Raw genomic sequence first — 56,120 nt, forward strand, 5'->3', positions numbered from 1 at the left:
GGCTCCTCAGATGTCCCGGACGGCGCCACGCAAGGCGTCCGTGGTTACGGACCCCCGGCGACTGTGGGAAATGCCGGGGATCGTGCGCCGCAAGGCGGACTGCGTTGACGACGAGATACGGATGTACCTGTTGCGCACCGCCGAGTTGCTCTCCCTGAAGTAGACGCGGCTACACGCGGGCTCTGTGAGGGCACCAAGGAACCCATCGATCACTTACACACGACAGTTTCGGCGCCTTGCCGAGCGCGAAATGGGCGTTGCAGGCCGACTCTGATTGGGTGGTCGGCATCGCCGACGAGGGTTACGGCGCGGTCGCGGGTTGGGGCAGGGTCGGGTGGGCGGGACTCGTTATGGGTCTGCGGGCTCGGGCGATCTTGTGATGTTCTGCCTCCGTGAACGGTCTTCTCTCGGCGCTGATCGCCATCGCGGGTACGTTGTTGGGCTCTGCTGTCACGCACGCGTTCCAGTGGAAGGCGTCCGCGCGGGAGCAGGTGTTCGCGGCGCAGCAGCAGCTTCGGGCGGATCGGATGGCTGTTTACAGTGACTTCGCGGGGGCGCTGACGGAGTTTCGGCGGGGGCAGCAGGATCGTTGGCATCGGCAGGATGAGGATGCGGACGGGGCCGCGTTCGTCGAGGCGCGGAACGAGGCCTATCGGCTGCGGGGGATCGCGTTGCACGCGTTGTTCCGGGTGCAGCTCATCGCGAGTGCGCAGACGCTGATCGATGCCGCGCAGGAGGCGTACGCGCTGACCACCGGTCTGCACAAGGCGGGCGACAGGGCGGAGTTGAAGGATCGGGCTGACCGGGCGCGGGCGGTTCTGGAGGAGTTCATCAGGCATGCCTCCACCGAGGTGCAGTGATGCAGTGCCTGCAGGCCTGCAGTGCCTGTCGTGACTGCAGTGCCTGTCGTGACTGTCGTGACTGACGTGACTGCCGTGCCTTCAGCCGCCTGCCAGTGCCACCAGCTTTATGAAGATCAGGGTTGGGTCTTTCGTCAGGTCCACCATCTCGTCCAAGTCCTCGATCTGGTGGTCTCCCGCCAGGATGAAGAAGCCGTTGGAGAGGAAGGCTCGTTCGGCGGCTTCGGGGGTGGGGAGGTGGCAGCCGTTCGGGGCCGTCTCGGCTTCTTCGGGGCGGACCAAGCCGTTGAGGTGGGTGGTGGGGTGGGCGTTGTGGCGGGCCACCTCCTCGCGGACTCGGAGTCTCAGGAGGTCTCTCGCCGACATGCGGGTGGGGAGGTCCGGGACCTGCCACTCCGTGAGGGGCTTGCCTGTTGCTGTTTCGTCGCGGAACGTCACGGTGGGCATCAGATTCCTCGTTTGATCTGCCTGAGGATTGATTCGTCGGTGATCTTTGTGTCCGCCGCCAGCAGGAACGCCTTGCTCAGGATCAGGGACAGTCTGTCGTCCTCGAAGGGGAGGAAGGGGCCGGTGCCTCCTCCCGTCGGGGGTTTCTGATTCCTTGCCGGGACTATGCAGAGGTAGTCGTCGTTCGGGGTCATCAGGATGTTCGCCGAGCCCAAGTGGATTCTGTACGTGCGCAGGTCGCCCTGCACGAGGAGGAAGCGGTCCTCCAAGCGGCATCTGTTCGCTATCTTCAGGCGCGGGATGATGCGCGACAGGGCCTCTCTGCGGATCTCCGCGCTGGCCGTCAGGTCGGCGAATCCCGTTCGTTCCCAGTAGGTGCGTTCCGGGCCTGCGTCCGTCCAGTCAGGGTCGGCGGCGATCGAGGTCACGCCCACGAAGAGGTCCACGTCGCGCATCGCCTCGCTGAAGACCAGCTCGGGGACGTCACGTAGGGGTGCCTCCTGCCAGGTGCCCGCGTGTCTGCGGTCGAAGCGGACGTGGTCGGTGGAGGCCAGTTCGTCGTCGCCCGACCAGTCGGCCCAGGTGTGGAAGAAGCGGGCCCGCCACTGGCCCGCCGCGAAGGTGCGGACGGCCTCGTCGCCGTCGCCGCAGTCCCAGGGGCCGAGCAGGCTGCTTCGCCAGCCGCGGGCGCGGAACAGGGCGAACATCCGGCGGTAGTGGACCAGGTGCGCGGCGAAGCGGTGGGAGTAGACGGCGGTCTGCTCCTCGGCCGGGGTGAGGACGTAGATCTCCCGGAACGCCTGTTTGAAGGGCTGGCGGATGTGTTGTTCCGTCAGGAGGTTCCGCCACCCACGTACCTCCTGTGGGGTGGAGCGCAGGGGGTGCCAGAGGCGTACCGACGCGTCGGACGGTGGCGACGGGAGGGTGCCCTCCGTCTCCGGGAGTGTCGCGTGCCACTTGCCCGGGGTCGTCTCCACCTCCCAGATGAGGCGGCGGATCAGGGTTCGGGCCAGCGGGTGGCTCGCCAGTTCCGTGTGCCACCAGGTGTAGGGGTGGGCCGCGTCCGTCGTGAAGCCGCCCTCCAGAGCGCGGAGGAGAGTCGCCAGCTGGGCGTTCACCCGCTTGACCACCTCGCGCAGTTCCTTCAGCAGGGTCGGGTGGTCGCGGCGGACCGGGGCGGGGGTGCCGCTGAGTGGGCGGCCCGCCTTCTCCCAGGTGAGGGTGGCCGTGTCGGTGACTCTCACCACCGCCTCGTAGTCGCCAGCCGTGCGGCGCAGGACGCCCTCGTCGTCGAAGTCCAGCCTGGGGAGTCGTAGGGCGACCTCGGTGCGTTCGGCGAGTGCCGCGTCGATCTTCTTCAGGGACTTGTCGAGTTGTCTGGGGACTCCGGCGTGGCGGACGGTGCGGCGTGCGGTGCGCAGCGCCGTCGCCAGTTCGGGGGTGGGGAAGTCCTGTGCCGCGCGGACGACTTCGTAGAGCAGGGCCTGGGAGGGGAGGGTCCTTGCCTTCGGGGTGGGGGCCAGGGACACGCCCGGGAGGAGTCGGTCGAACAGGGTCGGCAGCCAGGGCTCGTCCCGTATCAGGGCGACCCGTAGGGCCTTGCCCAGTGTGATCACCTCGCGGTCCGTGAACGCCTTGTCCGGGTGGTACGGGATCCTGCCCGTCTGGATCGCGTCCGTGCGGTCGGCCGCGGCCTCCAGGGCTCGGCGGGCGAACGCGGCGTAGGCCGGGTTCTCCGCCGATCGCCGCCATGCGTCCGCTTGCGGTGCGGAGAATCTGTCCTGCCGGTCGATGGAGGCGAGTTGGGCCTGTTCGTGTGGGGGGAGAGCGGCGATCGTCGCCGTCTCGTCCGCCACGATCGGGCCCACCTCGTGGGCAGAACGGGCCAGGGCCGCGTCCGGAGGGCCGTCGCCCGTCAGGGCCGCTGTCGCCGGTAGCGCGGGCGTGCAGCGCGGGCGGCTGTCCTCGTCGTTCACCATGGCCGGATCATGGCAGGGGGCACTGACAATCCCGGTGTCGGTGCCCACCGAGCACCGGTCAGTGCGGCGTCAGTCGCCCCGCCAGGCGTTCGTGCATGTCCGCGCTCGGCTTGTTGAGGCCGGTGATCGTGACCTTCTTGCCGAGTTGGGCGTACTTGGTCTCGATGGCGTCCAGGGCGGCGACCGAGGAGGCGTCCCAGATGTGGGTGGCGGAGAGGTCGATGACCACGTCGTCGGGGTCGTCCTTGTAGTGGAACTGGTGGACGAGGTCGTTGGAGGAGGCGAAGAAGAGTTCGCCGGTGACGGAGTAGACGACCTGTCGGCCGTCCGGGTCGACCACGCCCGAGACGTTGGCCAGGTGGGCGACGCGCTTGGCGAAGATGACCATCGCGGTGACGGAGCCGACGACGACGCCGATGGCCAGGTTGTGGGTGGCGACCACGACGATCACCGTCGACGCCATGACCAGGGTCTCCCCCGGCGGCATCCGCCTGAGCGTCTTCGGGGCGACGGAGTGCCAGTCGAACGTGGCCACCGACACCATCACCATCACGGCCACCAGCGCCGCCATCGGGATGTCGGACACCACCGGGCCGAAGACGACGCACAGCACCATCAGGAAGGCCCCGGCGAGGAAGGTGGACAGGCGGGTGCGGGCACCGGAGACCCGTACGTTGATCATGGTCTGGCCGATCATGGCGCAGCCGCCCATGCCGCCGAAGAAGCCGGTGACGATGTTGGCCACGCCCTGGCCGATCGACTCCCGTGTCTTGCCCGAGCGCGTGTCGGTGATGTCGTCGACCAGCTTGGCCGTCATCAGCGACTCCATGAGGCCCACCAGCGCCATCGCGAGCGCGTACGGCGCGATGGTGGTGAGGGTCTCCATGGTGAACGGCACGTCCGGCAGGCCCGGGACCGGCAGGGACGACGGCAGTTCGCCCTTGTCGCCCACCGTCGGTACGGCGATCCCCGCGGCGATCGTGATGACCGTGAGGACGGTGATCGAGACCAGCGGGGCCGGGACCACCCTGGTGACCCTCGGGAACAACACCATCAGCGCCAGGCCGCCCACGACCAGCGGATACACCGCCCACGGGACGTCCCGCAGCTCCGGCACCTGGGCCATGAAGATCAGGATCGCCAGCGCGTTGACGAAGCCGACCATCACCGAGCGCGGCACGAACCGCATGAGCCGGGCCACGCCCAGCGCGCCGAGGATCACCTGGAAGACGCCCGCGAGGATGACGGCGGCGACCAGGTAGCCGAGGCCGTGTTCGCGGTTGAGCGGGGCGATGACCAGGGCCACCGCGCCGGTCGCCGCCGAGATCATCGCCTTCCGGCCGCCCACGACCGAGATGACGACGGCCATGGTGAACGACGTGAACAGGCCCACGGCGGGGTCGACGCCCGCGATGATCGAGAAGGAGATCGCCTCGGGGATCAGCGCCAGGGCGACGACCAGGCCCGCCAGTACCTCGGTACGGAGGACCCTCGGGGAGGCGAGCCAGTCGGGCCGGGACAGGCCCGGGCCGGGGGCTGCGGACAGCGGTGTGGACATGCGACCGTTTCTGTGTCCGGCGCATGCGTCCAGGGCTGGGCGCATGCGCGCGCTGGTGCTGATGACGGGGAGAGGGACGTCCGGCGCCCCGACGGGGGCGTGTACCGGACAAGGGCGGCGAACCCTGCGGTTGCCGTCGGGCATCATTGCCCGGGGGCTCGCGGAAGCGTCAACCCCCACAGACGCAGACTCTACCCTTACGTAAGGGGAGAGTGGGAATCGTGGTCCGAAGGAGACAGCGCGGCGATGAGCGACCGGCAGATGCGGATCGGTGAGGTGGCCGAACGGACCGGTCTGTCGCTGCGCACCATCCGTCACTACGAGGAAGTCGGTCTGGTCGTTCCCTCCGCCCGCAGCAAGGGGGGCTTCCGGCTCTACACGGAGTCCGACGTCGACCGGCTGATGGTGATCCGCCGCATGAAGCCCCTGGACTTCTCCCTGGAGGAGATGCGGGACCTCCTCGACATCACCGACCGGCTCGCCGACGCCACGGCGGCCGGGGAACGCGCGCGGCTGCGGGAGCGGCTGGACTCCTATCGGGAGATGGCCGACGCGCGCTGCGAGACGCTGCGGGCGCGGCTGGCCATGGCCGAGGAGTTCGCCGGGACGCTGCGCGACCGGTTGCGGGAGGACGCCCGTTCGGGCGGCTGACAGGACGTCGTACGGCTGTCCGGTGCCGTCCGGTTCGCCCGGTTCCCACGGGATCGCCGCGCACGACGTACGGCCCCCGCCCGGCGGGAGGCGAGGGCCGTAGGGGCGCGAGTCGGGTCAGTCCTGGAGCACCGCCTGCATCACGCTGCGCGCGATGGGGCCCGCCAGGCTGCCGCCGGAGATGTCCTCGCGGGAGATGTCCATGTCCGTCGGGTCGATGAAGACGGCGACGGCGACCGCCTGGCCGTCGTCCTTCATGCCGTAGGAGACGAACCAGCCGTAGGGGACCTCGTCCTGGACGTTCACGCCGCGCTGGGCCGTGCCGGTCTTGCCGCCCACGGTGACGCCGTCGATGAGGGCGCGCTGGGCGCTGCCCTCGCGGGCGGTGTGCTCCATCATCTCCCGGACCTTGGCGGCCGTCTCGGAGGAGACCGCCTGGCTCATCTCCTTCGGCTCGTTCTTCTCCAGGGGGTCGGAGTTGGGTGAGCGCACCTCGTCGACGACGTACGGCTGCATGACCTTGCCGTCGTTGACCATGGCCGCGGTGATCATGGCCATCTGCATCGGGGTGCTGGTGAGGCTGCCCTGGCCCATACCGGTCAGCGCGGTGCCGGGCTTGTCGAGGTTCTCGGGGTACAGGCTCTTGACGGCGCGCAGGTCGCCGAAGTCGTCGGAGTAGACGTCCTCGTTGAAGCCGAACTTCTCGGCCGTCTCGCGCATCTTGTCCTGGCCGACCTTCAGGGCGGCGTCGAGGAAGACGTTGTTGCAGGAGTACTGCATGGCGGTCTTCATCGAGGCCTTGTTGCACACCCCGTCCCCGGCCTGGCTGCCGATCTTGTTGGTCGACTGCGGCAGCTGGTACGGCGACTGGGCGTCCGTGCGGGCGTCGACGTCCGTCACCACACCGTGCTCCAGGGCCGCCGCGGCGGTGAGGATCTTGAAGGTGGAGCCGGGCGGGAAGGTCTCGCGCATCGCGCGGTTGGCGAGCGGCTTGCTCTTGTCGTCGTTGAGCTTCTGGAACAGCTCGCCTTCCTTGAGGGAGTTGCCCGCGAAGTCCGCCGGGTCGGCCGACGGGGTGGAGACCAGGGCGAGGACCTTGCCGGTGCGCGGGTCGAGGGCGACCACCGAGCCCCGGGCCTTGAGGTCGGTGAGCCCCTTGTACCCGGCCTTCTGGGCGCTGGGGTCGATCGTGGTGATGACGTCACCGCCACGCCGTTCCTTGCCGGTGACGACGTCCGTGACCCGTTCGAAGGCGAGCCGGTCGTCCTGTCCGCTGAGCACGCTGTCGTAGGTGCTCTCCAGCAGGGTCATCCCGACGGCCTGCGAGGCGTAGCCGGTCACCGGGGCGTACATCGGGCCGTCCTCGTAGGTGCGCTTGTACTCGAGGTCGGAGCCCTTCGCCTTCACCGAGCCCGTGATGGGCTTGCCGGCGACGATGATGTCACCGCGGGGTGCCGAGTACTGGTTGATCAGTACCCGCCGGTTGCGGTCGTCTGTCGCGAGGTCGTCGGCCTCCACGTACTGGAGCCAGTTGGCCCGGACCAGCAGCGCAAGGATCAGCAGACCGCAGAAGATGGCTATGCGCCGCAGCGGCTTGTTCACGCGTCACCACCTGAACGGGCGTGAGTCGGAGTGGATACAACCATGCCGATACCTTATGGCCCGGCCGAACTGTCCCTACGAGGATGCCTCATGGCACGGACCGGCTGTGCCAGGACTGTCACAAGAGTCGGCCGCCGCGCTCAGTGGAAGGCGTGCACGACGGCGTGCCCCTTGCCGCGCCCGATCATCCACTTGTTGACCGGGGTGGTGAGCGCGAAGGCGACCACGAAGCCGCCGAGCAGGGCGTACCAGAAGAGTCCCTCGGACAGGTGGGCGTCCATCGCGCCGGGTGTGAGGGCGATGATCGTGTTGTCGACCAGCTCCATCACGGCGATGGAGACGGTGTCGGCGGCCAGCGCCACCTTGATCGCGGACTTGAGGTCGAGACCGGCCCGCAGGACCGCGAAGAGGGTGAAGGAGTAGCCGAAGAGGAACGCCAGGGTGATCGCCAGCACCATCGTCTGTGCGTTCCCCCACATCAGGGCCGTGCCGATCACCATGCCGAGGATCTCGCCGATGGCGCAGCCGGTGAGGCAGTGCAGCGTGGCCTTGACCGCCGTGCCCCAGGACGCTCCCGTCGCCCCGTGGACGTGCGTCGCGTGTGCGCCGTGGTCGTGAGCTGTGTGGTCCATGACCGTTCTCCCCTGTCGTACCGGTTGTCCCAGTGCCGTGCCGCGCGCCCGTGCGGGCCTCGCGTCACGGGAGAACATATACCCCCCTGGGGTATGTGGCAAGCAGAAGAGAAAGCCCGAACGTTCCTGGGGCCGTCGACGTCATAGCAGGGAGCGAAGGGGACCCCGTCATGAACACGGTCATGAGCACGGCCATGAGCACGGTCATGAACACGGCCATGAGCACCATGAACTCCGTACGCACCGCCATCGTCTCCGTCCTGCTGGCCACGGCGCTGCTCGCCTGCGGCGGGGACGGTGACCGGGAGGTGGGCGGTACGACGACCTGGGCCGAGCCCGCGTCGTACCGCTACACCCTGACCTCCAGCACGGGCGAACGGCCGCTCATCGGGACGTTCCGGATCAGCGTGCGCGGCGGGGAGGTGGCCGAGGCGGAAGGGCTCGACGACAGCGGGCGGCGGGTGGTCGGTCAGACGCCCCACCACGTGCCGACCATCGGCCGCCTGCTGGCGGAGGTGGAGCAGGCGCGGCGGGAGGGTGCCGACGAGGCCGAGGTGGCGTACGCGGCGAAGGGGCACCCCGCGCGGATCACGCTGGACTGGGACCGGGACGCCATCGACGACGAGGCGCTGTACGTCATCAGCGACTACGCGCCCGGTCCCGCCACCCGCGACTGAGGTGCCCCTGCGGGCCGGGGTCAGAGCGCGCCGCGCTGCCAGGGGCCGGTGATCGCGAACGTGATGCCGGGGCTCTGGACGTTGACGAACAGCCAGTTGCCGTTCTTCGGCTCGAAGACCGAACCGGCCCACTCCGAGCCCCGGTAGTCGGCCGCGGCGACGCTCTTGCCCGCCGTGCCGCCGCGCAGGTCGACGGTGTTCGCGGCGAAGCGGAAGATGTCGCCCTGGGTGGTCAGGCCGTGGACGTACTCGGTGCCCGAACCGTCCTCGCACAGCACCAGGCCGCCGCGCGGGCTGACGCACATGTTGTCCGGCGCGTTGAGGACGTCGGCGCCGGGCGAGGCGAACAGCACCCGGAACTCGTCGGTGGCCGGGTCGAGTTCGAAGACCTGGCCCTGGCGGGCCGGGCCGCCGTCGGTGGTGATGACGTAGATCCGGTCGTTGCCGTACCAGGCGCCCTCCAGGCGGCTGAACACGGCCGCCCCGTTGGCCTGCGCCTGCAGCCGCACCGTGTCCTGCGCCGGGTCGACGTCGTCCACCGGCACCCAGGAGACCGTGCCGTACGCCGTCTCGCCGTCGCGCCGGGTGTCGTACGTGGCGTCGCCGACGCGCAGCGCCTCCAGCCTGCCGCCCTTGGCGAGGTCGCCGGGGACGGCGGGGACGAAGCGGTACAGGCAGGCGTCGCCGCGGTCCTCGGTCTCGTAGACGAAGCCGGTCGCCGGGTCGACGGCGATGGCCTCGTGGTTGAAGCGGCCCATCGCCCGGTACGGCTCCGGGTTGCCCTTGCCCTCCGAGGCGACCTCGAAGACATAGCCGTGCCGCATCCCGGTGGAGGTGCTGCTGAAGGTCTCCTCGCAGCTCAGCCAGGTCCGCCACGGGGTGGGCCCGCCCGCGCAGTTGCGCAGGGTGCCGCCCAGGCTGCCGTACGACTCCAGCCACTGCCCGGCGTCCGGGTCGAAGACCAGGGTGGTGGTACCGCCGCCCGCGGCGGGGTCGTAGGCGGGGGCGGTGAACGCGGGGGCCGCGCCGCGCTCGTGGTTGCGGACGAGGTGCACCTTGTCGCCGTACCGGAAGGCGGCCATGCCGTCGTGCGCGTCGGGGGTGCGCACGCCGTCGTCCATGAGGTCGCCCGTCCAGCCGTACGAGAGGTACTCGAAGCCGCGGGGCAACTGGAGCAGTTCCAGGCCGGTCGCCTGGTCCCTGACCGGCATCAGCGGGCCGTAGCCGGGGTCGAAGTCGAGCTTCACGGGCTCGGCCGCCGCCGTCCGTGCCGCGAGGGCCTGGAAGGGGACGGAGGCCGCCGCGGCGATCGCGGCACCGCGCAGCAGGGTGCGCCGCTCGAAACCGGCACCGGTCGTCGGTCTTCCGGCGGGCATGTCAGTCATGGAGGTCCTCTCACTACGACGGACTGGCTAACCGGGGGGCGGCGCCAGTCACCCTAGGAGCGCGGGCCCGCCGCGACGGCCAACGGGAAGTGAGCGTTGGGAGAACCTCTGGGCCGGGCGGTCAGGCGGACCGCTTGCGGGGGGACCCGGTCTTCTTGGCGGGGGCCTTCGCGGCGGGGGTCTTCGCGGCGGGGGTCTTCGCGGCGGGGGTCTTCGCGGCGGGGGTCTTCTTGGCAGGGGCCTTCTTCTCGGCCGTCTTCTTCTGGGACTGCCCCGACTTGGCCGCCGTCGAGCCCGTCTTCTTCGCGGTGGTCTTCCCGGCCGCCGTGGACTTCTTCGGCGCCGCCGTCTTCTTCGCGGCCGTCCTGGCCGTCGACTTCTTCCCCCCGGCCTCCTTGGGCGTGGCCTGGCCGCGCTCCGGCAGCCGTCTGACCTCGGCGGACTCCCCCCGCGACGCCTGCGCCGCCCGCACGCTGCTCTCCAGTGCCGCCATCAGGTCCAGCACCTTGCCGCCCCGCGCGGGCTCGGGCGCCTCGGGCGGGGCCTCCCCGGCCACCTTCGCGGCGACGACCTCCTCGACGGCCTCGCGGTACTCGTCGTGCAGTTCGTCGAGGTCGACCTCGCCGAGGGTGTCCATCAGGGCGTCCGCGAGGTCGAGTTCCTGGTCGCGGACCGTGACGCCGGTGTCCGGGGCGACGCCCTCCGGGGCGCGCACCTCGTCGGGCCAGAGCAGTCCGTGCATGGCGATGGCGTCGCCGACCACCCGCAGCATGCCCAGGCGCTCCCGGCCGCGCAGCGCGAACTTGGCGATGGCGACGCGGTTGCTGCGCTTGAGGGCCTCACGCAGCAGGGTGTACGGCTTGGCGGCGGGCGCGCCGCTCGCGGCGAGGTAGTACGCGGCGTCCATCTGGAGCGGGTCGATCCGGTCGGCCGGGACGAAGGCGACGATCTCGATCGTCTTCGCGGTCGGCAGCGGCAGCTGGGCGAGGTCCTCGTCCGTGATCGGGATGATCGTGCCGTCCGCGTCCTCGTAGCCCTTGCCGATCTCCGACTGGGTGACCTCGCGCTCCTCCAGCTCGCAGACCTTGCGGTAGCGGATGCGGCCGCCGTCCTCGGTGTGGATCTGGCGGAACGAGATCGAGTGGCTCTCCGTGGCGTTCACCAGCTTGATCGGGATGCTGACCAGGCCGAACGAGATGGCGCCGTTCCAGATGGACCGCACGAGCAGCACCCCTTTCAGAGGGTTCGCGCGGCTGATCCGCGCAGATGGTGAGCGCCCTTTATGTGGCTTATGTGGAATTCTCATCCTATGGCTCCCATCACCGACGTGGCGGGGCGGCGGATCGCGCTCAGCAATCTGGAGAAGGTCATCTATCCGGCGACCGGCTTCACCAAGGCCGAGGTGCTGCACTACTACGCCACCACCGCCGAGGTCCTGCTGCCCCATCTGCGCGACCGGCCCGTGTCGTTCCTGCGGTATCCCGACGGACCGGACGGCCAGGTCTTCTTCGCCAAGAACGTGCCGCCGGGCACGCCCGACTGGGTCACCACCGCCGAGGTGCCCCGCACGGAGGGGCCCGCGCGGATGGTGCTGGTGCAGGATCTGGCGAGTCTGATGTGGGCGGCCAACCTGGTGACCGAGTTCCACACCCCGCAGTGGCCGATCGGCACGCCCGGCGTGGCCGACCGGCTGGTGTTCGACCTCGACCCCGGTTCGCCCGCGACGGTCGTCGAGTGCTGCGAGGTCGCGCTGTGGCTGCGGGAGCGGCTGGCGGCGGACGGCATCGAGGCGTACCCGAAGACCTCCGGCTCCAAGGGGCTGCACCTGCTGGCGGCGGTGCGTCCGACGCCCTCCGAGCAGGTGACGGAGTACGCCAAGGAACTCGCCGTCGCGGCGGAACGGGCGATGCCCCGGTTGGTCGTACACCGGATGACGCGGAGCCTGCGGCCGGGAAAGGTGTTCGTCGACTGGAGCCAGAACGCCGCGCGGAAGACCACCGCCACCCCGTACACCCTGCGCGCCCGCCCCCAACCCCTGGTGTCGGCGCCGGTGACCTGGGAAGAGGTCGAGAACTGCGGGGCGCCCGGGCAACTGGCGTTCACCGCCTCGGACCTCGGGCCCCGGACGCAGGACTACGGCGACCTGCTGGCCCCACTGCTCGACCCGGACCACGCCGGTCCGCTGCCCTGAGCCCGCGAGGAGGGCGGCGCCCGGCCAGACGCTCGTCGGCAAGGAGCCGCCCGCATGGACACCAGACCGCCCTCCCGCCCCCTCCGCCGCACCCTCGTCGTCGGACTGACCGGCCTCGCCCTGGCCGCCGTGCCCTGCGCGCCCACCGCCGCCGCGCCCGGGGAGCGGACCACCGGCACGGACGTGATCACCGACTGGAACCGGACCACCGAGGCCGTGCTCAACGACGACGCCAAGCTGTACTCGGCCGAGCAGTTCGTCTGGCACGGCTTCGTCTCCACCGCCGTCTACAACGCGGTCGTGGGCATCGAGGGCTGGTACAAGCCCTACAAGTGGCGGGTACGGGCCCCCCGCCACGCCTCCCCGGAGGCCGCCGCCGCTGCCGCCGCCCACCGGGTGCTGCTGACCTACTTCCCGACGTCACGGCAGCGGATCGACACCGCCTACCGGGACTCGCTGGCGGGGATCGCGGACGGGACGGCGGAGAAGCGGGGCGTGGCCTTCGGCGAGCGGGCCGCGCGGCACCTGATCGGGCTGCGCGCGGACGACGGCCGCGACTCCCAGGTGACGTACGACCGGCCGCCCGCGACCGGCGTCTGGCGGCCCACCCCGCCCACGCACACGCCGTTCGCGCTGGCGTGGCTGACCCGCACCCGGCCGCTGCTGCTGGACTCGGCGCAGCGGATGCTGCCGGAGGCGCCGCCCGCGGTCACCTCCCGGCGGTATGCCGCCGATCTCGCCGAGGTGCGGGCGCTGGGCGCGAAGAACAGCACGCGGCGGACCGCCCGGCAGACCGAGACCGCGCGGTTCTTCGCCGATGTGCTGCCCAAGCAGTTCCAGGCCGCCTACCGGGGCTGGGCCGCCCGGCACGGCCTCGACCTGGTGGAGACGGCCCGCCTGCTGGCCGCCGCGAACACCGCGACCGCGGACGCCACGATCGCCGCCTGGTACGCCAAGTTCACCCACGCCCAGTGGCGCCCGATCACCGCGATCCGGCTGGCCGACGGCGACGGCAACCCCGCCACCGAGGGCGACCCGGCCTGGGAGCCGCTGCTGCGCACCCCCGCCTACCCGGACTACGTCAGCGGGCACTGCGCGGTCGACGGCGCGGCGGTGACGGTGCTGGACCGGTTCCGGGAGCGGTTCACCGACGGCGACGACCTGGACCTGCGCATCTCCTCGGCGGTCACCGGCACCACCCGGACCTACCACCGGGCCGCCGACTTCAACCGGGACGTGATCGACGCCCGGACGCTGGGCGGGGTGCACTTCCGCACCAGCGACATCGTGGGCAACCGGATGGGCAGGCAGATCGGCGGGCTCGCCATGGACGAGTACTTCGTCCCGCTGGGGTGAGCGGGGCGGCCCGGGTCACACCCAGGTGCCCCGGTCCCGGGCCGTCGCGTGCAGGGCCTCGACGTCCGCCGGTTTCAGTACGCCGCCCAGCCGGGCCAGTCCGTGCAGGTCGCCGTCGGTGAGGACGCGGACGTCCCGGGGCGGCAGGGTGAGGGTCAGCGCGGTCGGGCCGACCACGGCGAGGACCGGGTGCACCTCGGCGGTCAGGGCGTAGGAGGCGCGGGCGGCGTCGGCGCGCACCCGGCGCAGCAGCGGCCGGGGCTCTCGGCGGCCCGGCACCACCATGGGGTCGGCGATGCGCACCTTCTGCTTGCGGGCGTACAGGCTGTGCACGGCGAACAGCCCGCCGGGGCCGAGCAGCAGGTGGTGGACGCGGTCGCCGCCGGGCAGCGGGACCGAGTGCAGGGCGTGCCAGCCCGCCGCGTCCATCCGGTCCAGCGTCTCCCCCACGGTCTGCTCGGCCTCCAGCGCGTGCCGCCGCGGGTCGGCGCGGAGCCTGCGGGTGGGGCCGGGGTCCCGGTCGAGGGCGACCAGGAGGGCCTCGCCGGGGCGGTTCGGGGCGAGGTCGTCGTCGGGGTGGAGGGAGAGCCGGGCCAGTTCGGCGGGGGTCGGCACGGGTGGCGGGCCGACGGTGACCTGGCCGGTGAGGAAGGGTCCGAGGGCTTCGAGTACGTCGTCTCTGCGGTCGTCGCTGAGCAGGTTCACCCGGGACGCCTCAGGGTCGTACCAGGCGATGTTCCGGCCGTCGGTGAGACAGACGTAGAGCCGTTCCCGGCCGTGGCGCCAGGTCGGTATGACGCGCAGTCCGCTCATGCACCATCACCCCACGACCATGGGAACAGGCGGGGTGCTGTGCGGGCAAGAACCCGGCTACCTTTGAGAGGAGTTGGGTGGTGCTGTTGGGGAGGCGCCGTTGCGTACCCGCGGTGAGGAAGGCGAGGTTCCGGCTCCGGACAGCCCGTGGAACGAGATCGTGCCCGGTTTGTGGATGGGTGGGCACCAGTTCGCGAGGGCGCCGGGCCGGTTGGAGTCCGTGGTCGTGCAGGGCGACTTCGACCTGGTGCAGAGTCTGCTGCGGCTGCCCGGACACGGGCCGGACCCCGGTGTCGAGCACCAGGTGTGGCCGATCCCGGACGGGCCGCTGGACGGCACCCAGCTGGCGGGGGTGATCCGGCTCGCGGAGGCCGCCTGCACGGCGCTGGACCAGGGGCGCCGGGTGCTCGTGCGCTGCTTCCACGGCTACAACCGCTCCGGGCTCGTCGTCGCCCACGCCCTGATGCGGCGCGGTCGCTCGGCCGAGGAGGCGGTCCGGCTGATCCGTGCCCGCCGCTCGCCGTGGGCCCTGCACAACGACCTGTTCGTGGAGTACCTGCGCGCCGGGCTGCCGACGGCCCGGCTGCTGGAGGAGCTGGCCGAATAGCCCAGGTGAGAAGGCCGCGCGGCGGGCGCCCGCATAGGGTGTACGGGGCCAGCCGTGATCACCGCACCCGCAGGAGCACCGTGCCGTTCCCCCGCCCCGCGCCGTCTCGTGACGCCGTCGCCGCCCCGGCCGGTGCGGCGGCGGGCGAGGGGCGCCGCGGGCGTCTGGCGGCCCGGCGGCGCTCGGTGGCCTCCGGGGGTGCGCGCGCGTTCCCCGGTACCGCCCGTCGCGCCCTCACCCTCGCCGGTCTGCTCCTCCTGGCCGCCACCACCGGCTGCGGCGACGCCGGTGGCCTGGTCGGGGCCGGGCGGACCGCGACCGCGATCAGCCCCGACAAGCTGTGGCCCGCCCTGACCCCGGCGTCGAGTCCCGCCTTCGACATCGGGGAGGTCGACCGGGAGGTGGTCAAGGGCGTGCCCGTGCCCGGGGACGACATCCGGCGGGCGGACCCGGTGGCGGTGGTGCGGGCGGAGATCGCCGCGCACCCCAGGGAGTACGCGGGCGACAGGGCGCCGTACCGGGTGACGGCGCGGCGGATCGAGGACTGCGCGCACGCCGGTGAGGGCGGCACGTGCCCCGTGCTGCGGCCGTACTACCGGGATCTGACCGGGGACGGCCGCCCGGAGCTGACGCTCGGCTTCCGGCTGCTGCCGGAGAAGCTGACCGCCGTCCGCGTCTACACCGTCGACCGGCACCGCCTGACACAGGTCATGGCCTACGAGGACGCCGTGAGCGGCGTGGAGCTGGCCGACCGGTCGGTGATCATCCGGGCGCCCTCGGAGGTCGCCGGGTACGAGTACCGGCTCCAGTGGACCTGGGCCGAGGACCAGGGCGCCATGCTGCTCACGCACGACGAGATGCTGCGCGCGGACGGCGGCGGGCATCCGCCGCGGCCCGGACGCTCCCCCTCCGCGAGCCCTCGATGAGGGTCGCGCTGCCCCGCTGGACCGGCACCCTGGCCATGAAGGCGGCCGTCTTCATCACCGTGATGTGCTGCGCCCTCGCCGCGCTGCTCGGCGCCCTGGTCCATGTCTCGGTGACCCACCAGACCGTCGGCCAGTCCCGCGACCAGGCGCTGTCCCGGCTGACCGACGCGGCACGGGCGTACCAGGCCGGGGACACGCTGATGCCGGACGCCGGGATCGACCCGGACGGGCTGCCGGTCTCGCTGCGGGAGCTGGCGGTGGGCGGGCAGCGCGGCACGATGGTCGCCGACCACCACGGGCGGCCCACGATGTGGGCGGCGGGGCCCGCGGGCGACGGCCGGGCGATCGCCGTCGCCCTCGACTACTCCCAGCAGGCCCGCACCATCGACGGCCTGGACCGGGCGATCCTGTGGTCCGCGGTGCCCGCGATCGGGGCGACGCTGCTGGTGGGCGCGTTCGCGGTGACCCGGGTGACCCGGCGGCTGCACGCCACGGCCCGGGTCGCGCGGCGGATCAGCGCGGGCGACCTGGACGCCCGCGTCGACGACCGGCGGGCCCGTGCCACCGGTGGCCGTGACGAGGTGGCCGCCGTCGCCGCCGCGCTGGACACCATGGCGGCGTCGTTGCAGGGCAAGCTGCTGAGCGAGCAGCGGTTCACGGCGGACGTCGCGCACGAGCTGCGCACCCCGCTGACCGGACTGCACGCGGCGGCGGAGCTGCTGCCGCCGGGCCGCCCGACCGAGCTGGTGCGGGACCGGGTGGCGGCACTGCGCACGCTCACCGAGGACCTGCTGGAGATCTCCCGTCTGGACACCGGCCGGGAGCGTCTCGAGGTGGACAGCGAGGAACTGGGCGCGCTGGCCCGCCGGGTGGTGCGGGCGGCGGGCGGTGGCACGGAGGTCAGGGTCGTGCGGGACGCGCGGGTGGAGACCGACCGGCGCCGCCTGGAGCGCGTCCTGGGCAACCTGGTCGCCAACGCCCATCGCCACGGCCGTCCGCCGGTGACGCTGTCGGTGAACGGCGCGGTCATCACCGTACGGGACCACGGTCCGGGCTATCCGGAGTACCTGGTGGCCCACGGCCCGCAGCGCTTCCGCACCGAGGGCGGGGCCAAGGGGCACGGTCTGGGGCTGACGATCGCCCTCGGCCAGTCGGAGGTGCTGGGCGCACGCCTGGACTTCACCAACCCCCCGGGCGGCGGGGCCGAGGCCCGTCTGACGCTCCCTCACGAGCCGCCCGTCGGCGGGCCGCGCTCCGATGGCCCATCGTGACGGGCGCCGCCCGCACCCCCCTCCTACTGTGGCGATTAGTCAGCTTCGCCCCCTTCACGGAGGTATCTCCCATGTCCGTGCGTTCCGCGCTCACCCGCCTCGCCATAGCCACCGCCGCCGGTGCCCTCGCCACCGCCGCCGCCGTCACCCCCGCGGTCGCCGGGGAAGACTGGGGCGGCGGTGACGGCTTCGGGGGCGACGGCACCGGCGGCAACGGCACCGCTGGCCACCACCACTCCGGGGACCACCACGGCGACCACAAGGGCCTCTACAAGGGCGTCGTCACCGCCCGCACCCTGCTGCTGCGCAGCGCCCCGAACCGCGGCAGCCAGGTCATCCGGACCGCGCACCGCGGCGAGATCGTCAAGATCTACTGCAAGACGGCGGGCCAGAACGTGGGCGGCAACCCCCTCTGGTACCTCCTCACGGACGGCACCTGGGCCTGGGGCGCGGCCCGCTACATCGACAACATCGGTCCCGCGCCACGCTGGTGCTGACGCGTCCGGCGCACACACAAGGGGCGCAAGGAGTGGCATTTAGGTAGGTTCCGGACATGACCAAGGCCGGAGCGTCCCAGGCGGGAACCCTGATCGCGGCGGAGCCCGCCCCACCCGCCGCACGTCTCCCCCGGCGCCGTGGCGTCGAACTCGCCCTCATCGTCGTCGCCGTACTGCTGTCGGTGTACGGCTACTGCGAGGTCGGCCTGGCCCGCCACGGCACCGTCCCGCCCGGCGCCGCCGGTTACGGCGCCGGGCTCGGCGTGCTCGCGCTGCTCGCGCACGGCGCGGTCCGGCTGCGCGCCCCCTACGCCGACCCGCTGCTGCTGCCCATCGGCGTCCTGCTCAACGGCCTCGGCCTGGTCCTGATCTACCGCCTCGACCTGGAGACGCCGGGCGACCGTGCCGCGCCCGCGCAGCTCATCTGGTCGACCCTCGGCGTGGCCCTGTTCATCGGGGTCGTCCTGATCCTGCGCGACCACCGCGTCCTGCAGCGCTACGCCTACGTCTGTGTGGCCGCCGCGCTGGTCCTGCTCACGCTCCCGATCCTGTTCCCCGCCGTGAACGGCGCCCGCATCTGGATCCGCGTCGCCGGTTTCTCCATCCAGCCCGGCGAGTTCGCCAAGGTGCTGCTCGCGGTGTTCTTCGCCGCGTACCTGGCCGCCAACCGCACCGCGCTGGCGTACACCGGCCGCCGGATCTGGCGGCTCCAGCTCCCCACCGGGCGGGTGCTCGGCCCGGTCCTCGCCATCTGGCTGGTCAGCGTCGGCGTCCTGGTCCTGGAACGCGACCTCGGCACCTCGCTGCTGTTCTTCGCCCTGTTCGTCGTCCTCCTGTACGTAGCCACCGGCCGCACCGGCTGGATCGCGGTCGGGCTGCTGCTCGCGGTGGTCGGCGCGGTGGCGGTGGGCCGTCTGGAGCCGCACGTCGCGGCGCGCATCCAGGACTGGCTGCACCCGTTCGCCTCGATCGAGGCGGGCCAGGGTCCCGGCCAGCTCGCCCAGTCCCTGTTCTCCTTCACCGCGGGCGGGCTGCTCGGCACCGGACTCGGGCTCGGCCACTCCGTCCTCATCGGCTTCGCCGTGAAGTCCGACTTCATCCTGGCGACGGCGGGCGAGGAACTGGGGTGGGCGGGCCTGTCCGCCGTCTTCCTCCTCTACGGGCTGCTGGTGGAGCGCGGCTACCGGGCCGGGCTCGCGCTGCGCGACCCCTTCGGGCGGCTGCTCGCGGTGGGCCTCGCCTCGATCGTGGCCCTCCAGGTGTTCGTGATCGCGGGCGGGGTGACCGGCCTGATCCCGCTGACCGGGATGGCGATGCCGTTCCTGGCGCAGGGCGGCTCGTCGGTGGTCACCAACTGGGCGATCCTGGCGCTCCTGATCCGCCTCAGCCACTCGGCCCGCCGCCACTACGACCCGCGCCGCGACCACGGGGTGGCGGCGTGACGGGCCCCCGTGAGCGGGCGGTGAGCGGGGCCGAGCGCCGGGCCATGACCCGCTGCATCCGGCACGCCACCGTCTTCTGCGCGCTGCTGCTGACGGCACTCCTGGTGAACGCCGCCCGCATCCAGGTCGTCCCGCCCGCCGGGCACGACGGCAACCCGGCCGACCGCCGTCCCACGATCGCCCGTTACGGCCAGCCGCGCGGGGACATCCTGGTCGGCGGCAGCCCGGTCACCGGCTCCCTCGACACGGGTGAGCAACTGCGCTACGAACGCACGTACGCGGACGGGCCGTTGTACGCCCCCGTCACCGGGTTCGCCTCGCAGCGGTACGGCCAGACGCTCCTGGAACGCGCCGAGGACCCGGTGCTGTCCGGCGCGGACCCGATGCTCTCGGCGTTCCCCCTGTGGAACGACCTGGCCCGTGCCCGCAGCGACGGCGGCCATGTGGTGACGACGCTCGACGCGGCGGCACAGCGGGCGGCGTACCGGGGCCTGGGCGCCCGCACCGGCGCGGTGGCGGCGGTGGAACCGGCGACGGGGCGCATCCTGGCGATGGTGTCCACCCCGTCGTACGACCCCGGCGTGCTGTCCGGCAACGACGCGTCCGTGACGCGGTCCTGGGCGCAGCTGAACGAGGACCCCGACAAGCCGATGCTCAACCGGGCGGCGCACCAGACCTACCCGCCGGGCTCGACCTTCAAGGTCGTCACCGCGGCGGCGGCCCTCGACGCGGGCGTCATCAAGGACCTCGACGCGCCCACCCGCTCCCCGGCCCCGTACACCCTGCCCGGCACGACGACCTCCCTCACCAACGAGTCGGACGGCTGTGTGAACGCCTCCCTGCGCAGGGCGTTCACCTGGTCCTGCAACACGGTGTTCGCCAAGCTGGGCGTGGACGTGGGGGCGGGCGACCTGGCGGCCACGGCACGGGCGTTCGGCTTCAACGACACCCGGCTGCGCGTCCCCTTCCCGGTCGCCCCCTCCACCTTCGACACCACGGTGGACCAGGCACAGCTGGCCCTGTCCGCCATCGGCCAGTACAACACCCGCGCGACCCCGCTCCAGATGGCGACGGTCGCGGCGGCGGTGGCGGGCGGCGGGCAGGTCCGCGCGCCCTACCTGGTCGAACGGACCGTCACGGCCAACGGCACCACGATCCGTACGGCGGCCCCCCGCCCGACCCGCCAGGTCATGAAGCCCGCCACCGCCACCCGCCTGCGCACCCTCATGCGCGACGTCGTCGCCAAGGGCACCGGCCGCAACGCCGCCCTCCCCCACGCCACCGTCGGCGGCAAGACCGGCACGGCCCAGCACGGCATCGGCAACACCGGCACCCCCTACGCCTGGTTCATCTCCTGGGCGCAGCCCGAGGGCGCCCTGGAACCGAAGGTCGCGGTCGCGGTGGTGGTGGAGGACGCGTCGGCGCGGCGGGGGGAGATCAGCGGGGGCGGGGTGGCGGCGCCGATCGCGCGGTCGGTGATGGAGGTGGTGCTCAGGGGCGGCGGCGGGTGACGGCGGTGAGGTCGATGTCGATGTCGATGGGGAAGGGTGCGGCCACCTTGAGGCGGTCGTGGAAGATGCCTGTCAGGCCGTAGCTCTGGGTCGCGGAGTCCAGCTCGAAGACGTGGACCACGGGCAGGCCGTCGTTCTCCTCGACGCGCCAGCAGGAGGGGATTCCGGCACGCGCGTACTTCCCCGGCTTGATCTCCCGGTCTCGATCCTCCGAGTCCTCCGAGGGCTCCCCTGTGCCGGAGTCCGCCTGGCACAGCCAGCCTGCCCAGGCGGATCTGGTGACTCGCCCGTGGCACGAGTGATCAGCCGTCGGACCGTTGACCGGCCTCGATCGCCTCCGTCACCTCCGCCACCCGCGCCCGCTCCTCCGCCGCGAACCGCTCCGCGTCCAGGCGTTCGGCGATCTCCTCGTCCTCGTGCATGAGCTGGTCGAGGTTGGAGTCGCCCAGCTCCAGGACGCCCATGTCGACGTAGGCCTGCTGGAGGCGCTTGCCCCACAGGCCGATGTCCTTCACGCAGGGGACGATGCGGGAGAAGAGGAGCTTGCGGAAGAGGGCGAGGAACTCGGACTGCTCGCTGTACTGCTCCGCCTCGGCGGTCGGGATGCCGAAGTTCTCCAGGACCTCGACGCCGCGCAGGCGGTCCCGCATGAGGTAGCAGCCCTCGATGACGAACTCCTCGCGCTCGCGCCGCTCGGCGTCGGTGAGCTGCTGGTAGTAGTCGCGCAGGGCCATCCGGCCGAAGGCCACGTGGCGGGCCTCGTCCTGCATGACGTAGGCGAGGATCTGCTTGGGCAGCGGCTTGTCGGTGGTGTCGCGGATGAGGCCGAAGGCGGCCAGGGCCAGGCCCTCTATCAGCACCTGCATGCCGAGGTAGGGCATGTCCCAGCGGCGGTCGCGGAGGGTGTCGCCGAGGAGCGACTGGAGGTCGTCGTTGATCGGGTAGAGCATCCCGACCTTCTCGTGCAGGAAGCGTCCGTAGATCTCGGCGTGCCGGGCCTCGTCCATCGTCTGGGTGGCCGAGTAGAACTTGGCGTCCAGGTCGGGGACGGACTCCACGATCCGGGCGGCGCAGACCATCGCGCCCTGCTCGCCGTGCAGAAACTGGCTGAACTGCCAGGAGGCGAAGTGGCGGCGCAGCTCGGACTTGTCGCGTTCGCTGAGTTTCGCCCAGTACGGGGTGCCGTACAGGGACAGTGCCTCGTCGGGGGTGCCCAGGGGGTCGTAGGGATCCACTTCCAGATCCCAGTCGATGCGCCGGGCGCCGTCCCACTGCTTGTCCTTGCCCTTCTGGTAGAGGGCGAGAAGGCGTTCGCGGCCGTCGTCGTACTCCCAGCTGAAGCGGGCCGCGCCGGTCGCGGGCACCTGCCAGGTCGGCTCTCCGTGGTCCATGGCGTACACGTCAGAGGTCGGCATGGTTCGCAGGGTCACACGTAGACGCCGAGTCAACAAGATGCCGCGCAAGGGATTGACGGGCTTGCTGACAAGCAGTCTCATAAGTGCAGTGACCCGTGAGTAACCCATGCGCGGTGCCCCTGTGTTCCGCGTACCCCCTTGCCCTCCCTCCCGTACGACGAGGTGGACAGCCATGACGACCCTGACGGAAGCCGACGCGCTGGAAGGGCTGCGCGACGCGCTCGGCCTGCTGAAGGACCGGGAGCAGGTGGCCGAGCGGCTGCTCGTGTCTTCCGCCAAGCACAGCTTCGACCCGGACAAGGAACTCGACTGGGACGCGCCCTTCGAGGAGGGCAAGTGGTTCTGGCCCCCGGAGCTGGTCTCCCTGTACGACACGCCGATGTGGCAGCGGATGAGCGAGGAGCAGCGCATCCTGCTCTCCCGGCACGAGGCCGCCGCGCTCGCCTCGCTCGGCATCTGGTTCGAGCTGATCCTGATGCAACTGCTCGTCCGGCACGTCTACGACAAGGCGGCCACGAGCGCCCACGTCCGCTACGCGCTCACCGAGATCGAGGACGAGTGCCGCCACTCCAAGATGTTCGCCCGGCTGATAACCCGCGGTGAGACCCCCTGGTACCCGGTCACCAGAACCCACCAGCACCTCGGCCGCCTCTTCAAGACCATCTCCACCACCCCGGGCTCCTTCACCGCCACCCTGCTCGGCGAGGAGGTGCTCGACTGGATGCAGCGGCTGACCTTCCCCGACGAGCGCGTGCAGCCCCTGGTCCGGGGCGTCACCCGCATCCACGTCGTCGAGGAGGCCCGCCACGTCCGGTACGCCCGGGAGGAGCTGCGGCGCCAGATGGTCACCGCCCCGAAGTGGTCGCAGGAGTTCACCCGGGTCACCTCCGGCGAGTTCGCCCGCGTCTTCTCCATCGCCTTCGTCAACCCCGAGGTGTACACCAACGTGGGACTCGACAAGCGCGAGGCCATGGCCCAGGTCAAGGCCAGCGGACACCGCCGGGAGATCATGCAGACCGGCGCCAAGCGGCTGACGGACTTCCTCGACGACATCGGGGTGCTGCGCGGCGTGGGACGACGGCTGTGGCGGTCCTCCGGTCTGCTGGCCTGACCGGCGCTCCGGACGACTGGCCGGAAACGTGAGACGCCGGGCCGACGCCGACCGCCCGCCCCCGCGGGCGGTTACGCTGCTGGTCATGAGCCCGCAGGCCGCCACCCCCGCCTACCGCCGCCTCAGCGTCGAGGAGCGCCGCAGCCAACTCCTCGACGCCGCGCTCTCCCTCTTCGCCCACCGCGCGCCCGAGGAGGTCTCGCTGGACGACGTGGCGGAGGCGGCCGGGGTGTCGCGCCCGCTGGTGTACCGGTACTTCCCCGGCGGCAAGCAACAGCTCTACGAGGCCGCCCTGCGCTCCGCCGCCGAGGAACTCCGGCACTGCTTCGACGAGCCCCGCGAGGGCCCGCTGCTGCCCCGGCTGCACCGCGCCCTCGACCGCTACCTCACCTTCGTCGACGGCCACGACGCCGGGTTCACCGCCCTGCTGCAGGGCGGCAGCGTCGTCGAGACCTCCCGGACCACGGCCATCGTCGACGGCGTGCGCCGCGCCGCCGCCGACCACATCATGCGCCACCTCGGCGTCACCGACCCCGGGCCCCGGCTCCGGATGACGGTCCGCATGTGGATCACCGCCGTGGAGGCGGCCTCCCTCATCTGGCTGGACGAGGACAAGCAGCCACCGGCGGACGACCTGCGGGACTGGCTGGTCGACCAGTTCGTGGCGGTGCTCACGGTGACGGCGTCCCGCGACGCCCAGACGGCGGCGGTGGTGGCGGCCCTGGGCACGACGTCCGGAGATTAGGACGGACACTGGTCCCGTGAAAAGCGAAGACACCCCGTTCGAGGGCGGCCCCATGGACGGCCGCGTCCTGCCCGTCCTGCTCGGCATCACCGGCCACCCGCCCAAGACGTACCGCATCCCGGTGCCCGCCCCCGACGGCGGCCAGCCCACGGTCCTGGTCTACCGCCGGGTCCCCCGCGGCACCGGCCGCCGCTGGAAGTACGCCTACGACCCCACCGGCGCCCAGGGCGGCGGCAAGCTGAGATGGCCGTGGACGACGTCCCGGCACGCCGACGGGTGACCCCGTTACGCCATCCCGCGCACGCTCGGCGCGCGCGCCGCGCGCGGCGGCCTGATCCTCGCGATGCGGAGCGGAAACGCCGCCCCGCACCCCGGAGGTGATGGCATGTCAGGCAGGCTCGTACGGCTGGTGTGTACGGCGGCCATGGCGGCGCAGGCCGCCCTCACGGCCGTCCCCGCGGCGGCCGTGCCCGAACCGCGCGAACCCGTCCACCGCACCCTCTCCGACCTGCTGACGGACCTTCAGCGGCTGTACCGGGAGGCCGAGCGGGCCACCGAGACCTACAACGCCACCGACGAGAAGCTGCGCGCCCAGCGCGCCGAGGCCACCCGTCTGGAGGCCGCCCTGGCCCGCGCCCGCCTCGCCCTCCAGGACAGCCGGGGCGCGGCGGGCCGCCTGGCCCGGCAGCAGTACCAGGCCACCAGCACCATCTCCCCGTACGTACGGCTCCTGCTCGCCCGCGATCCGCAGCACGCCCTCGACCAGGGCCATGTCATCGGCCAGTTGGCGCGGGAGCGCGCCGAGACGGTGGACCGGCTCACCGGCAGCGAGCACAAGGCCGACGAACTCGCCCGCAAGGCCCGCACGGCCCTGGACCGCCAGCTCTCCCTGGCCCGGCAGCAGAAGCGCCAGCGCGACGACGTCCGCGACCGCCTCGCCGACGTGGAGGAGCTGCTCGCCTCCCTCACCCCGGAACAGCTGGCCGCGCTCGCCGAGTTCGAGAAGAACGGCGTCGACCAGGCGCAGCGCCGTCTGGTGGCCTCCGGCGCCCTCGGCACCGACGACAAGCCGTCCGACCGGGGCGACCGGGCGCTGCGCTACGCCGCGCGGCAGCTCGGGAAGCCGTACGAGTGGGGCGCGGAGGGCCCCCGGACGTACGACTGCTCGGGCCTGACGTCCCGGGCCTGGTCGCACGCCGGGACCCCGATCCCCCGCACCAGCCAGGAGCAGTGGGCACGGCTCCCCAGGGTCCCGCTGTCCGGGCTGCGCCCCGGCGACCTGGTGATCTACTACCCCGAGGCCACCCACGTGGCGATCTACGAGGGCGACGGCCGGGTCATCCAGGCCCCGAGAACGGGCGAGAGGGTCAAGGTCTCCCCCATCGCCTCGCACCCCATCCTCGGAGCCGTGCGCCCGGACGGGGACTAGACCCCGGTCACCGAGGCCAGGTACGCCTGCGTCTTCTCGGGCTCGTAGAAGAAGTCCTCGAAGTCGGCCGGGTCGTTGAACCCGTTGGCGAACCGGTCGGCGACGGGGGGCAGTTGGCCCGCCGCGCCGATGAGGTTCAGGATGTGCTCCGGCGGCGGGGCCAGCATCGCGTTGGTCCACTTGGTGACGTGCTGGGCGGTGTCCCAGTACCGGTCGAACGTGGCCCGCATCCACGCCTCGTCGAACGGCTTGTCGCCGTGCTCGAGGATGGACGCGAGGTAGCTGGCCGCGCACTTGGACGCGGAGTTCGAGCCCTGGCCGGTGATCGGGTCGTTGGCGACGACGACGTCCGCGACGCCCAGCACCAGGCCGCCCCCGGGCAGCCGCCCGACGGGGTTGCGGACGGTGGGCGCGTAGCGCCCGGCCAGCGTGCCGCCCGCGTCGGTCAGCTCGACCTTGGTGGCCCGCGCGTACTCCCAGGGCAGGTACTTCTCCATCAGCTCAAGGGTGAGCGCGAGGTGCTCGGAGGGGTCCTTGACGTCCCGGAAGGCGTCGAGCGGGCCGCCGGGGACGCCCTCCCAGAAGAGGATGTCGGCGCGGCCGGAGGTGGTGAAGGTCGGCATGATGAACATCTCGCCGACGCCGGGCACCAGGTTGCAGCGGACCGCCTCCATGTCGGGGTGCTCCGGGCGCGGGCCCAGGCCGTGGACGTAGGCGACGGCGAGGGCGCGCTGCGGCTCGCTGTAGGGGGACCGCTCGGGGTCCCGGGCGAACATCTGCACGAGTTCGCCCTTGCCCGCCGAGACCAGCACCAGGTCGTACGTACGGGAGAAGTAGTCGAGGTCGCCGACCGCCGCGCCGTGGATGACCAGTTGGCCGCCGCGCTGGGCGAACGTCTCCATCCAGCCCGCCATCTTCACCCGCTGGTCCACGGACTGCGCGAACCCGTCGAGCCTGCCCACCCAGTCGATCGCGCGCTGCGAGGGGCCCGGGTCGAACGAGCCGGGCGCGGCGACCGAGACGCCGAGTCCCTCGATCTTCGGGGCCTGGGACTCCCAGAAGTTCAGGTCCAGGTCGCGCTCGTGCTGGAGTGCCGTGTGGAACATGCACTGCGTCGACATGACCCGCCCGGAGTGGATCTCGTCCGCGGTCCGGTTGGACATCAGGGTGACCTCGTAGCCGTGCGACTGGAGGCCGAGGGCGAGCTGGAGCCCGGACTGCCCGGCTCCGACGACGAGTATCTTCCGCATACGAAGTCCGTCTCCTACTCGGGGGTTTCGTCCAGCGCGTGGCCCACCAGGGCCAGGAGGGTCTCGATCACGGAGATCCTGCGTCGCGCGTCCATGATCATGACAGGTATGTGGGACGGCACCGACAGCGCCTCCCGCACGTCCTCCGGCTCGAACAGTTCACTGCCGTCGAAGTGGTTGACCGCGACCACGTACGGCAGCCCGCAGCTCTCGAAGTAGTCCAGCGCGGGCCAGCTGTCCTTCAGGCGCCGGGTGTCGGCCAGTACGACCGCGCCGATCGCGCCGCGCACCAGGTCGTCCCACATGAACCAGAACCGCTGCTGGCCCGGCGTGCCGAACAGGTAGAGCACCAGGTCGTCGTCGAGCGTGATGCGGCCGAAGTCCATGGCCACGGTGGTGGACAGCTTGCCGGGGGTCGCGGTGAGGTCGTCGGTCTCCTCGCTGGCCTCCGTCATCAGCGCCTCCGTCTGCAGGGGCGTGATCTCGGAGACGGCGGTGACCAGGGTGGTCTTGCCCACGCCGAAGCCACCCGCGATCACGATCTTCGTGGCGACGGGGGCGCGGGTGCGGTCCGTCTGCCACGGCCGCAGTTCCTCGTCCGGCTCGACGGCCGGGGCGACGCCGACGGCGTCAGAGACGGCGGAGTCCACTCAGCACCCTTTCCAGCAGAGCGCGGTCCGGCCGGCCCGTGCCATGGCCGGTTCCGGTGCCGTACACACGGATCTTTCCCTGGTCCGCGAGGTCGCTCAGCAGCACGCGGACCACACCGAGCGGCATCTTCAGCAGCGCGGCGATCTCGGCCACCGTGCGCATACGGCGGCACAGTTCGACGATGGCCCGCATCTCCGGCATCACCCGGGTGCTGAGGGAACCATTCGCCAGTTCCTTGCGCTCCGGCCCGGCGTCCAGCGCGGCGACGGCCTCGGTGGCGCCCACGATGGTCTCCACGAGCAGCACATGGCCGAAGCGGGTCCGGCCGCCGGTGAGCGAGTAGGGACGCACCCGCGCGGGCTTGCGGTCACCGCCGCGGACGGGCAGCTGGGCCCTGCGGTTCCTGGGCGCCGTACTCATCGGCCGCTCCCGGTCGATTCCGCGGACTCCAGCGATTTGCGCAGCTCGCTGCGGAGTTCGGGGGTGAGCACATGTCCGGCGCGGCCGACGAAAAGCGCCATGTGGTACGCCACCACGCTCATGTCGCAGTCCGCGGCGCCGTGCACACCGAGCAGCGAGCCGTCGCTGATCGACATCACGAACAGGCTGCCCTCGTCCATCGCGACCATGGAGTGCTTGACTCCGCCGAACTCCATCAGCTTCGCGGCACCGATGGTGAGGCTGCCGATGCCGGAGACGATGGTGGCCAGGTCGGCGGCGGAGCCGCGCGGGCCGGTGGGGCGGTCCTCCGTGGACTGGCGGGCCGCTTCGTTCCGTCCCGGGTCGGAGGAGAGCAGCAGCAGACCGTCGGAGGAGACGACCGCGACCGAGAGGATGCCGGGCACCTCCTCGACCAGGTTGGTCAGCAGCCAGTGCAGATTGCGGGCTTCACTGCTCAGTCCGAAGGTACTGGGCGCGGTCAACTGCTTGCCTCCTCGACTGTGCCCCCCGTGGCGTTTTCAGCATGTTCGTTGATCTCCGCCTCCACATCACGCCGTCCGGCTTCCGCCCCCCGACGGAAGCCGCCCAGACGGCGCCGGAGCGCGTCGGCGTCGACGGAACCCGACCTCGGCCGTGGTGCCGAGACGGGCGGTGCGATCTTCGGGGTTCGCTTGGGCAGCCCCTTGTCGGTGACCGGGTCGTCCCCCTCGTCGGGGGTGCGGTCGTGGGTGTCGGGGCCGATGGCGTACGGGCTGGGCTGGGCTTCGGGTGCCGGGGCCGCGGGATGTGCGGGGCCTTCCGGCTGCTGGGCTTCGGTGGGGTCTTCGGGTTCTTGCGGCTGCTGGGCTTCGGTGGGTTCTTCGGGGTCCTGCGGCTGCTGGGCTTCGGCGGGTTCGGCGGGTTCCTGCGGCTGCTGGGCTTCGGCGGGTTCGGCGGGTTCGGCGGGCGGCTCCGGAAGGAGGAGTTCCATGGTGGTCTCGGCGAACGTCTCGGGCGCGCCGGGCACCGTGGGCGGTTCGGCTGCCGCCGAGGGCTCCTCGGGGGTCGCCGCCGCCTCCTCCGTACCGTCGGCCTCCTGCGTACCGTCCGTCTCGTCCTGCTCCCGTACGGCCTTCTCCGCCAGCGCCACCAGCGGATCGCCGCCTCCGCTCGCGCGCCCGTGCAGGACGTTGGAGTTGGCCTCGGCGTCGGCGCCCGGGAGGGTGAAGGTGCCGGTGGCGGCCGGGGAGGTGGCGGCCGGGGTCGCGGCGGGCGACGCCGTGGTCAGCAGGGCGTCCGGCAGGACCACGACGGCCGCGACGCCGCCCTGCTTCTGCTCCCGCAACTGCACCCGCACCCCGTGCCGGTGGGCGAGCCGGGCGACGACGTACAGGCCGAGCCCGAGGCCGTCCTCGCCCTCCTGGTCGTAGGGCGTGTCCGGGTCGAAGTCGGTGAGGCGGGCGTTGAGGCGGCTCATCCGCTCGTCGGTCATGCCGATGCCCTCGTCCTGCACCGAGATCATGACCTCGCCGCTCTCCAGCAGCCAGCCGGAGACCTCGACGGGCAGGTCCGGCGGGGAGAACGAGGTGGCGTTCTCCATGAGTTCGGCGAGCAGGTGGGACAGGTCGTCCGCGGCGTACCCGGCGATGTGCGCGTGCGGCGGCAGCGCGGCGATCCGAACCCGCTCGTAGCGCTCGATCTCGCTGACGGCGGCGCGCACGACGTCGACCAGCGGGACCGGCCCGGCGCTCTGCTGGACGTGCTCGGTGCCGGAGAGGACGAGCAGGTTCTCGCTGTGCCGCCGCATGACGGTGGCGAAGTGGTCCAGCTTGAAGAGGGTGGCGAGGCGGTCCGGGTCCTGCTCGCGCTCCTCCAGGCCCTCGATGACGGCGAGCTGGCGCTCCACCAGGCCGAGGGTGCGCAGCGCCAGGTTGACGAAGGTGGAGCCGATGCTGCCGCGCAGCCGCTCCAGCTGGGCGGCGGAGTCGGCGAGTTCGGTGCGCAGGTCCTCGCGGGCGTCGGCCATCTTCTGCCGCTGGCCGACGAGGTGCTTGCGGTCGGACTCCAGGGTGGTGATGCGCTCGTGGAGGGCGGCGGCGTGCGCGTGCAGGGCGTTGACCGAGCGGACGACCTGGGCGAACTCGTCGTTGCGGCCGTTGAACTTCACCGGCTCCTCGGCCGCCGGGTGCTCGGCGCCCGCGAGCCGCGCCGAGCCGATCCGCAGCACGGCGAGCGGGCGGGTGAGGGTGCGGGCCATGGCGGTGGCGATGCCGACGGCGAGCAGCATCAGCGCGCCGAGCACGGCGACGCGGATTTCCAGCGCGGTGACGTCGTCGTCGCGGAGCTGGGCGAGGTCCTTGGCGCGCCGGTCGTAGAGGGCGGACTCGGCGCCGCGCATGGAGTCGATGCGGGCGGTCAGCGCGGCGTCGAGCTTCTCGGCACTGGTGCCGAGTTCGTCGTCGGTGAGGGTGGGCTGGTCGGTGAGGGCGGCGAGGTACTTCTCGGCGGAGTTGACCTCGGGGCCGGTGACCGTGGAGTCGTACGACGTCTTGGCGGCCTTGGGCGCGTTCTCGCGGAAGTCGGCGAGGGCGGCGTCCGAGCGGAGCCGGGCCTGCTGGGCGGCGGCGGTGAGCGCGGCGCGCTGCTTGGCGTCGGCCTCGGAGGTGACGGTGGTCTCGGAGGCGATGCCGGTGATCGGGTCGACGACCGTCTGGGTGGTGCTCGGCACGCTGAGCGCGGCCAGCAGCAGCCCGCGCACGGCGGCGGCCTGCTGGACGGCGGAGTCGAGTTCGGCCAGGGCGTGGTCGCCGGAGCCCGCGCGGGGCGGGGTCTGCTCGGCCAGGTCCTCGGCGAGCTGGTGGAGTTCGGTGATCGTCGCCGAGTAGGCGTCGTGCGCCTGGAGAGCGGTGCTCTTTCCGGTGAGCGCCGCTCTGCGGACGGCGGCGATGCTCTCCAGGTCGGCGCGGAGCGCGGCGGGGGTGTCGGTGTCGGTGCGCAGCTCCTCCACCTGCCGGTCCACGCGGGCGCTGCGCTCCTCGGCGGGCGCCTTGGACTTGGGGCGCCCGGCGGCGATGTACGAGGTGACCTCGTCGCGTTCGTCGGCGAGGGAGTGGGCCAGCACCAGCGCGTCGCGCGTCTGCTCGGCCAGCGTCACCAGCTCCTGGGCGTCGCCCAGTTCGCCGGAGGCGGCGATCACGGAGGGCGCGCCCGCCCCCGCGATGGCCGCGGCCACCACGGTCACGGCCACGATCAGCCGGTTGCGTACATGCGTGGGACGGCCCTTGCCGACAGGGGGCTGCTCCGCGGGGGTGTGCTCCGCGCCCCCTTCGGAGGCCGTCTGCTTGCCTGTGCGCCGAGGCCGCGTCTTCTGCACCGGTGCTCGCATTCCTGACTCGTTACCCATGGGTCCGGGTGAGGCGCCGTCAACTGGTGCGCGTGCCATACCCGGCTGCTGACCGCGGTCGGGCGGAGGGACCCCCACCGGTGACGAACCCTCCCAGTGCCGATGGGCGGTGGTCGCGCATCACCTGACCCGCCACCCGAAGGAGTGAATACCGTGGGGGAGTTGAGGGGCAAGTTTCCACGGCGCGCCCGAGGGGCCTGTGCGGCGGGCCGGTTGGACGTCGGCGGCGGGCTTTGGCAGTATTCGCCGCCACGCCTTGCCGGAGTGCGCCATTCCCTCCCAAAACCGGCAGCTGACCTGCGGTGGTGCGTCGGAACCCGGGCCCTTGCCAGCCTTTCGCGGACGTTGTGAAGGGCTGGTGCAGACTGACCGGATGCGTACGGAACTTGTCTCGGAGCCCGGTGACCCGGCCCGTCCCAACGAGGACTTCGCCGCCGTCGGACTACCCGCGTGCGGACAGGGCGGTTCGCTCGTGGTGCTGGACGGGGTGACACCGCCGACGGGCGCGACGGGCTGTGTGCACTCCGTGCCCTGGTACACCGCCCGCCTCGGTGGCGCGCTGACCGAACTGACCGTTTCACTCCCGGATGTCCCCCTGCCGGACGCCCTTTCCCGGGCGATCACGCGTACCGCCGGGGCCCATGCGCAAACCTGTGACCTTTCTCACCCCCGCACCCCGCAGGCAACCGTCGCCCTGGCCCGCTGGTCACCGGACACCGTCGAGTACCTCCTCCTCGCCGACTCCGCCCTCCTCGTCGAGTCCCCCGACGGCACGGTCACCCCGTACCTGGACGACCGGCTGTCCCGCATCCCCCGTTCCGCCCGCGCCTCGGCGGCGCTGATCGACGCGACCCTGCGCAACAGGGAGGGCGGCTTCTACACCGCCGCCGCGGACGCCTCGGTCGCGGACCACGCGGTGACCGGGATCCTCCCCCGGGCGTACGTCCGCTCCCTCACCGCGCTGACGGACGGGGCGAGCCGCTGGGTGGAGAAGTTCGCCGAGGGCGACTGGGCGCAGTGCCTGGCCCTCGTACGGAAGGAGGGGGCGCGGGCGCTGGTGGAGCGGGTGCGGGTGCTGGAGAGCGCCGACCGGGAGCGGCGGGTGTATCTGGGGGGCAGCAAGACGCACGACGACGCGACGGTGGCACACGTGGAGCTGTGAGGCGCCGGAGCCCTTTCCCGGCCGGGAAAGGGCTCCGGCCGGGAAAGGGCTCCGGGCAGGGAAGGGCCGCGACCAGGGAAGGGCGGGCTCCGGTCACTTCTCCATGCCGCGGTTGAGCTGGTTCAGCAGGCGCGCCAACTCCGCGATCTCGGCCCGGTCCCAGTCGGAGAGCTTCTCGACGTAGCGGGCGCGGCGGGCCACGCGGACGCGCTGGACGCGGGTGCGGCCCTCCTCGGTGAGGTGGACGAGCCAGGCGCGGCCGTCCACCGGGTCGGGCTCCCTGGCCACCAGGCCCAGTTCCTCCAGGGCGCGCAGTTGGCGGGACATGGTGGCCTTGCCGACGCCGATGTAGGCGGCGAGTTCGGTGGCCCGCTGACGGCCGCATTCGTCCAGCCGTACGAGCAGTCCGTACGCGGCGGACTCCAGGTCCGGGTGGACGGCGCGGGCCATCTCGCCCTGGTTGGCGCGGGCCCGGCGCAGGAACACCGTCAGCTCGCGCTCCAGCGCCAGGAACTCCTGGTCTGCACCAGTCGTCGACGCACCGGATACGCCCCGGTGTCCCTCGCCGTTTCCGTCCTCGTGCACGTCAGCACCCCTGCCCGGTTTCCCGTTACTGAAAGTTTCCTTCATGAGCGGCCATCGCCGCAGTTCGGTCAGTATTTCGCAGGCTTAGACCAACGGCAGCTTTCGGAACCCTTCCTTCCGGGTCTTCTACGTGCGTAGCGTCAGGGATGACATGAATGGCATGCACACGCCACTCACCCCACGTCTCTCCCTCCCCCCCCACCGAGCACCACCGCGTCTCAGAGAGGCACGCCATGTCCGTGCGCAGACCCGGAACCACTCGATCCCGCCGCCTCACCCTCGCCGGAATCCTGCTCGCCGCCCTCACCCTCACCCTCACCGCCCCGGCGTCCGCCGCCGACGTCCCGCCCCGGGGCTCCGCCCACATGGGCATGGGCGTGATCCCCCACGACGGCCAGCACGGCACCCCCACCCCCGGCGACGCCACCCAGACCGAGGGCGTCGACGTCAGCAGCCGCCAGGGCAACGTCGCCTGGACCACCCTGTGGAACAGCGGCGTCAAGTGGGCCTACGTCAAGGCGACCGAGGGGACCTACTACACCAACCCCTACTTCGCCCAGCAGTACAACGGCTCCTACAACGTCGGCATGATCCGCGGCGCCTACCACTTCGCCACCCCCGACACCACCAGCGGCGCCGCCCAGGCCAACTACTTCGTCGACCACGGCGGCGGCTGGTCCCGCGACGGCAGGACCCTGCCCGGCGCCCTCGACATCGAGTGGAACCCGTACGGCGCCACCTGCTACGGCAAGTCCCAGAGCGCGATGGTCTCCTGGATCCGCGACTTCCTGAACACCTACAAGGCCCGCACCGGCCGTGACGCCGTGATCTACACGGCCACCAGCTGGTGGACCCAGTGCACCGGCGACTACGGCGGCTTCGCGTCCTACAACCCGCTCTGGATCGCCCGGTACGCCACCACCGTCGGCACGCTTCCGGCGGGCTGGACGTACTACACGATGTGGCAGTACACGTCGACGGGCCCGACCGTCGGTGACCACAACCGGTTCAACGGTGCCCTGGACCGTGTGCAGGCCCTCGCCCTCGGCTGAGACCGGGAACAGGGCGAAGGCCCTCGCCCTCGGCTGAGACCGGGAACAGGGCGAAGGCCCTCGCCCTCGGCTGAGACCGGGGACAGGGCGAAGGCCCGGGCCTCCCTCACGAGAACCCGGGCCTTCACCTCTTCCGGCCGCGTCCGTCACGCCGCGGCCGGAACCCTGCGCTCCGCGCCGTTGACGGCGGGTGTGAGCGCCAGTTCCAGGACCTGGCGGACGTCGGTGACGGCGTGGACGTCGAGCTTGTCCAGCACCTCGGCCGGGACGTCGTCCAGGTCGGGCTCGTTGCGCTTGGGGATGACGACGGTCGTCACGCCCGCGCGGTGGGCGGCGAGCAGCTTCTGCTTCACCCCGCCGATCGGCAGCACCCGGCCGGTCAGCGAGACCTCGCCGGTCATCGCCACGTCCGTGCGGACCAGCCGCCCGGACAGCAGCGACGCCAGGGCCGTCGTCATCGTGACGCCCGCGCTCGGGCCGTCCTTCGGCACCGCCCCCGCCGGGAAGTGGATGTGCACGCCCCGGTCCTTCAGGTCCGCCACCGGCAGCTCCAGCTCGGCGCCGTGCGAGCGCAGGAAGCTCAGCGCGATCTGCGCCGACTCCTTCATCACATCGCCCAGCTGACCGGTCAGGGTCAGCCCCGCCGCGCCCGTCTCCGGGTCGGCAAGGGACGCCTCCACGAAGAGGACGTCACCCCCCGCGCCGGTCACCGCCAGCCCGGTCGCCACACCCGGCACCGCGGTGCGCCGCTCGGCCGGGTCCTGGGCGGACTCGGGTACGTGGTGCGGGCGCCCGATCAGACCCCTCAGATCGTCGGCGGTGACGGTGAACGGCAGCTTCCGGTCGCCCAGTTCGTGCTGGGCCGCGACCTTGCGCAGCAGCCGCGCGATGGACCGCTCCAGGGTGCGGACGCCCGCCTCGCGCGTGTACTCGCCCGCGAGCCTGCGCAGCGCGCTCTCGTCGATGGTCACCTCGTCCTCGTCGAGCCCGGCGCGCTCCAGTTGCCGGGGCAGCAGGTGGTCGCGGGCGATGACGACCTTCTCGTCCTCGGTGTAGCCGTCGAGGCGGACCAGCTCCATACGGTCGAGCAGGGCCTCCGGGATGGCCTCCAGGACGTTGGCGGTGGCGAGGAAGACCACGTCGGACAGGTCGAGTTCGACCTCCAGGTAGTGGTCGCGGAAAGTGTGGTTCTGCGCCGGGTCCAGGACTTCGAGGAGCGCCGCCGCCGGGTCGCCGCGGAAGTCGGAGCCGACCTTGTCGATCTCGTCGAGCAGCACCACCGGGTTCATCGACCCGGCCTCCTTGATGGCCCGCACGATCCGGCCGGGCAGCGCGCCGACGTACGTACGGCGGTGGCCGCGGATCTCGGCCTCGTCGCGGACGCCGCCGAGGGCGACGCGGACGAACTTGCGGCCCATGGCGTGCGCCACGGACTCGCCGAGGCTGGTCTTGCCGACGCCGGGCGGTCCGACGAGCGCCAGCACGGCACCGCCGCGCCGCCCGCCGACGATCCCCAGGCCCCGCTCGGCACGCCGCTTGCGTACCGCAAGGTACTCGGTGATCCGCTCCTTCACGTCCTCCAGACCGGCGTGCTCGGCGTCGAGCACGCGCTGGGCGCCCTGGATGTCGTACTCGTCCTGGGTGCGCTCGTTCCACGGGATCTCCAGGACCGTGTCCAGCCAGGTACGGATCCAGCCGCCCTCGGGGGACTGGTCGGAGGAGCGCTCCAGCTTGTCGACCTCCTTGAGCGCGGCCTCGCGGACCTTCTCGGGCAGGTCGGCGGCCTCGACGCGGGCGCGGTAGTCGTCGGACTCCTCGCCCTCGCTCTCGCCGTTCAGCTCGCGCAGTTCCTTGCGGACCGCTTCCAGCTGACGGCGCAGCAGGAACTCGCGCTGCTGCTTGTCGACGCCCTCCTGGACGTCCTTGGCGATGGTCTCGGCGACGTCCTGCTCGGCGAGGTGGTCGCGCAGTTGCTGGGTGGCGAGGCGGAGGCGGGCGACCGGGTCGGAGGTCTCCAGCAGCTCCACCTTCTGCTCGGTGGTCAGGAAGGGCGAGTAACCGGAGTTGTCGGCGAGGGCGGACACGTCGTCGATGGCCTGCACCCGGTCGACGACCTGCCAGGCGCCGCGCTTCTTCAGCCAGGCGACGGCGAGGGCCTTGTACTCCTTCACCAGTTCGGTGACCTGGCCGGGCAGCGGGTCGGGTACGGCCTCGGCGATCCTGGTGCCCTCGACCCACAGCGCCGCGCCGGGCCCGGTGGTCCCGGCACCGATCCGTACCCGGCCGCGCCCGCGGATCAGGGCGCCCGGGTCACCGTCGGCCAGTCGGCCGACCTGCTCGACCGTGCCGAGGACGCCGGTACGCGCGTAGGTCCCGTCGACGCGTGGCACCAGCAGCACCTTGGGCTTTCCGGGTTCGGTCCGGGCGGCGGCCTGTGCGGCCTCCACCGCGGCTCGCACCTCGGAGTCGCTCAGGTCCAGCGGGACCACCATTCCGGGCAGCACGACCTCGTCGTCGAGCGGCAGCACGGGCAGGGCGAGCGGTGTGGACTCAGCAGCCATGATCTCCCCTTAGGCAGTCAAGTTGAGCTATGCCGACTCAATGCCCCGCGGTCCTTGAATGTTCCCGGACTTCGGCGGCGTTCGCTGTGGGCGATCACACGGGCGGCTGGGCGTGGCTCCGCATACGGTCAGGGCAGTAATAGCCAATCTTGAGGATCACCCCTTACGGAGGGATCATGGAGAACGTCGTACGCGCCTGGGTGGACGGCTGGGTCGTGTCACGCGGGGCGGCCCCGCCGCAGGTCGAGCCCTGGGGCTGGACCATCGACGTCGGCCAGACCGAGCACGTCACCCGCCATGTCCTCGCCGCGACCGACGACGTCCAGGAGGAGACCGTCCGCAAGGTGGCCGCCTCGGTGACCGGGACCGGGGTGTGGCTGAAGGTCTTCGAGGACCCCACCAGGACCGCGGGCTGGCTCGGCGACGGCTGGTGGACCGACCCGGAACCCGGCTACCTGATGACCCTCCGCCTCCCGACCCCCACCCCCGCCGCGCCCAGCGTCCCCGAGGGCTTCCGACTGCGCGTCTGGACCCGCGGTGGCGTCACACGCGTGCTCCTCGCCGCCCCCGACGGCTCCCTGGCCGCCCGCGGCCAACTCGCCACCACCGGCGCGACGGCGGTCGTCGACCAGATGGAGACGGCCCCATCCCACCGCCGCAAGGGCCTCGGCGCCCAGGTGATGCGCACCCTGCACCACAGCGCGGCCGAACAGGGCGCGGAGACGGCGGTACTGGCCGGAACCCCGGCCGGACGGGCGCTGTACGAACACCTGGGGTGGCGGGTGACGGCCCCGCTGACCTCGGCGAAGTTCACGGGGCGGACCTAGGAACGCGACGGCTCGCACCGCCCGGCCGCCGGACGGCTGAGCACCGTACGGCCCAGGGACGCCGCCGTCGGCGCCGCACCCCCGCCCGCCCCCTCCCCGCCGCCTGTTCGTCATTTCGTCAACAAGCGGTGAACGCCAGTGTCAGGATGGCCCCATGGCCACCGCATACGACATCCCCGAAGTCCTGGACCGGCGCGAGGGCCGCTACGGCGAGGTCGTGCTGCGCCGTCATGGTGCGCTGCTTCAGATCATCGCCAACGGCTGCTTCCTGATGGACACGTCGGACGGCCGCTCGGAGCGGCTGCTGGTCGACGCCGCGCTCGGCGCGCTGGACGGACGCCCCGGCCCCGAGGTGCTCATCGGTGGACTCGGCGTCGGATTCTCACTCGCACATGCCACGGGCAACCCGCGTTGGGGCCGGATCACGGTGGTGGAGCGGGAGCGTGCCGTCATCGACTGGCACGTCGACGGGCCACTGTCGGCACTCTCGCGCGAGGCGCTCGCCGACCCGCGCGTCCACATCGTCGAGGCGGATCTGATCGATTACGTCAATGAGACATCCGCCACTTTCGACGCGCTGTGCCTCGACATCGACAACGGCCCCGACTGGACCGTCACGGAGGCCAACGACAACCTCTACTCACCCGCCGGACTGGCAGGCTGCACAAGGGCTTTGAGGCCTGGCGGGGTGCTTGCCGTATGGTCCGCCAAGCCCTCCCCGGAATTTGAAGGAACCTTGTGGAATGCCGGATTCCAACAAGTGCGTACCGAAGAGATCCCCGTTGCCCGGGGCGTTCCGGACGTCATTCATCTCGGCGTCCGACCTGGATAGCCGAGCCATGGTGACTCCCCGTACCCTGCTTGCCTGACGCCGATCATTCAAGCGTCAAGCGCAGTCATGGGATCACCCCACGGATTCCGGAAAGCACACTTCAGGGGCGGGCGATGGAGCAGACACACACCTCCCACAACGGCACGGCGGCGACCACTCCCGGGGCACAGCGCCGGGTGCTGGTGGTCGAGGACGACGCGACGATCGTCGACGCCATCGCGGCCCGTCTGCGCGCCGAGGGATTTCTCGTACAGACCGCGGGGGACGGCCCCGCGGCCGTCGACACCGCCGAGGCATGGCAGCCCGACCTGCTGATCCTCGACATCATGCTGCCCGGCTTCGACGGCCTGGAGGTCTGCCGCCGCGTGCAGGCCGCGCGCCCGGTGCCGGTGCTGATGCTCACCGCGCGCGACGACGAGACGGACATGCTCGTCGGCCTCGGCGTCGGCGCCGACGACTACATGACCAAGCCGTTCTCCATGCGGGAGCTGGCCGCCCGGGTGCACGTCCTGCTGCGCCGGGTGGAGCGCGCCGCGCTGGCCGCGACGACCCCGCGCAGCGGCATCCTGCGCCTGGGCGAGCTGGAGATCGACCACGCGCAGCGCAGGGTGCGGGTGCGCAGCGAGGACGTCCACCTCACGCCCACCGAGTTCGACCTGCTGGTCTGCCTGGCGAACACCCCGCGCGCGGTGCTCTCGCGCGAGCAGCTCCTCGCCGAGGTGTGGGACTGGGCGGACGCCTCCGGCACCCGGACCGTCGACAGCCACATCAAGGCACTGCGCCGGAAGATCGGCGCCGAGCGGATCCGCACGGTGCACGGCGTCGGGTACGCCCTGGAGACGCCGACGCCATGAGCGACGGACGGTGGAGCCCGGGAGGCCCCTGGGGCGGGGTGCGCCCGTTCTCCATCAAGACCAAGCTGGGCGCGCTGGTCGTCGTCTCGGTGCTGATCGCCACGGGCCTGGCCATGATCGCGGTGCGCACCAAGACGGAGCTGCGGTTCATCACCATCTTCTCGATGATCGCCACCCTGCTGATCACGCAGTTCGTGGCGCACTCGCTCACCGCGCCGCTGGACGAGATGAACGCCGTGGCCCGGTCCATCTCACACGGGGACTACACCCGCCGGGTGCGCGAGAACCGCCGGGACGAGCTGCGGGACCTGGCGATCACCATCAACCGCATGGCCGACGAGTTGGAGGCGCAGGACCGCCAGCGAAAGGAGCTGGTCGCGAACGTCTCCCATGAGCTGCGCACCCCCATCGCGGGGCTACGCGCGGTGCTGGAGAACGTCGTCGACGGCATCGCCGAGGCCGACCCCGAGACCATGCGCACCGCGCTCAAGCAGACGGAGCGGCTCGGTCGGCTGGTGGAGACGCTGCTCGACCTGTCGCGCCTGGACAACGGCGTCGTACCGCTGAAGCAGCGGCGGTTCGAGGTGTGGCCGTACCTCTCGGGCGTGCTGAAGGAGGCCAACATGGTCGCGTCGGCACGCGCGGGCATCGCCTCCGGATCCGGCAGCCACACCCGCACCGACGTCCATCTGAGCCTGGACGTGCACCCGCCGGAGCTGGTCGCGCACGCCGATCCGGAGCGGATCCACCAGGTCATGGCCAACCTGATCGACAACGCGGTCAAGCACAGCCCGCCGCACGGCAAGGTGACGGTGAAGGCCCGGTCCGGGGCCTGGCCGGGCTCGCTGGAGCTGGAGGTCCTCGACGAGGGCCCCGGCATTCCGCGCTCGGAGTGGCACCGGGTGTTCGAGCGGTTCAACCGGGGCGCGGCGAAGCGTCCGCACGACCCCGGCAGCGACGGCGGCACGGGGCTCGGTCTGGCGATCGCCCGGTGGGCGGTGGACCTGCACGGCGGCAAGATCGGCGTGGCCGAATCCGAGCGGGGCTGCCGGATCCTGGTCACCCTTCCGGGCCTGTCATCTGTGCCAAGTTGACGTAAAGTGCGAAGCGGAGCCACAAGATCCATGGGTGTCCGCGCTGACGGACACGTGTGATCAGGCAGAGGCCCGCGTCCCGTGCGCGCCGGGCCGGGATCGACGTACCCGTTTCACACCGAAACCCCGCTTGTTTCCCGCCATTGTCGGCCCCGAAACACCGTGTTCGATGTGACTTACACGACGATGAACCGGCCCGGCCTGACCTTCTCGGCCATGGAGGCGTAGCCTTTATTCCCGCTGTCCATCACCTTGTGAAGCGGAAGAGGGCGGTTGCCGCCGTGTCGCCACAGTCCCCCAGTAACGCATCGAGCATCTCGACCGACGCAGACCAAGCGGGCAAGAATCCCGCTGCCGCGTTCGGTCCGAACGAGTGGCTCGTCGACGAGATCTATCAGCAGTACCTCCAGGACCCGAATTCGGTAGACCGCGCCTGGTGGGACTTCTTCGCCGACTACAAGCCGGGAGCGCCCGCGTCCCCGGCTCCGGCGGGTACCGCGGCCACGGGGGCCACGGACACCACCACCGCTCCGGCCGCCCAGGCCCCGGCTGCTCCGGCTCCGGCTGCTCCGGCCCCGGCCGCCCAGGCCCCTGCCCCGGCGCCCGCCGCCCCGGCTCCGGCTCCGGCCCAGCCCGCCGCCCCGGCCGCCAAGCCCGCCGCTGCCGCCCCGGCGCAGCCCACCGCCGCCGCGAAGCCGAAGGCCGCGCCCGCCGCCGAGGCCACCGAGGGCCCCGAGCTGGTGACCCTGCGCGGCCCGTCCGCCGCCGTGGCGAAGAACATGGACGCCTCCCTGGAGATGCCCACGGCCACGTCCGTGCGCGCCGTCCCGGTGAAGCTGCTGTTCGACAACCGCATCGTCATCAACAACCACCTCAAGCGCGCCCGCGGCGGGAAGATCTCCTTCACGCACCTCATCGGGTACGCGATGGTGCAGGCCATCAAGGCCATGCCGGCGATGAACTGGTCCTTCCAGACCAAGGACGGCAAGCCCACCCTCGTCAAGCCGGAGCACGTCAACCTCGGCCTCGCCATCGACCTGGTGAAGCCGAACGGCGACCGCCAGCTGGTCGTCGCGGCCATCAAGAAGGCCGAGACGCTGAACTTCTTCGAGTTCTGGCAGGCCTACGAGGACATCGTCCGCCGCGCCCGCGACAACAAGCTGACGATGGCCGACTTCACCGGTGTCACGGTCTCCCTGACCAACCCCGGCGGCCTCGGCACCGTCCACTCGGTGCCGCGCCTGATGCCCGGCCAGTCCGTCATCATGGGCGTCGGCGCCATGGACTACCCGGCGGAGTTCCAGGGCACCTCCCAGGACACCCTGAACAAGCTCGGCATCTCCAAGGTCATGACGCTCACGTCGACGTACGACCACCGGGTGATCCAGGGCGCGGCCTCCGGCGAGTTCCTCCGCCAGGTCGCCAACCTGCTCCTCGGCGAGAACGGCTTCTACGACGACATCTTCGAGGCGCTGCGCATCCCCTACGAGCCGGTCCGCTGGCTCAAGGACATCGACGCCTCCCACGACGACGACGTCACCAAGGCCGCCCGCGTCTTCGAGCTGATCCACTCCTACCGGGTCCGCGGCCACGTCATGGCCGACACCGACCCGCTGGAGTACCGCCAGCGCAAGCACCCGGACCTCGACATCGTCGAGCACGGGCTGACGCTGTGGGACCTGGAGCGCGAGTTCGCCGTCGGCGGCTTCGCGGGCAAGTCGATGATGAAGCTGCGCGACATCCTCGGCGTGCTGCGCGACTCGTACTGCCGCACCACCGGCATCGAGTTCATGCACATCCAGGACCCCAAGCAGCGCAAGTGGATCCAGGACCGCGTCGAGCGCCCGCACGCCAAGCCGGAGCGCGAGGAGCAACTGCGCATCCTCCGCCGCCTGAACGCGGCGGAAGCGTTCGAGACCTTCCTGCAGACGAAGTACGTCGGCCAGAAGCGCTTCTCCCTGGAGGGCGGCGAGTCCGTCATCCCGCTGCTGGACGCGGTGCTGGACTCGGCCGCCGAGTCCCGCCTGGACGAGGTCGTCATCGGCATGGCCCACCGGGGCCGCCTGAACGTGCTCGCCAACATCGTCGGCAAGTCGTACGCGCAGATCTTCCGTGAGTTCGAGGGCAACCTCGACCCGAAGTCGATGCACGGCTCCGGCGACGTGAAGTACCACCTGGGCGCCGAGGGCACCTTCACCGGCCTCGACGGCGAGCAGATCAAGGTCAACCTGGTCGCGAACCCCTCCCACCTGGAGGCCGTCGACCCGATCCTGGAGGGCGTCGCCCGCGCCAAGCAGGACATCATCAACAAGGGCGGTACGGACTTCACGGTCCTGCCGATCGCGATCCACGGCGACGCGGCCTTCGCGGGCCAGGGCGTGGTGGCCGAGACCCTGAACATGTCGCAGCTGCGCGGCTACCGCACCGGCGGCACGGTCCACGTCGTCATCAACAACCAGGTCGGCTTCACGGCCGCCCCGGAGTCCTCGCGCTCGTCGATGTACGCGACGGACGTGGCGCGGATGATCGAGGCCCCGATCTTCCACGTGAACGGCGACGACCCGGAGGCCGTGGTCCGCGTGGCCCGCCTGGCCTTCGAGTTCCGCCAGGCGTTCAACAAGGACGTGGTGATCGACCTCATCTGCTACCGCCGCCGCGGTCACAACGAGTCGGACAACCCGGCCTTCACCCAGCCGCTGATGTACGACCTGATCGACAAGAAGCGCTCGGTGCGCAAGCTCTACACCGAGTCCCTCATCGGTCGCGGCGACATCACCCTGGAAGAGGCCGAGCAGGCGCTCCAGGACTACCAGGGCCAGCTGGAGAAGGTCTTCACCGAGGTCCGCGAGGCCACCTCGCAGCCCGCCGCGGTGCAGACCCCGGACACCCAGGCCGAGTTCCCGGTCGCGGTGAACACCGCGGTGTCCGCGGAGATCGTCAAGCGGATCGCCGAGTCCCAGGTCAACATCCCCGACCACATCACCGTCCACCCGCGGCTGCTGCCGCAGCTCCAGCGCCGGGCGGCGATGGTCGAGGACGGCACGATCGACTGGGGCATGGGCGAGACCCTCGCGGTCGGCTCCCTCCTCCTGGAGGGCGTCCCGGTCCGGCTGTCCGGCCAGGACTCCCAGCGCGGCACGTTCGGCCAGCGGCACGCGGTCATCATCGACCGCGAGACCGGCGAGGAGCACACCCCGCTCCTCTACCTGTCGGAGGACCAGGCCCGCTACAACGTCTACAACTCCCTGCTCTCCGAGTACGCGGTGATGGGCTTCGAGTACGGCTACTCGCTGGCCCGCCCGGACGCGCTGGTGATGTGGGAGGCGCAGTTCGGCGACTTCGTCAACGGCGCGCAGACGGTCGTGGACGAGTTCATCTCCTCCGCCGAGCAGAAGTGGGGCCAGACGAGCGGCGTCGTGCTCCTGCTCCCGCACGGCTACGAGGGCCAGGGCCCGGACCACTCCTCGGCCCGTATCGAGCGCTTCCTCCAGCTGTGCGCGCAGAACAACATGACGGTCGCGATGCCGACCTCGCCGTCGAACTACTTCCACCTCCTGCGGTGGCAGGTGCACAACCCGCACCACAAGCCGCTGGTCGTCTTCACCCCGAAGTCGATGCTGCGCCTCAAGGCCGCGGCGGCGAAGGCGGAGGAGTTCACCACGGGCCAGTTCCGCCCGGTCATCGGCGACACGTCGGTGGACCCGGCCGCGGTGCGCAAGGTCGTCTTCTGCTCCGGCAAGGTCTACTACGACCTGGAGGCCGAGCGGCAGAAGCGCGGCGTCACGGACACCGCGATCCTCCGCATCGAGCGCCTGTACCCGCTGGCGGGAGCCGAGATCCAGGCGGAGATCGCCAAGTACCCGAACGCCGAGAAGTACCTGTGGGCCCAGGAGGAACCGGCGAACCAGGGTGCCTGGCCGTTCATCGCCCTCAACCTGATCGACCACCTGGACCTGGCGGTCGGCGCCGACGTCCCGCACGGCGAGCGCCTGCGCCGCATCTCCCGCCCGCACTCGTCGTCCCCGGCCGTGGGCTCGGCGAAGCGCCACCAGGCGGAGCAGGAGCAGCTGGTGCGCGAGGTGTTCGAGGCGTGAGCCGCGACTGACCACGCGCGCGAGAAGGTCCGGCCCGGGTGCTCCCCGGGCCGGACCTTCTTGCTTCCCCTACGGACTGCGCGGTCTGCGCCGCCCGGTCGATACCGTCCGCCCGGCCGCCTCCAACTGGGCGCAGGCCCGTACGACGGCGGCCCGGTGCTCGCTCACCGAGCCGATGACGGCCAGCCGGGTCCGCTCGGTGTGCTCCTCCTCCTTGCGGACGGCGGTGCGGTGGGCGATCCAGGCACGGGCCAGCGCGGTGCCCGCGCCGACCAGGACGAGGACGACGGCGAGCAGGGGGTCGGCTACGGCGATCGGCGGCATGGGACTCAACTCCTCCTCAGAGCCCCGGGTTTCGGGGACACAACCACTCTGGAAGCCGCCGGAAGTTTCCCTCTACTCTGGGAAACTGCGGGAAACTCCGACCGTACGTGAGGGTGGGCCATGAGCGGGGGACGGCCGCCGAAGGGCGACCAGCAGCGCCATCCCGAGCTGGAGGAACTGGCGGACTGGTTCCAAGCGGCGATAGCGGCAAAAGGCTTCACCACCCTCAACTCCGTCGTGCGTGCCGAACTGGCCCACAGGAACGTGGTGTACGGCATCAACAACGCCACCCGCCTGTTCCGACTGGAGCAGGTCAAGTCGTACGCCCTGGCCTTGGGCCGTGACCCGGCCTCGGTGGAACCAGTGTGGGTCCGCGCCAAGGAGGCCATGGACCGGGCGGCCGATGCCGCGCGGTGGGCCGAGCAGCCGCGGCTGACCACGTGGGCGGAGCTTCCCGAGCCGAGCCTGTCGCTGAAGACCCTCCTGGACGCCCAGGCCCGGGCGGTGGAGCGGCTGCCGTACGACATGATGAAGGTGGAGGAGCCACCGCTGTCGGCGGTGTACGTACGGCAGCGGGTACGCGCGCTCCGCGAGAGCACACCGGAGACGGCGGCCTACCCCGGCGGGGACGGCCCAGGTGAGGCGGACCATGGAGCCGAGCCGGTGGGGATCGAGGCACGGATGCCCGTCGCGGAGGCGTTCGCCCGGCACGAGCATCTGCTGATCACCGGAGAACCCGGCGCGGGCAAGTCGACGCTCACCAGCCATCTGGCGTCGACTTTGGCACGCATCTGGCTGCGCCAGGAGACCAGTCTGTCGGCGCCCCTGTCCGAACCCGTGTTACCGGTGCGGGTCGCCGCCCATGCCCTGGTCGGCGAGTCGGAATCGCTGAGCGCCGCCCTACACCGCGCGGTGCGCCGCGGCATGGGGCTCAGTCTGGTGGCGGACCCCGCCCCCTGGCTCTTTCAGGACCGGGTGCATGGCGCCCGCTGGCTGGTGCTGCTGGACGGGCTGGACGAGATCACCGACCGGGACGCGCGCAGGGCCGTCATCAAGGCGATCGCCCAGCACACGCTTGGGGACGGCAACTACCGCTTCGTCATCACCAGTCGGCCGCTTCCGGACTCCGAGCTGCTGCCGCTGCGGACCACGTCGCTCGGTGAGTACATTGTGGAGCCGTTCGGTGACAAGGAACTGCGCGAGTTCGCCACCCGATGGTTCACCGCCCAGTTCGGCGCGGGAGAACGGGAACGGGCCGCCACCCAGCGTTTCCTCAAGGAAACCGAGGACAGCCGTCTGCGTGAGCTGGTGCGCAATCCGCTCCTGGCCACCATCGCGGCCGTGAACGCCACGGTGAATCCCGACCGCCCACTGCCCACCAACCGCGTCAGTCTCTACCAGAGTTTCCTCATCCGGCTGCTCGACCAGGGGACATCCGACGCCCGGACGGGGCGCAGCGCACTGCTACGGCGGTTCCGGGATGATCCCGACCGGCTGGAACTGCATCTGTGGCTGGAGCGGAACAAACGCGAAGCACTGCGGGTGCTGGGCCGTCACCGGTTGGAGCAGGACGGGTCCCTCGTCGAGGCCGCGATGGACTGGGTCCGGCAGCAAGCACCCACCCTGGTCGACCGGCTGCCCGAATGGCAGGAGGACCTACCCGACTTCCTGCGCGGTACCGGGCTGCTCGTCGGTGTGGAGGACGGATACCGCTTCCTGCACCACTCGTTCGCCGAGTACTTCGCCGCGGAGGCCTACGTGGCCGAGGTGCCACCCGACTTCCCGGACCCCGAGGAATGGTTCTGGCGAGCCGCCCGCGCCAAGGACCAGACACTTCCGGTGTTCGTCCTCTGCTTGTGGGCTAACCGGCCGGACTGTGATCCGGACCTCCTGGCGGAACGCCTGCTGACGGGGACAACCGGAGGCCACCGGCGCTCACTGCTGGGCGGTCTGCTGCTGGCGGAAGGTGTCCGCTTCACCGACTCCCACGCGCGTCAGGTAGTGGAGCGGTTGCTGCTCATCGGCACCTGCTGCTGGGACAAGGAGCACCAGACCGAGGCGTTTCGAATGCTGGGCGGTCTCGGTCATGTGCCCGGGCTCGCCGAGGGCCTCCAGGATCTCGCTCGGTCGGTGCGTCAGACGACTAGAGCCCGCTTGCAGGCCGTTCAGGCGTTCAGCGGGTTCGGATCAGCCGAGGTGGCGACCGGCCTTCTGATCGAGGTGCTGGGCGGTGTGCGCTACGAGATAGAGAGAGCCGCCGACATCGCGTGTGGTCTGGGGCAGGAAGCAAGGGACGCGGTGCGGTGCCGCGCCCTGCGCATCACGGCGGATCCGGAATACTCCTGGCTCTTGGGCTACGTGGTCAACGCCCTGGCCAAGCTGGACGCGTCCGGCGACGTGGCACGACTCGCGCCCGTTGCGCTCTCCGACCACTCGGTGGGGCCTGGCACGGTCCGCAAGGTTTCCGAGGCATGGCTCACCTCCGCGCCCGAATCGGCGCCACAGGTGGCCGGGTCGATCGTCGAACTGATCCTCGCTCGACCAGCCTGGGACGTCTTCAGCTACCAGGCCGCGGGGGAAGTGCTGGAGAAGTTCGGTGAATCATCGGCCGCCGCCCGCATCGCCCGGCGTCTGCTCGCGGACGACCAACTGTGGCACCACCCGCTGAAGTGGGCAACCGAGGCCCTGACGAAAGTGGAGGGCGACGAGGCCCGTCCAGTCCTCGCCGAAGCCCTGGCACGCAGTACTCCCGACAGCGGTCAGTCCCCTTGGATACCAGCCCACCTGCACTCGGCTCTGGCCGACCAGGGCTTCCCCAAGGAGGCTGCCGCATGGGCCCGGGACATGCTCTGTGACTCCCACTGGTCGCTTGGTCACTCGGAGCACCCGGTGGCCACCTGGCTGAAGGCCGAAGGTCTCTCGGCCGTGGACTCCGTGATGAATCTGACGCGTCGGGGCCACCGAGTCCTCCCGTACCACCGGGCCGCGATGGCGCAGGCCCTCCTCGACGCAGGTGCGCGAGACGAGGCGGAGGAGATCGCCGACCTCGCGATGCGCACCCCGCACTGCCTGGTGAGAGGTTACGAGGTGGCCGCCCGGCTCCTCATCAAGGTGCGAGGTGTCGGGGCCATCGAGAGGATGCTGGAGCACTGGCGGTCGACCACCGCGCTGGGCATGAACAGCGACTGGCTGGAAGGGGTACGCAAAGCACTTCCCGAGTGCGAGGAGCAATGGCACACGGTGCTGCCGCAGATCGGTGAACTGGGTCGCAGCCTCGTCACACTGCCTTCCGCGAGAGGCGACGACATCATGAGCGGCTTCCGGCTACTGCTCTCCGTCGAGGGCGCCGAGGCCGTGCCTCTCGTGGTGCGCACGGCGACCGGCGCCAGTTGGCTGACGTGGGAGAACACCCGGGAACTGGCGTCTTTGTGCCTGACTCTCCACCGACGCCAGGCCGCGCTCTCGCTCTGGCACCACATTCTGCGGAACAACGACCCCGACTTCGTCCTCCCCACCCTGGTGGACATGGGGGACGCTGAGGCGACCGCAGAAGCCGTTCGGTGGATCGAGGAGTTCCTCACCGACGACACACTTCCGGACTTCCGGGCCTACCGCCTCCGGCAACTACTCGCCTGGCTCCGCGAGGGCGACCGGAGCCGTGCGACGACGCCGTCCGCCATTACGTAGGCTGTTGCCCGCAGCACCGTTCCGGAAAAAGCAGGAGAGCAGCCGCCATGTACTTCACCGACCGAGGCATCGAGGAACTGGAGAAGCGGCGCGGCGAGGAAGAGGTCACCTTCGAGTGGCTCGCCGAGCAGTTGCGTACGTTCGTCGACCTGAACCCCGACTTCGAGGTCCCGGTGGAGCGACTGGCGACCTGGCTGGCGCGGCTGGACGACGAGGACGAATAGGCGGTCAGTCGGGCGGGTGGGTGAGGGCGTAGCCGAGGGCGAGCGTGCCCTGGGTGAGGAGGAGCGCGCCCGCCGCCGTCCAGCCGCCGCTGTGGCGCCGCAGGCCCCAGAGCGTGAGCGGGAGGCCCACGGCGATCTGGGCGAGCGCGAGGACCCGCGCCCTGGGGTCGCGTGACCAGGGCAGACAGGGGCTCATGTCCACCTCGCGCAGTTCCGTACGGACGGCGGCGCGCCAGCCGGACCACTCGATCCGCCGGGTGTCGCGGCGTTCCGCGACCGCCTCGCGCAGCCGGTCGGCGGGGTCGCCGGGAACCAGACCGGCGGGCAGGGTGACTCCCGCGCGCGTGAGGACCGCGACCAGGCCGTGCAGGCGGGCACGGGCGTCCGCCTCGGCGTCGGGCTCGGCCAGCCGGTCGAGGGACTCCATGTCCATGACGGGGTCCAGTCCGAGCCGGGCGGCGAAGGTGCGCATCGCCTCGTCCTCCCCGGCCGGGGTGCCGTCCGCTAGCCAGACGTAGCCGACGGGGCGGCGGAAGCCGGACACCAGGGTGTATCCGGCGCGGTCGGCGTCCCACCACAGGGCGAGCACCGGCCATGGGGCGCCGACGGCGAGGGCGGTGGCCCAGCCGGTGAGGACGCGGTCGACGGGTTCCGCGCCGGACAGCCAGGGCCCGCCCTCGGGGACGAGCACGCTCCACTCCTCGCCCGCCGGAGTCAGCAGCACGTTCTCGCGCAGCAGATGCGCGACGGGGACGACGGCGCCGGGCTCGGCCCGGCACAGCAGCAGGGCCCCCGGAGAGGGACGGGCGGAGTCTTCCGTCGGCATGCTCACACGCTAGGGCAATTTGTCCCGGTTCACGTGGCGAGAAGTCACCCACGGGGCGACGCGGGTCACCGAAACGAGTGTCTTGACTTCCGTCGCCCGCGATATATCGTGAATTGCACGAGACGCGATATGGCGCGTCGCGTCGCCCGTGGAGGTCTTCCCATGTCCGAGTGGTCCGTCACCGAGCCGAGCAAGCTCACCTTCGACGCACCCGTGAGCGAACTCCACGTACGCATCGTCAACGGAACGGTGAACGTGGTGGGCACGGAAGAAGTTTCCGCCCGCCTGGAGGTCTCCGATATCGACGGCCCACCCCTGCTGGTCACCCAGCGGGACGGCGTCCTGACGGTGGCGTACGAGGACCTGCCCTGGAAGGGCTTCCTCAAATGGCTCGACCGCAAGGGCTGGCGCCGCAGCGCCGTGGTCTCCCTGGCCGTTCCGGCGCGCACCCACGTCGAGGTGGGCGTCGTGGGCGCGGCGGCCGTCGTCTCGGGGATCGAGGGCAGGGCGGACGTGAAGGGAGTCTCCGGGGACACGACCCTGGTCGGTCTCGCCGGGCCGGTGCGGGCGGACACCGTCTCCGGGAATCTGGAGGCCCAGGCCCTCACCGGAGACCTGCGGTTCAACTCCGTCTCCGGTGACCTGACCGTCGTGGAGGCGGGCTCCTCCGTGCGGGCCGACTCGGTGAGCGGCTCGATGATCATCGACATCGACCCGGCGAGCCGCCCCACGGACATCAGCCTCAACAACGTCTCGGGTGAGATCGCCATCCGCCTCCCCCACCCGGCCGACACCAAGGTGGAGGCGAACACCGCGAGCGGCACCGTCTCCAATGCCTTCGAGGACCTCCGCGTCAACGGCCAGTGGGGCGCCAAGCGCATCACCGGCAGGCTGGGCGCGGGCAGCGGCAGACTGAGGGCCACCACCGTCTCCGGCTCGATCGCCCTGCTGCGCCGCCCGCAGTCGGACGACGGGGTGTGGGACGTGGATCCGGACGACAGCCCACAGCAGAATCCACAGCAGGACCCGCGGGGGAACTTGGATGCCGCGGCGGGCGGGGACACCCCCTCGACCAGCGACCCGGCCGACGGCACGACCGACAAGAAGGTGCTCTGACATGGCCCCCGTCTTCGCTCACGGCCGCCTGCGGCTCTACCTGCTGAAGCTGCTGGACGAGGCTCCGCGCCACGGCTACGAGGTGATCCGCCTCCTGGAGGAGCGCTTCCAGGGGCTGTACGCCCCGTCGGCGGGCACCGTCTACCCCCGGCTGGCCAAGCTGGAGGCCGAGGGCCTGGTCACCCACACCACGGAGGGCGGTCGCAAGGTCTACGCCATCACGGACGCGGGCCGCGCCGAACTGGCCGACCGCAGCGGCGAGCTGGCCGACCTGGAGCTGGAGATCCGCGAGTCGGTCGCCGAACTCGCCGCCGAGATCCGCGCCGACGTCCGCGGCGCCGCGGGCGACCTGCGGCGCGAGATGCGCGCCGCCGCCACCGCCGCCCGCCGCACCGGCGGCACCGAGGACACCGCGGACGCCCTCGGCGACAAGGAGGCCTGGCGCACCGCCAAGGAGGAGATGCGCCGCGCCAAGCAGGAGTGGAAGGACCAGGCCCGGCGCGCCAAGGACGAGAGCCGCCGGGCCCGCGAGGAGGCCCAGCGGGCCCGCCGCCAGGCCAAGGAGGCCCAGGACCAGGCCCGTGCCCTGGCCCAGGAGGGCATCCAGCGCATCGCCCGGCGGGTCCAGGAGCAGGTGCAGGACCACTTCGCCCGCGGCGACTGGCCGACGGGCATGCGGGAGGGCCTGACCGAACTGGCCAAGGAGTTCGGCGAGTTCGGCCTGGACTTCGGCAAGGACCTGGGCCACGACTTCGGTTTCGGCCGCGGCACCAAGCCCGGCCAGGAGCCGGAGTACTCACAGACCCCGGAGGACTTCCCCGCCGACTACCAGCCCTCCTGGGCCCACGACGACCTCTCCACCGGCGACCCGGCCCGCGATCTGGACCGCCTGCTCGACCGCTTCCGCGACGACATCCGCGACGCGGCCCGGGACCACGGCGTCACCTCCGACCAGCTCCGCGACGCCCGCCGTCACTTGTCCTCAGCGGCGGCCCACATCGGAGCCCTGCTGCGGACGCCGAAGCCCTAGCGGACGGACGGAGAGGTGAAGACACCGGGGCGCTCACCCCGCCTTCGCCTCTCCCCCGCCGTACAGCACCCGCGTCACCGACTCATGGGTCACCCCATGGTCGGCGAGCACCTCGGAGGCCACACCCGGGCGGGTCGTGAGGGCGAGCAGCAGATGCTCGTCGCCGATATGGCGGTCACCATGTGCCAGCGCCATGCGCAGGGAGTTCTCCAGCACCTTCTTGGCATCGCGGCTGAAGGGCCGGTGCCCGCCCCACCAGCCCTTGCCCTTCCCGCTGCCCCCGGAGGCGGCGGGATCACCGGCCATCGCGCCGACCCCGTGCGCCTCCTCCACCCGGGAGACGATCGCCGACACGTCGATGCCCAGCCCGGCCAGCGCCTCGGCGTCGGCCTGCGACAGCCCGGCCCGCCGCCGCGCCTCCGCCAGCGCCCCGGCCACCGACTCCCGCCGCCCGGCCAGCCCCAGCGAGGTCAGCGCGAAGGACCCCCGGCTTCCCTCCCGGTCCAGCAGGGCGAGCAGCAGATGCTCGGCCTCCACCACCCGGGACCGCGACCGTTCGCAGTGTTCGACGGCCCCCTTCACCACGGCCCGGGCGTCCTTCGTGAACCGTTCGAACATCATCGCCTCCCGTATTTCTTGTGTACGGCCTGCCTGCTCACTCCGAGTTCCGCGGCGATCTCCTGCCACGACCAGCCCTGATTGCGCGCACTGCGCACCTGCACGGCTTCCAACTGCTCCAGCAGCCTCCGCAGCGCGGCGACGGCCCGCAGCCCGACCCGGGGGTCGCGGTCGCCCGCGCGCTCGGCGAGATCCGTTGCTTCGGTCATGACGTCAACCTACGTTGACAGACTTCTCAAGTCAACCGGAGTTGACACCACGCCCAAAAGGACGACCGGCCCGGAGCCCCGGACCGGCCGCCAACCGCCGACGTCAGACCACTCAGTCGTTCTGCAGCACGATCTTCCCGAACTGCTCCCCCGCGGCCATCCGCTCAAAGCCCTCCCGCGCCCGGTCCATCGGCAGCACCTCGTCGATGACGGGCCGCACCCCGGTCGCGGCACAGAAGGCGAGCAGATCCTCCAGCTCGTCCTTGGTGCCCATGGTCGACCCGACGACCTTCAGCTCCAGGAAGAAGATCCGGGTCAGTTCGGCGTGCGAGGGCCGGTCACCGCTGGTGGCGCCGGAGATCACGAGCGTGCCGCCGGGCCGCAGCGACTTCACGGAGTGCGACCAGGTCGCCGCGCCCACCGTCTCGATCACGGCGTCCACCCGCTGCGGCAGCCGCGCGCCCGACTCCACCGCCTCCACGGCCCCCAGCTCCAGCGCCCGCTTGCGCTTGGCCTCGTCCCGGCTGGTCGCGAAGACCCGCAGCCCCGCCGCCTTGCCGAGCACGATGGCGGCCGTGGCGACGCCGCCCCCGGCCCCCTGCACCAGCACGGAGTCCCCGGGCCGCACTCCGGCGTTGGTGAACAGCATCCGGTACGCCGTCAGCCACGCCGTCGGCAGACAGGCGGCCTCCTCGAAGGACAGTTCCTTGGGCTTCGGCAGCACGTTCCACGTGGGTACGGCGACCCGCTCGGCGAACGTCCCCTGATAGCGCTCGGTCAGGATCGAACGCGGCTCCTTGGGGCCGACCCCATGACCGGTCTGCCCGATGACGGAGTGCAGGACGACCTCGTTGCCGTCCTCGTCGACCCCGGCGGCGTCACAGCCGAGGATCATCGGCAGCCGGTCCTCGGGCAGACCGACGCCACGCAGGGACCAGAGGTCATGGTGGTTGAGGGAGGCGGCGCGAACATCGACGGTGCTCCAGCCGGGACGGCCCTCGGGGGCGGGCCGCTCCCCCAACTCCAGGCCGTTCAGCGGCTGGTCACGGTCGATACGGGCGGCGTAGACGGCAAACATGTTCCCGACCCTAGGCCGCGAAGCCGACCAGCGAAACCGGTGGCCACTGTGAGACACACCCTCTTGCGCAACCCACCCCAGGGCGCGGGGCTCTGGTGATACGCGGCTCCGCCGCACGGGCGCGACCAGCCCCCACCCACCCGCACCCCGCGCCCCACACCCGCACCCGCACCCGCACCCGCCATCGAGCCCGCACCCGAGCCCGCACCCGCACCCGCACCCGCACCCGCCATCGAACCCAAACCACCCGATCGGCCCCGCACCCAACGAAAAACGGCCCCGCCTCCAGAAGGAGACAGGGCCGTCAACACAACCTCACCGCCGAGCGACACCCTCCGCCCGAGCCGCCGCGGCAACCGCCGCGGTGACCGCCGGAGCGACCCGCTCGTCGAACGGCGAGGGAATGACGTAGTCAGCCGCGAGATCGTCCCCGACGACCCCCGCCAGCGCCTCCGCCGCCGCGAGCTTCATGCCCTCGGTGATCCGGGACGCCCGCACCTGCAGCGCGCCCGCGAAGATCCCCGGGAAGGCCAGCACGTTGTTGATCTGGTTGGGGAAGTCCGACCGGCCGGTGGCCACGACCGCCGCGTACTTGTGCGCGACGTCGGGGTGCACCTCCGGGTTCGGGTTGGCCATGGCGAACACGAACGCGCCCTCGGCCATGGAGGCGACCGCCGCCTCCGGGACCGTACCGCCGGAGACGCCGATGAACACGTCGGCGCCCGCGAGGGCGTCCTCCAGGGAGCCGGAGAGCCCGGCCTTGTTGGTGAAACCGGCCAGTTCCCGCTTGACCGGCGTCAGGTCCTGTCGGTCGGCGGAGACGACGCCCTTGCGGTCGGCGACCGCCACGTCCCCGATCCCGGCCTCGATCAGCATCCTGGCGATGGCGACACCGGCGGCCCCGGCACCCGAGATGACGGCGCGCAGTTCGCCGAGGGCACGGCCGCTGAGCCGGGCGGCGTTGCGCAGCGCGGCCAGGGTGACCACGGCGGTGCCGTGCTGGTCGTCGTGGAAGACCGGGATGTCCAGCTCCTCCTGGAGCCGACGCTCGATCTCGAAGCACCGGGGTGCCGAGATGTCCTCCAGGTTCACACCGCCGAAGGAGGGTGCGAGGCGCACCACGGTCTCGACGATCTCGTCGACGTCCGTGCAGTTCAGCGCGATCGGGACCGCGTCCACGCCGCCGAACTGCTTGAAGAGGATGGCCTTGCCCTCCATCACGGGGAGGGAGGCCTCGGGTCCGATGTCGCCGAGCCCGAGCACCGCCGTACCGTCCGTCACGACGGCGACCACCGACGACTTCCAGGTGTAGTCGTGGACCAGCTCGGGCTGCTCGGCGATCGCGGTGCACACTTTCGCGACGCCGGGCGTGTACGCCAGGGACAGGTCGTCCTTGTCGCGGACCGGCACGGTGGCCTGCACGGCCATCTTGCCGCCGCGGTGCAGAGCGAACGCCGGGTCGAAGGAATCGAGGGGCTCGGCCCCGCCGTCCTGGTCCGTACCGGCGTCGCTGTCGCTGCGAGGATTGACGATCTCCGCTGCCACTTCGTTTTACCCCTTAAGTATTTATAGGTTGAGGGTTGACCACTCCTGGTGAGGGGTGGGCGGGCACCGCGTACTCCCTGACCCCCGGCACGTTTGGGGGCCTGACGGGTATTACGCGACGGGCGCGCCGCACACGCGCCCTGAGCCCCGGATGAGGGGTGTAAAGAACCTTCTTACCGGACGGACCGCGCCGAGGACGAGTCCATAACGCGAGGGTCACACGGCGGAGACATGACTCTTCCCACGAAATCAGGACAAGCACTGGACAAAGCTTCGACTAGCACTCAAGCCAGGCGAAAGGCGAAGGATCGAGCTTCCAGATCCTGAGATACGGCGAAGATCTTCCTGCCGGAAGCGCAGATTCCCGCAGAAGGTCCGGTCGTGATGTACCGGATGATGCGGTTCGGGGGTCACCCGTTATCCGATTTTGACATAGCGCATCGCCTGAATGGTTCAGTCCGAATGGCAAGATGCGGTAATCACACAAGGTCGCGACACTCGAAGGCGTGTGTTCTCGTCGACCAAGACCCATCGGCAACTCCACCCATCCGCCGGAGGAACCCACCATGACCGCAAGCTCCACCCGTCGTACGACCGCCGCGCGCTCCCGGCTGGCAGCGGTCGGCTCGATCGCGGTCGCAGGCGCCCTGCTTCTCACCGGCTGCGGTGACCAGACCGAAGGCGGCGGCTCGGACAACGAGACCGAGACCGCCACCCAGAGCGCGGCCCCGCTGGCCGACAAGCTCCCCCAGTCGATCCGGGACAAGGGTGTCATCCGGGTCGGCTCGGACATCGCCTACGCCCCGGTCGAGTTCAAGGACGAGTCCGGCAAGACGGTCGGCATCGACCCCGACCTCGCGGACGCCATGGGCAAGCAGCTCGGCGTGAAGTTCGAGTTCGAGAACGGCACCTTCGACACCCTGCTCACCGGCCTGCGCTCCAACCGCTACGACATCGCCATGTCCGCGATGACCGACACCAAGGAGCGCCAGGAGGGCATCGACTCCGAGACCGGCAAGAAGGTCGGTGAAGGCGTCGACTTCGTGGACTACTTCACCGCCGGTGTCTCGATTTACACCAAGAAGGGCGACGACCAGGGCATCAAGACCTGGTCCGACCTGTGCGGCAAGAAGCTCGTGGTGCAGCGCGGCACGGTCTCCGAGGACCTCGCCAAGGACGAGGCCAAGAAGTGCCCGAGCGGCAAGAAGCTCACCATCGAGGCCTTCGACAACGACCAGCAGGCCCAGACCCGCCTGCGCGCGGGCGGCGCCGACGCCGGTTCCTCGGACTTCCCGGTCGCCGCGTACGCCGTGAAGACCTCCGGCGGCGGCAACGACTTCGAGCTGGTCGGCGAGCAGGTCGAGGCCGCGCCGTACGGCATCGCGGTCGCCAAGGACCAGGCCGAGCTGCGCGACGCGATCAAGGCCGCGATGGACGCGGTCATCGAGAGCGGCGAGTACACCAAGGTCCTGGAGAAGTGGGGCGTCACCGAGGGCGCCGTGGACGAGGCCGTCGTCAACGGCGGCAAGTGACCGCTCGGCACGTCCGGCCAGCGGCCACTGAAAGGCAACAC

General features: G+C 71.2%; 49 protein-coding genes and 1 pseudogene. 27 read left to right on the plus strand and 23 right to left on the minus strand.

Annotation, left to right across the window (positions count from 1 at the left end):
• Positions 1-392 precede the first annotated feature (392 nt).
• The gene (locus ACFVQG_RS19095; RefSeq protein WP_383384127.1) at positions 393-860 is read left to right on the plus strand and encodes a hypothetical protein; all 468 of its coding nucleotides are present in this window, start codon (positions 393-395) and stop codon (positions 858-860) included.
• An 81-nt stretch (positions 861-941) separates the two neighbouring features.
• On the opposite strand, the gene ACFVQG_RS19100 is transcribed toward ACFVQG_RS19095, so the two are convergent.
• The 3 genes from ACFVQG_RS19100 to ACFVQG_RS19110 are packed head-to-tail and all read right to left on the minus strand — an operon-like array spanning position 942 to position 4,844.
• Complete coding sequence (locus ACFVQG_RS19100) at positions 942-1,307, minus strand: hypothetical protein (protein WP_383384130.1); 366 nt, start codon at positions 1,305-1,307, stop codon at positions 942-944.
• A complete protein-coding gene (locus ACFVQG_RS19105; RefSeq protein ID WP_383384133.1) occupies positions 1,307-3,286 on the minus strand; it encodes a DUF4132 domain-containing protein in 1,980 nt (659 codons plus the stop codon). The genes ACFVQG_RS19100 and ACFVQG_RS19105 overlap by 1 nt, the downstream gene beginning before the upstream one ends.
• A 58-nt stretch (positions 3,287-3,344) precedes the next feature.
• Entirely contained in the window at positions 3,345-4,844 is a 1,500-nt protein-coding gene (locus ACFVQG_RS19110; protein WP_383384136.1) for a SulP family inorganic anion transporter, read from the minus strand.
• Between the two features lie 246 nt (positions 4,845-5,090).
• Here ACFVQG_RS19110 and ACFVQG_RS19115 point away from each other — a divergent pair, with 246 nt between their 5' ends.
• A complete protein-coding gene (locus ACFVQG_RS19115; protein WP_383384139.1) occupies positions 5,091-5,495 on the plus strand; it encodes a MerR family transcriptional regulator in 405 nt (134 codons plus the stop codon).
• 117 nt (positions 5,496-5,612) lie between these two features.
• On the opposite strand, the gene ACFVQG_RS19120 is transcribed toward ACFVQG_RS19115, so the two are convergent.
• Together ACFVQG_RS19120 and ACFVQG_RS19125 are read right to left on the minus strand one after the other, a co-directional pair.
• On the minus strand, positions 5,613-7,097 hold the full coding sequence (locus ACFVQG_RS19120; protein WP_383384142.1) for a peptidoglycan D,D-transpeptidase FtsI family protein: 1,485 nt from the start codon (positions 7,095-7,097) through the stop codon (positions 5,613-5,615).
• A gap of 140 nt (positions 7,098-7,237) precedes the next feature.
• Complete coding sequence (locus ACFVQG_RS19125; RefSeq protein ID WP_383384145.1) at positions 7,238-7,729, minus strand: DUF4396 domain-containing protein; 492 nt, start codon at positions 7,727-7,729, stop codon at positions 7,238-7,240.
• 170 nt (positions 7,730-7,899) lie between these two features.
• On the opposite strand from ACFVQG_RS19125, the gene ACFVQG_RS19130 reads away from it, so the two are divergent.
• Positions 7,900-8,406: a DUF6174 domain-containing protein gene (locus tag ACFVQG_RS19130; RefSeq protein ID WP_383384148.1), complete on the plus strand. Its 507-nt coding sequence runs from the start codon at positions 7,900-7,902 to the stop codon at positions 8,404-8,406.
• 20 nt (positions 8,407-8,426) lie between these two features.
• Here the strand turns inward: ACFVQG_RS19130 and ACFVQG_RS19135 are convergent, their stop codons facing one another.
• Both ACFVQG_RS19135 and ACFVQG_RS19140 read right to left on the minus strand, forming a co-directional pair.
• Positions 8,427-9,791, minus strand: coding sequence for an alkaline phosphatase PhoX (locus tag ACFVQG_RS19135; protein WP_383384150.1), 1,365 nt, complete (start codon positions 9,789-9,791; stop codon positions 8,427-8,429).
• 121 nt (positions 9,792-9,912) lie between these two features.
• Positions 9,913-11,022 carry a Ku protein gene (locus ACFVQG_RS19140; protein WP_383384153.1) on the minus strand — a complete coding sequence of 370 codons (1,110 nt, stop codon included), beginning with the start codon at positions 11,020-11,022 and terminating at the stop codon, positions 9,913-9,915.
• Positions 11,023-11,100: 78 nt separating this feature from the next.
• Between ACFVQG_RS19140 and ligD the strand changes: the two genes are divergently transcribed.
• On the plus strand, positions 11,101-11,982 hold the full coding sequence (ligD, locus tag ACFVQG_RS19145; protein ID WP_383384156.1) for a non-homologous end-joining DNA ligase: 882 nt from the start codon (positions 11,101-11,103) through the stop codon (positions 11,980-11,982).
• A gap of 54 nt (positions 11,983-12,036) precedes the next feature.
• Complete coding sequence (locus tag ACFVQG_RS19150; protein ID WP_383384159.1) at positions 12,037-13,338, plus strand: vanadium-dependent haloperoxidase; 1,302 nt, start codon at positions 12,037-12,039, stop codon at positions 13,336-13,338.
• 15 nt (positions 13,339-13,353) lie between these two features.
• On the opposite strand, the gene ACFVQG_RS19155 is transcribed toward ACFVQG_RS19150, so the two are convergent.
• On the minus strand, positions 13,354-14,151 hold the full coding sequence (locus ACFVQG_RS19155) for a nuclease-related domain-containing protein (protein WP_383384162.1): 798 nt from the start codon (positions 14,149-14,151) through the stop codon (positions 13,354-13,356).
• A 100-nt stretch (positions 14,152-14,251) separates the two neighbouring features.
• Here ACFVQG_RS19155 and ACFVQG_RS19160 point away from each other — a divergent pair, with 100 nt between their 5' ends.
• From ACFVQG_RS19160 to ACFVQG_RS19185, 6 genes are all read left to right on the plus strand, one after another.
• Positions 14,252-14,758 carry a dual specificity protein phosphatase family protein gene (locus tag ACFVQG_RS19160; protein ID WP_383384165.1) on the plus strand — a complete coding sequence of 169 codons (507 nt, stop codon included), beginning with the start codon at positions 14,252-14,254 and terminating at the stop codon, positions 14,756-14,758.
• A 185-nt stretch (positions 14,759-14,943) separates the two neighbouring features.
• Entirely contained in the window at positions 14,944-15,684 is a 741-nt protein-coding gene (locus ACFVQG_RS19165) for a hypothetical protein (RefSeq protein ID WP_383385536.1), read from the plus strand.
• Complete coding sequence (locus ACFVQG_RS19170; RefSeq protein WP_383384169.1) at positions 15,681-16,955, plus strand: ATP-binding protein; 1,275 nt, start codon at positions 15,681-15,683, stop codon at positions 16,953-16,955. The genes ACFVQG_RS19165 and ACFVQG_RS19170 overlap by 4 nt, the downstream gene beginning before the upstream one ends.
• Before the next feature lie 71 nt (positions 16,956-17,026).
• A complete protein-coding gene (locus tag ACFVQG_RS19175) occupies positions 17,027-17,452 on the plus strand; it encodes an SH3 domain-containing protein (RefSeq protein ID WP_383384172.1) in 426 nt (141 codons plus the stop codon).
• Positions 17,453-17,508: 56 nt separating this feature from the next.
• Positions 17,509-18,894, plus strand: coding sequence for an FtsW/RodA/SpoVE family cell cycle protein (locus ACFVQG_RS19180; protein WP_383384175.1), 1,386 nt, complete (start codon positions 17,509-17,511; stop codon positions 18,892-18,894).
• Between the two features lie 44 nt (positions 18,895-18,938).
• Positions 18,939-20,405 (plus strand): penicillin-binding transpeptidase domain-containing protein, encoded by a 1,467-nt coding sequence (locus tag ACFVQG_RS19185; RefSeq protein WP_383385539.1) that lies wholly within the window; start codon positions 18,939-18,941, stop codon positions 20,403-20,405.
• Here the strand turns inward: ACFVQG_RS19185 and ACFVQG_RS19190 are convergent.
• Positions 20,386-20,628 (minus strand): annotated as a pseudogene (locus tag ACFVQG_RS19190) (Uma2 family endonuclease); the annotation flags it as partial. The gene ACFVQG_RS19185 and the pseudogene ACFVQG_RS19190 overlap by 20 nt on opposite strands.
• A gap of 79 nt (positions 20,629-20,707) precedes the next feature.
• Positions 20,708-21,820, minus strand: a complete 1,113-nt coding sequence (locus ACFVQG_RS19195; RefSeq protein ID WP_383384178.1) for a ferritin-like domain-containing protein — start codon at positions 21,818-21,820, stop codon at positions 20,708-20,710.
• 172 nt (positions 21,821-21,992) lie between these two features.
• On the opposite strand from ACFVQG_RS19195, the gene ACFVQG_RS19200 reads away from it, so the two are divergent.
• The 4 genes from ACFVQG_RS19200 to ACFVQG_RS19215 all read left to right on the plus strand — a co-directional run bounded on the left by ACFVQG_RS19200 (position 21,993) and on the right by ACFVQG_RS19215 (position 25,105).
• Positions 21,993-22,931, plus strand: a complete 939-nt coding sequence (locus ACFVQG_RS19200) for a diiron oxygenase (RefSeq protein ID WP_383384181.1) — start codon at positions 21,993-21,995, stop codon at positions 22,929-22,931.
• A gap of 85 nt (positions 22,932-23,016) precedes the next feature.
• On the plus strand, positions 23,017-23,676 hold the full coding sequence (locus tag ACFVQG_RS19205) for a TetR/AcrR family transcriptional regulator (RefSeq protein ID WP_383384185.1): 660 nt from the start codon (positions 23,017-23,019) through the stop codon (positions 23,674-23,676).
• A 16-nt stretch (positions 23,677-23,692) separates the two neighbouring features.
• Positions 23,693-23,956 (plus strand): hypothetical protein, encoded by a 264-nt coding sequence (locus ACFVQG_RS19210; protein WP_383384188.1) that lies wholly within the window; start codon positions 23,693-23,695, stop codon positions 23,954-23,956.
• A gap of 105 nt (positions 23,957-24,061) precedes the next feature.
• Positions 24,062-25,105, plus strand: a complete 1,044-nt coding sequence (locus ACFVQG_RS19215; protein WP_383384193.1) for an NlpC/P60 family protein — start codon at positions 24,062-24,064, stop codon at positions 25,103-25,105.
• Here the strand turns inward: ACFVQG_RS19215 and ACFVQG_RS19220 are convergent.
• The 5 genes from ACFVQG_RS19220 to ACFVQG_RS19240 are packed head-to-tail and all read right to left on the minus strand — an operon-like array spanning position 25,102 to position 30,811.
• A complete protein-coding gene (locus ACFVQG_RS19220; RefSeq protein WP_383384196.1) occupies positions 25,102-26,355 on the minus strand; it encodes a styrene monooxygenase/indole monooxygenase family protein in 1,254 nt (417 codons plus the stop codon). The genes ACFVQG_RS19215 and ACFVQG_RS19220 overlap by 4 nt on opposite strands.
• A 14-nt stretch (positions 26,356-26,369) precedes the next feature.
• Entirely contained in the window at positions 26,370-27,005 is a 636-nt protein-coding gene (locus ACFVQG_RS19225; protein WP_383384199.1) for an ATP/GTP-binding protein, read from the minus strand.
• Entirely contained in the window at positions 26,986-27,426 is a 441-nt protein-coding gene (locus ACFVQG_RS19230; RefSeq protein WP_383384201.1) for a DUF742 domain-containing protein, read from the minus strand. Before ACFVQG_RS19230 ends, ACFVQG_RS19225 begins: the two co-directional genes overlap by 20 nt.
• Complete coding sequence (locus tag ACFVQG_RS19235; protein WP_383384207.1) at positions 27,423-27,929, minus strand: roadblock/LC7 domain-containing protein; 507 nt, start codon at positions 27,927-27,929, stop codon at positions 27,423-27,425. Before ACFVQG_RS19235 ends, ACFVQG_RS19230 begins: the two co-directional genes overlap by 4 nt.
• The gene (locus ACFVQG_RS19240) at positions 27,926-30,811 is read right to left on the minus strand and encodes a nitrate- and nitrite sensing domain-containing protein (protein WP_383384211.1); all 2,886 of its coding nucleotides are present in this window, start codon (positions 30,809-30,811) and stop codon (positions 27,926-27,928) included. The genes ACFVQG_RS19235 and ACFVQG_RS19240 overlap by 4 nt, the downstream gene beginning before the upstream one ends.
• A gap of 391 nt (positions 30,812-31,202) precedes the next feature.
• Here ACFVQG_RS19240 and ACFVQG_RS19245 point away from each other — a divergent pair, with 391 nt between their 5' ends.
• Positions 31,203-31,991: a hypothetical protein gene (locus ACFVQG_RS19245; RefSeq protein ID WP_383384216.1), complete on the plus strand. Its 789-nt coding sequence runs from the start codon at positions 31,203-31,205 to the stop codon at positions 31,989-31,991.
• Positions 31,992-32,084: 93 nt separating this feature from the next.
• Here ACFVQG_RS19245 and ACFVQG_RS19250 read toward each other — a convergent pair whose 3' ends face one another.
• A complete protein-coding gene (locus tag ACFVQG_RS19250; RefSeq protein ID WP_383384223.1) occupies positions 32,085-32,576 on the minus strand; it encodes a MarR family winged helix-turn-helix transcriptional regulator in 492 nt (163 codons plus the stop codon).
• A 233-nt stretch (positions 32,577-32,809) separates the two neighbouring features.
• Here ACFVQG_RS19250 and ACFVQG_RS19255 point away from each other — a divergent pair, with 233 nt between their 5' ends.
• On the plus strand, positions 32,810-33,628 hold the full coding sequence (locus ACFVQG_RS19255; RefSeq protein ID WP_383384226.1) for a lysozyme: 819 nt from the start codon (positions 32,810-32,812) through the stop codon (positions 33,626-33,628).
• A gap of 146 nt (positions 33,629-33,774) precedes the next feature.
• On the opposite strand, the gene lon is transcribed toward ACFVQG_RS19255, so the two are convergent.
• On the minus strand, positions 33,775-36,189 hold the full coding sequence (gene lon, locus ACFVQG_RS19260; protein ID WP_383384229.1) for an endopeptidase La: 2,415 nt from the start codon (positions 36,187-36,189) through the stop codon (positions 33,775-33,777).
• 176 nt (positions 36,190-36,365) lie between these two features.
• On the opposite strand from lon, the gene ACFVQG_RS19265 reads away from it, so the two are divergent.
• From ACFVQG_RS19265 to ACFVQG_RS19285, 5 genes are all read left to right on the plus strand, one after another.
• The gene (locus ACFVQG_RS19265; protein WP_383384232.1) at positions 36,366-37,016 is read left to right on the plus strand and encodes a GNAT family N-acetyltransferase; all 651 of its coding nucleotides are present in this window, start codon (positions 36,366-36,368) and stop codon (positions 37,014-37,016) included.
• 154 nt (positions 37,017-37,170) lie between these two features.
• Positions 37,171-37,848, plus strand: a complete 678-nt coding sequence (locus ACFVQG_RS19270) for a spermidine synthase (RefSeq protein ID WP_383384235.1) — start codon at positions 37,171-37,173, stop codon at positions 37,846-37,848.
• A gap of 113 nt (positions 37,849-37,961) precedes the next feature.
• Positions 37,962-38,702 carry a response regulator transcription factor gene (locus tag ACFVQG_RS19275; protein ID WP_383384238.1) on the plus strand — a complete coding sequence of 247 codons (741 nt, stop codon included), beginning with the start codon at positions 37,962-37,964 and terminating at the stop codon, positions 38,700-38,702.
• Positions 38,699-39,796: a sensor histidine kinase gene (locus ACFVQG_RS19280; RefSeq protein WP_383384242.1), complete on the plus strand. Its 1,098-nt coding sequence runs from the start codon at positions 38,699-38,701 to the stop codon at positions 39,794-39,796. Before ACFVQG_RS19275 ends, ACFVQG_RS19280 begins: the two co-directional genes overlap by 4 nt.
• Before the next feature lie 281 nt (positions 39,797-40,077).
• A complete protein-coding gene (locus tag ACFVQG_RS19285) occupies positions 40,078-43,890 on the plus strand; it encodes a multifunctional oxoglutarate decarboxylase/oxoglutarate dehydrogenase thiamine pyrophosphate-binding subunit/dihydrolipoyllysine-residue succinyltransferase subunit (RefSeq protein WP_383384245.1) in 3,813 nt (1,270 codons plus the stop codon).
• A 69-nt stretch (positions 43,891-43,959) separates the two neighbouring features.
• Here the strand turns inward: ACFVQG_RS19285 and ACFVQG_RS19290 are convergent, their stop codons facing one another.
• On the minus strand, positions 43,960-44,214 hold the full coding sequence (locus ACFVQG_RS19290) for a hypothetical protein (RefSeq protein WP_383384249.1): 255 nt from the start codon (positions 44,212-44,214) through the stop codon (positions 43,960-43,962).
• Positions 44,215-44,334: 120 nt separating this feature from the next.
• Between ACFVQG_RS19290 and ACFVQG_RS19295 the strand changes: the two genes are divergently transcribed.
• Together ACFVQG_RS19295 and ACFVQG_RS19300 are read left to right on the plus strand one after the other, a co-directional pair.
• Positions 44,335-47,901, plus strand: a complete 3,567-nt coding sequence (locus tag ACFVQG_RS19295; RefSeq protein WP_383384253.1) for an NACHT domain-containing protein — start codon at positions 44,335-44,337, stop codon at positions 47,899-47,901.
• A 47-nt stretch (positions 47,902-47,948) separates the two neighbouring features.
• Positions 47,949-48,125: a DUF6104 family protein gene (locus ACFVQG_RS19300; protein ID WP_097878907.1), complete on the plus strand. Its 177-nt coding sequence runs from the start codon at positions 47,949-47,951 to the stop codon at positions 48,123-48,125.
• 4 nt (positions 48,126-48,129) lie between these two features.
• On the opposite strand, the gene ACFVQG_RS19305 is transcribed toward ACFVQG_RS19300, so the two are convergent.
• On the minus strand, positions 48,130-48,951 hold the full coding sequence (locus ACFVQG_RS19305; RefSeq protein ID WP_383384257.1) for a hypothetical protein: 822 nt from the start codon (positions 48,949-48,951) through the stop codon (positions 48,130-48,132).
• Between the two features lie 162 nt (positions 48,952-49,113).
• Here ACFVQG_RS19305 and ACFVQG_RS19310 point away from each other — a divergent pair, with 162 nt between their 5' ends.
• The gene (locus tag ACFVQG_RS19310) at positions 49,114-50,067 is read left to right on the plus strand and encodes a DUF4097 domain-containing protein (protein ID WP_383384260.1); all 954 of its coding nucleotides are present in this window, start codon (positions 49,114-49,116) and stop codon (positions 50,065-50,067) included.
• 1 nt (position 50,068) lies between these two features.
• On the plus strand, positions 50,069-51,097 hold the full coding sequence (locus ACFVQG_RS19315) for a helix-turn-helix transcriptional regulator (protein ID WP_383384263.1): 1,029 nt from the start codon (positions 50,069-50,071) through the stop codon (positions 51,095-51,097).
• A gap of 33 nt (positions 51,098-51,130) precedes the next feature.
• On the opposite strand, the gene ACFVQG_RS19320 is transcribed toward ACFVQG_RS19315, so the two are convergent.
• From ACFVQG_RS19320 to ACFVQG_RS19335, 4 genes are all read right to left on the minus strand, one after another.
• Positions 51,131-51,715 carry a Clp protease N-terminal domain-containing protein gene (locus tag ACFVQG_RS19320; RefSeq protein ID WP_383385542.1) on the minus strand — a complete coding sequence of 195 codons (585 nt, stop codon included), beginning with the start codon at positions 51,713-51,715 and terminating at the stop codon, positions 51,131-51,133.
• Positions 51,715-51,924: a helix-turn-helix domain-containing protein gene (locus ACFVQG_RS19325; protein ID WP_003997975.1), complete on the minus strand. Its 210-nt coding sequence runs from the start codon at positions 51,922-51,924 to the stop codon at positions 51,715-51,717. The genes ACFVQG_RS19320 and ACFVQG_RS19325 overlap by 1 nt, the downstream gene beginning before the upstream one ends.
• A gap of 112 nt (positions 51,925-52,036) precedes the next feature.
• Positions 52,037-53,002 carry a zinc-binding dehydrogenase gene (locus tag ACFVQG_RS19330; RefSeq protein ID WP_383384266.1) on the minus strand — a complete coding sequence of 322 codons (966 nt, stop codon included), beginning with the start codon at positions 53,000-53,002 and terminating at the stop codon, positions 52,037-52,039.
• Positions 53,003-53,317: 315 nt separating this feature from the next.
• Positions 53,318-54,547, minus strand: a complete 1,230-nt coding sequence (locus ACFVQG_RS19335; RefSeq protein WP_383384269.1) for an NADP-dependent malic enzyme — start codon at positions 54,545-54,547, stop codon at positions 53,318-53,320.
• Positions 54,548-55,113: 566 nt separating this feature from the next.
• On the opposite strand from ACFVQG_RS19335, the gene ACFVQG_RS19340 reads away from it, so the two are divergent.
• The gene (locus tag ACFVQG_RS19340; protein WP_383384272.1) at positions 55,114-56,079 is read left to right on the plus strand and encodes an ABC transporter substrate-binding protein; all 966 of its coding nucleotides are present in this window, start codon (positions 55,114-55,116) and stop codon (positions 56,077-56,079) included.
• Positions 56,080-56,120 lie beyond the last annotated feature (41 nt).

The sequence above is a fragment of the Streptomyces sp. NPDC057877 genome, assembly GCF_042796855.1.
GTDB lineage: Bacteria > Actinomycetota > Actinomycetes > Streptomycetales > Streptomycetaceae > Streptomyces.

Coding starts and splice junctions, on each gene's coding strand:
- ACFVQG_RS19100 (WP_383384130.1), bottom strand. CDS start 1,307: ATGCCCACCGTGACGTTCCGCGACGAAACAGCAACAGGCAAGCCCCTC.
- ACFVQG_RS19105 (WP_383384133.1), bottom strand. CDS start 3,286: ATGGTGAACGACGAGGACAGCCGCCCGCGCTGCACGCCCGCGCTACCG.
- ACFVQG_RS19110 (WP_383384136.1), bottom strand. CDS start 4,844: ATGTCCACACCGCTGTCCGCAGCCCCCGGCCCGGGCCTGTCCCGGCCC.
- ACFVQG_RS19115 (WP_383384139.1), top strand. CDS start 5,091: ATGAGCGACCGGCAGATGCGGATCGGTGAGGTGGCCGAACGGACCGGT.
- ACFVQG_RS19125 (WP_383384145.1), bottom strand. CDS start 7,729: ATGGACCACACAGCTCACGACCACGGCGCACACGCGACGCACGTCCAC.
- ACFVQG_RS19130 (WP_383384148.1), top strand. CDS start 7,900: ATGAACACGGTCATGAGCACGGCCATGAGCACGGTCATGAACACGGCC.
- ACFVQG_RS19135 (WP_383384150.1), bottom strand. CDS start 9,791: ATGACTGACATGCCCGCCGGAAGACCGACGACCGGTGCCGGTTTCGAG.
- ligD (WP_383384156.1), top strand. CDS start 11,101: ATGGCTCCCATCACCGACGTGGCGGGGCGGCGGATCGCGCTCAGCAAT.
- ACFVQG_RS19150 (WP_383384159.1), top strand. CDS start 12,037: ATGGACACCAGACCGCCCTCCCGCCCCCTCCGCCGCACCCTCGTCGTC.
- ACFVQG_RS19155 (WP_383384162.1), bottom strand. CDS start 14,151: ATGAGCGGACTGCGCGTCATACCGACCTGGCGCCACGGCCGGGAACGG.
- ACFVQG_RS19170 (WP_383384169.1), top strand. CDS start 15,681: ATGAGGGTCGCGCTGCCCCGCTGGACCGGCACCCTGGCCATGAAGGCG.
- ACFVQG_RS19175 (WP_383384172.1), top strand. CDS start 17,027: ATGTCCGTGCGTTCCGCGCTCACCCGCCTCGCCATAGCCACCGCCGCC.
- ACFVQG_RS19180 (WP_383384175.1), top strand. CDS start 17,509: ATGACCAAGGCCGGAGCGTCCCAGGCGGGAACCCTGATCGCGGCGGAG.
- ACFVQG_RS19185 (WP_383385539.1), top strand. CDS start 18,939: ATGACCCGCTGCATCCGGCACGCCACCGTCTTCTGCGCGCTGCTGCTG.
- ACFVQG_RS19195 (WP_383384178.1), bottom strand. CDS start 21,820: ATGCCGACCTCTGACGTGTACGCCATGGACCACGGAGAGCCGACCTGG.
- ACFVQG_RS19200 (WP_383384181.1), top strand. CDS start 21,993: ATGACGACCCTGACGGAAGCCGACGCGCTGGAAGGGCTGCGCGACGCG.
- ACFVQG_RS19205 (WP_383384185.1), top strand. CDS start 23,017: ATGAGCCCGCAGGCCGCCACCCCCGCCTACCGCCGCCTCAGCGTCGAG.
- ACFVQG_RS19215 (WP_383384193.1), top strand. CDS start 24,062: ATGTCAGGCAGGCTCGTACGGCTGGTGTGTACGGCGGCCATGGCGGCG.
- ACFVQG_RS19220 (WP_383384196.1), bottom strand. CDS start 26,355: ATGCGGAAGATACTCGTCGTCGGAGCCGGGCAGTCCGGGCTCCAGCTC.
- ACFVQG_RS19230 (WP_383384201.1), bottom strand. CDS start 27,426: ATGAGTACGGCGCCCAGGAACCGCAGGGCCCAGCTGCCCGTCCGCGGC.
- ACFVQG_RS19240 (WP_383384211.1), bottom strand. CDS start 30,811: ATGCGAGCACCGGTGCAGAAGACGCGGCCTCGGCGCACAGGCAAGCAG.
- ACFVQG_RS19245 (WP_383384216.1), top strand. CDS start 31,203: ATGCGTACGGAACTTGTCTCGGAGCCCGGTGACCCGGCCCGTCCCAAC.
- ACFVQG_RS19255 (WP_383384226.1), top strand. CDS start 32,810: ATGTCCGTGCGCAGACCCGGAACCACTCGATCCCGCCGCCTCACCCTC.
- lon (WP_383384229.1), bottom strand. CDS start 36,189: ATGGCTGCTGAGTCCACACCGCTCGCCCTGCCCGTGCTGCCGCTCGAC.
- ACFVQG_RS19265 (WP_383384232.1), top strand. CDS start 36,366: ATGGAGAACGTCGTACGCGCCTGGGTGGACGGCTGGGTCGTGTCACGC.
- ACFVQG_RS19270 (WP_383384235.1), top strand. CDS start 37,171: ATGGCCACCGCATACGACATCCCCGAAGTCCTGGACCGGCGCGAGGGC.
- ACFVQG_RS19275 (WP_383384238.1), top strand. CDS start 37,962: ATGGAGCAGACACACACCTCCCACAACGGCACGGCGGCGACCACTCCC.
- ACFVQG_RS19280 (WP_383384242.1), top strand. CDS start 38,699: ATGAGCGACGGACGGTGGAGCCCGGGAGGCCCCTGGGGCGGGGTGCGC.
- ACFVQG_RS19290 (WP_383384249.1), bottom strand. CDS start 44,214: ATGCCGCCGATCGCCGTAGCCGACCCCCTGCTCGCCGTCGTCCTCGTC.
- ACFVQG_RS19295 (WP_383384253.1), top strand. CDS start 44,335: ATGAGCGGGGGACGGCCGCCGAAGGGCGACCAGCAGCGCCATCCCGAG.
- ACFVQG_RS19300 (WP_097878907.1), top strand. CDS start 47,949: ATGTACTTCACCGACCGAGGCATCGAGGAACTGGAGAAGCGGCGCGGC.
- ACFVQG_RS19305 (WP_383384257.1), bottom strand. CDS start 48,951: ATGCCGACGGAAGACTCCGCCCGTCCCTCTCCGGGGGCCCTGCTGCTG.
- ACFVQG_RS19310 (WP_383384260.1), top strand. CDS start 49,114: ATGTCCGAGTGGTCCGTCACCGAGCCGAGCAAGCTCACCTTCGACGCA.
- ACFVQG_RS19315 (WP_383384263.1), top strand. CDS start 50,069: ATGGCCCCCGTCTTCGCTCACGGCCGCCTGCGGCTCTACCTGCTGAAG.
- ACFVQG_RS19320 (WP_383385542.1), bottom strand. CDS start 51,715: ATGTTCGAACGGTTCACGAAGGACGCCCGGGCCGTGGTGAAGGGGGCC.
- ACFVQG_RS19325 (WP_003997975.1), bottom strand. CDS start 51,924: ATGACCGAAGCAACGGATCTCGCCGAGCGCGCGGGCGACCGCGACCCC.
- ACFVQG_RS19330 (WP_383384266.1), bottom strand. CDS start 53,002: ATGTTTGCCGTCTACGCCGCCCGTATCGACCGTGACCAGCCGCTGAAC.
- ACFVQG_RS19340 (WP_383384272.1), top strand. CDS start 55,114: ATGACCGCAAGCTCCACCCGTCGTACGACCGCCGCGCGCTCCCGGCTG.